Source organism: Streptomyces sp. NPDC058576 (assembly GCF_042718715.1).
Taxonomy (GTDB): domain Bacteria; phylum Actinomycetota; class Actinomycetes; order Streptomycetales; family Streptomycetaceae; genus Streptomyces.
Map to the genome: position 1 here is coordinate 1 of NZ_JBHXPF010000064.1, position 41,407 is coordinate 41,407.

Below are 41,407 nucleotides of genomic sequence, written 5' to 3' on the forward strand. Positions count from 1 at the left end.
TTGGGGGTTTTGTTCCTACCCTGTCGGGGGGCCTCCCCGCGGGTTTGGGCACCTGCCCCGCCGCCTGCCAGGTCCTTCCGGCCGCCGCATCGATAGAGAAGAGTCCATGCGCCACGCGTACCGCTCCGCCCCCGTCCTCGCTGTCGCCCTTGCGGCCGGCCTGTTCGCCGCGACCCCTGCTCACGCTGCGCCCAACGCGCCCACGGCCGCTCTCCGCGGGCAGAGCGACGTGAACGGCGACGGCTACGGTGACCTGGTCACCGCCTCCGAAGCCGCCGTGTCAGGCGTTCCCAGGGCTGGTGCGATAGTCGTCAACACCGGTTCGTCCGCAGGAGTCTCGGCCGGCCGGACCCACATCGTCACGCAGGGGTCGGCGGGTGTTCCCGGCGCGCTGGAGGAGAACGACGAGTTCGGCTCGGCGCTGGCCACGGGAGACCTGGACGGTGACGGCTACAGCGACATCGTCGCCGGCACGCCGGACGAGAAGGTCGGCAGCGACGTGGCGGGCGGTGCCGTCACGGTCCTGTGGGGTTCGAAATCGGGCATCGTCGGAGGCACCGACCTCCCTGACCCGGCCCCCACCCAGCACGACCGCTTCGGCGACCGACTCGTCGTCGGTGACTTCGACGGCGACGGAAATCCCGAGCTCGCCGTCGGCACCAGCGGCAACGACGTATGGATCTTCGGAGCCATCGCCCGAGGCGGGGCCGAGGAGCGCCGCCGGCTGACGACCGCGATCGCTCCGGAGAGCTCGGACTACTACCGCGACCTGGCGGCGGGCGACTTCGACGGTGACGGCAGGGACGATCTCGTCGTGGGGGGCCGTTACGACGAGGACGGCAGCTACGACGGCGCGTCGCTCGTCTACGACGGGGCGCTCGGCGACCCCACGGTCCTGCCGGACGAGGCGCACACGGCTGCCACGGGTGACTTCGACGCCGACGGCAGGGACGACCTGATCGTCGGGTCTCGTGACGAGAACTCGGTCACCGCCTACGCGGGCGCCGCGGCGGGGCTCAGCTCCTCCGGTCGCAGGACGCTCACCCAGGACAGTCCCGGCGTTCCCGGAGCCACCGAGCCCGAGGACTCGTTCGGCGAGGCGGTGGCCGTGGGCGACATCGACGGTGACGGCTTCGCCGACGCCGCCGTGGGCGTCGAGTTCGAGACCATCGGCTCGGTTCCCAACGCGGGTGGGGTCGTCGTCCTGCGCGGCTCGGCCGACGGACTCACCGGCGTCGGTTCCCAGGCCGTGCACCAGGGCACCGCGGGCGTGCCGGGCGCGAACGAGCCGTACGACCGGTTCGGTGCGGCCGTACGCCTGACCGACACCAACGGCGACGCCCGCGCCGACCTGGCCGTCGGGGCTCCGATGGAGGACACGAGCAACGGCGCCCTGTGGAACCTGGGCGGTTCCGTCAGCGGCGTCGGTACCTCGTACGCGACCGCCTTCTCGGCGGCGGACGTCGGGCTGTCCAAGGCCCCGTGGACGTACTTCGGCCGCTCGATGCCGGTGGGCGGCGGGTCCTGAGACGGCGGAGTGTGTGCCAGGTCGGGGCCCTCGCCGCTGACCCGGAAAGCGCCACACCTTCACGTCGGATTGGCGCATAACCGCACAAGGTTCTCCGACCTACCCGGTTTGCCTCGAACGCCTCAACAGTGATCGAATGCATGATCGTCGGGGGGCCGCTGATCCGACGGAGACGTCCACGTGTCAGGGGCCCCAGGTGCGAAGCGCCCGTGGGGGTACGTCAGAGATGTTCGGCCGTTGGCTGGGAAACAGAGGCCAGGCGGGTGGGCGCGGTGGGGCCCTCGCCGGATTCCAGATACCCCGTACCGCGGGAGTGCTCAGCTGCCGGGTGCTGGACCCGGTCAACGAACCGGTTCAGCAGGCCGAGTTCGTCGTGACGGACAGCACGGGCCGCAAGGTGACCGCCGGCGAGACGGACCCCTTCGGCAGTCTTCTCGCCACGGTCCCGGGCGGCGACTACCGGCTGGCGGTCACGGCCGAGGGCTTCACCCCGTTCCACGGGGCGGCGACGGTGACCGAAGGGGCGCACGCCACCCTGGGCGATGTGACCCTCCAGGTGGCGCAGCCCCCGCAGCTGCCCGACCCCGGCGACTGGGACATCGAGCCGAACCACTCGCAGATCGGCTTCACCGCCCGGCACATCGGGCTGGCCCGCATCCACGGCAGGTTCAACACCTTCGCCGGGGCGGTCCGGATCGCCGACCGCATGGAGGACTCCGCCATGCACGTGATCATCGACGCGGCGTCGATCGACACCAATGTGCAGATGCGCGACGACCATCTGCGCTCCGGCGACTTCCTCGACGTCGGCCGCTACCCGACGCTGGAGTTCTACAGCGAGCGCTTCGTCCACCGGGGCGGCAGCCGCTGGGGTGTCACCGGCGCGCTGACCCTCCACGGCGTCAGCCGCACCGTGACGCTGGACACCCAGTACCTCGGTCTCGGCAACGGCCTGGAGGGCGAGACGCGCGCCGCCTGCCGGGCCACCACCGAACTGCACCGCGAGGACTTCACCCTCACCTGGCAGACCATGCTGGCGCGCGGGATCGCCGTGGTGGGGCCCAGCATCGTCATCGATCTGGACATCCAGATCGTTCCCCAGGGCTGAGCCGGCCCCGGCCGTTCCCTACGGCCCGGTCGGCCGGGCGCTACGGCTTCTCCAGCCAGCCCTCGTACTCGGCGGCGAACGCGTCGAGCGCGGCCGGGTCCAGGCGCCCGGCCGCGTCCTCCACGACCACGAGCCACTGGGCGTCCTCGGCGTCGTCCTCGCCGGCCAGCGCGTCCCGTACGAGCTGCGGCTCCTCGGCGACCCCGAAGCGGTCAGCCAGCTCCCCGGCCACGTCCTCGGCGGCGTCGCGGTCGGGCAGCACCAGTACATGTCTCACATCGCTCACCCGGACATTCTCCGGTACGGACTTCCGTGCCCCACACCCCGGGGCGGCCGGACCGTCCGGGCTGTCAGTGACGCGTGGGATGCTGGATCGCGATGGCCACCAGGAAGAATTCCACCGACGATCCGCTCGCCCCGCTCACTCTCGCCGTGGGCCAGGAGGACCTCCTCCTGGACCGTGCGGTGCAGCAAGTCGTGGCGGCCGCGCGTGCTGCCGACGCCGACACGGACGTACGTGATCTGGCGTCCGACCAGTTGCAGCCCGGCACGCTCGCCGAGCTCACCAGTCCCTCGCTCTTCGCCGAGCGCAAGGTCGTGATCGTGCGCAACGCGCAGGACCTCTCGGCCGACACGGTCAAGGACGTCAAGGCGTATCTCGGCGCGCCGGTGGAGGAGATCACGCTCGTCCTGCTGCACGCGGGCGGGGCCAAGGGCAAGGGCCTGCTGGACGCGGCCCGTAAGGCCGGGGCCCGGGAGGTCGCCTGCCCGAAGACCACCAAGCCCGCCGAGCGGCTCTCCTTCGTACGGTCGGAGTTCCGCACCCATGGGCGGTCCGCGACGCCGGAGGCGTGCCAGGCGCTGGTCGACTCCATCGGCAGCGATCTGCGGGAGCTGGCGAGCGCGGTGTCCCAGCTGATCGCGGATGTCGAGGGCACGATCGACGAGGCGGTCGTCGGTCGCTATTACACCGGGCGGGCCGAGGCCTCGTCGTTCACCGTCGCCGACCGGGCGGTCGAGGGGCGTGCGGCGGAGGCGCTGGAGGCGCTGCGGTGGTCGTTGTCGACCGGGGTCCCGCCCGTCCTGATCACCAGTGCGCTGGCGCAGGGGGTGCGGGCGATCGGGAAGCTGTCCTCCGCCCGGGGCGGGCGGCCGACCGATCTGGCCCGGGAGCTGGGGATGCCGCCGTGGAAGATCGACCGGGTGCGGCAGCAGATGCGGGGGTGGACGCCGGACGGGGTCGCGGTGGCGCTGCGGGCCGTGGCGGCGGCGGATGCGGGGGTGAAGGGCGGGGGGGACGATCCCGAGTACGCCTTGGAGAAGGCCGTCGTCGTTGTCGCCCGGGCCGCGCGGGCGGGGCGGTAGTTCCTCTCGGGGCGGGTGGGCGGTTCGCCGCGGGTTCGCCGTGGTGTGCGGGGCCCTGGGGTGACCGGTTCCGTCCTCAAGCGCCGGACGGGCTGGGATTGCCTCGGCATCGGGGTGGGAGGGTGCGGGCCCACGTGTGATCACCGGTTCCGTCCTCAAACGCCGGACGGGCTGGAAAGCCCCCGCACGCACGGAAGCCCCGGAGCGCTGATCTGGGGAGATCGGCGCCGGGGCTTCCGGGTCATGCTCGGGTGCGCCGCACCCGCGTGGCGAACGCAGGTTCGGTGTGCGGCGCGGGGTGCCGGTCCGGGGCGGGAGAGAGGGCCCGCTGATCCGTTCCGGCGATCACATCAGTGAGCTTCGGGAAGAAGCTCAGGCCTGCAGGGAGGCAACCTTGGACGCCAGCGCCGACTTCTTGTTGGCGGCGGCGTTCTTGTGGATGACACCCTTCGAGACAGCCTTGTCGAGCTGACGGGAGGCGTCGCGGACGGCCGTGGTGGCCTTCTCGACGTCACCGGCAGCGGCGGCCTCGCGGGCCTTGCGGATCGCGGTCTTGAGCGACGACTTGACGGCCTTGTTGCGCAGGCGCGCCTTCTCGTTGGTCTTGTTCCGCTTGATCTGGGACTTGATGTTCGCCACGAAAGAGCCTTTTCAGGTTCGTTGGATCTTCTAGGTGAGCCACGCCGCTCGTGAGAGCCACGAGGCACAGCTGTCCACGGTAGCAGTCACCCTCCGACCGGCCCAAACCGGTCGCTGCCCCGCAGGCGTGGGACGATGGAGCCTACGTATCGATCCGACCGACGATCCGACCGACCCGACATCGACCCGAGACACGGCGTTCGGCGTCTCAAGAATCAGGACCCTGCGTGCCCGCGACTCCTTCCAACGTGCCCGAGCCGAGCCGTACCGACCCGGCGCTGATCCGCAATTTCTGCATCATCGCGCACATCGACCACGGCAAGTCGACCCTCGCCGACCGGATGCTTCAGCTGACCGGAGTGGTCGACCAGCGGCAGATGCGTGCTCAGTACCTCGACCGGATGGACATCGAGCGCGAGCGCGGCATCACCATCAAGTCCCAGGCGGTCCGGCTGCCCTGGGCGCCCAACACGGGTGAGGACACGGGCACCACCCACATCCTCAACATGATCGACACCCCGGGCCACGTGGACTTCACCTACGAGGTCTCCCGTTCGCTCGCGGCCTGCGAGGGCACGGTCCTGCTGGTCGACGCCGCGCAGGGCATCGAGGCCCAGACGCTGGCCAACCTCTATCTCGCGATGGAGAACGACCTCACCATCGTCCCGGTGCTCAACAAGATCGACCTCCCCGCCGCCCAGCCGGAGAAGTTCTCCGAGGAGCTGGCCAACCTCATCGGCTGCCAGCCCGAGGACGTGCTCAAGGTCTCCGCCAAGACCGGCGTCGGCGTGGACGCGCTGCTCGACCGGGTCGTGCGGGACGTGCCGGCCCCGGTCGGCGTCGCGGACGCCCCCGCCCGCGCGATGATCTTCGACTCGGTCTACGACTCGTACCGCGGTGTCGTCACCTACGTCCGTGTCGTCGACGGCCAGCTCAACAAGCGCGAGCGCATCCGGATGATGTCGACCGGCGCCACCCACGAGCTGCTGGAGATCGGGGTGTCCTCCCCGGAGATGACCCCGGCCGACGGCATCGGCGTGGGCGAGGTCGGCTACATCATCACCGGCGTGAAGGACGTCCGGCAGTCCAAGGTCGGTGACACGATCACCTCCCTGCACAACGGGGCGGCCGAGGCGCTGGGCGGTTACAAGGACCCGAAGCCGATGGTGTTCTCGGGGCTCTACCCGCTGGACGGCTCGGACTACCCGGACCTGCGCGAGGCGCTGGACAAGCTCCAGCTCAACGACGCCGCCCTGGTCTACGAGCCGGAGACCTCCGCCGCGCTCGGCTTCGGCTTCCGCGTCGGCTTCCTCGGCCTGCTCCACCTGGACGTGGTCCGCGAGCGGCTGGAGCGCGAGTTCGGGCTCGACCTGATCGCCACCGCCCCCAACGTGGTCTACCGCGTCGAGATGGAGGACGGCACCGAGCACGTCGTCACCAATCCGAGCGAGTTCCCCGAGGGCAAGATCGACAAGGTGCACGAGCCGGTCGTCCGCGCCACGGTGCTGGCCCCGAGCGAGTTCATCGGCGCGATCATGGAGCTGTGCCAGGGCCGGCGCGGCACCCTGCTCGGCATGGACTACCTCTCCGAGGACCGGGTCGAGATCCGCTACACCCTGCCGCTCGCCGAGATCGTCTTCGACTTCTTCGACCAGCTGAAGTCCAAGACCCGCGGGTACGCCTCCCTCGACTACGAGCCCACCGGCGAGCAGACGGCCCACCTCGTCAAGGTCGACATCCTGCTGCACGGCGACAAGGTGGACGCGTTCTCCGCGGTCACCCACAAGGACAAGGCGTACGCGTACGGCGTCCGGCTCGTCGCCAAGCTGCAGAAGCTCATCCCCCGGCAGAACTTCGAGGTGCCGATCCAGGCGGCCATCGGGGCCCGGGTCATCGCCCGTGAGACCGTCCGCGCCATCCGCAAGGACGTTCTCGCCAAGTGCTACGGCGGTGACATCTCCCGTAAGCGGAAGCTGCTGGAGAAGCAGAAGGAGGGCAAGAAGCGGATGAAGATGGTCGGCAACGTGGAGGTTCCGCAGGACGCCTTCATCTCGGTGCTGTCGACCGACGAGTCCGCCGGGGAGAGCAAGGGCAAGAAGTAGCCCCGGCCCGGACCTGAACGGCCCTCGGCCGGCCTACGGCCCGAAGGGCCCTCACACCGCAGTAACGTGCGGTGTGAGGGCCCTTTCGTTATGAAAGCGGCGGCCCGTTGCCTCTTACGCGTCGGACAAGTGCGCTCTACTCTGATCACGACTCGTTGGTTACTCGCCAGTTAAACAAGCCGAACAAGCAGGTTGCGCAGCAGGACAGCAGCAGTAGTCGCAGTATCAAAGAAGCCGGTCGTAGCAATGCCGCAGGCCCGGAGGACGTCGTGAGCGACACACAGACCTTGATCGATAACCGGCCGCCCTCCGTGGCGTCCCTCTTCATCGACCGCGTGGCGGCGACCCCGGACGGGGAGGCGTACCGCTACCCGGTGCCGTCGGCATCGGGCGAGGGTCCCGACGACTGGAAGTCGCTGAGCTGGGGCCAGGCCTCGGAGCGGGTCTACGCGATCGCCGCGGGGCTGATCGCGCTCGGCGTACGGCCGGAGGAGCGGGTCGCCCTCTCCTCGGCCACCCGGGTGGAGTGGATCCTCATCGACCTCGGGGTGATGTGCGCGGGCGCCGCGACCACGACGATCTACCCCTCCACGAACGCCGAGGAGTCCGCGTTCATCCTGGCCGACTCCGGGAGCCGGATCCTCATCGCGGAGGACGCCGAGCAGCTGGCCAAGGCCCGCGAGACCCGCGCCGACCTGCCGGACCTCGCCCATGTGGTGGTCATCGACCCGGCCGGCGTCGAGCCCGCCGAGGGCGACCCCGAGGGCTGGATCATCACCCTCGCCGACCTGGAGGCCCAGGGCAACGAGCTGCTGGCCAAGACCCCGGACGCGGTCACCGAGCGGGTCGCCGCCATCACCGCCGACCAGCTCGCGACCCTCATCTACACCTCGGGCACCACCGGCCGCCCCAAGGGCGTGCGGCTGCCGCACGACAACTGGTCGTACATGGCCAAGGCCACCGTCTCGACCGGGCTGATCAACGCCGACGACGTGCAGTACCTCTGGCTGCCGCTCGCCCACGTCTTCGGCAAGGTCCTCACCTCCGGTCAGATCGAGGTCGGCCACGTCACCGCCGTCGACGGCCGCATCGACAAGATCATCGAGAATCTGCCGGTCGTCCAGCCGACCTACATGGCCGCCGTGCCCCGGATCTTCGAGAAGGTCTACAACGGGGTCGCCTCCAAGGCCCGCGCGGGCGGCGGCGCCAAGTACAAGATCTTCCAGTGGGCCGCCGGAGTCGCCCGCGAGTACGCCAAGGTCTCCCAGGACAACTTCCGGCGCACCGGCAACGCGTCCGTCCCCTTCGCGCTCGGCGCCAAGCACAAGGTCGCCGACGCCCTCGTCTACTCCAAGATCCGCGAGGCCTTCGGCGGCCGGCTGCGTGCCTGCGTCTCGGGCTCCGCCGCGCTCGCCCCGGACATCGGCTACTTCTTCGCGGGCGCCGGCGTCCACATCCTGGAGGGCTACGGTCTCACCGAGACCAGCGCCGCCTCCTTCGTCAACCCGGGCGAGGCCTACCGCACCGGCACCGTCGGCAAGCCGCTCCCCGGCACCGAGGTGCGCATCGCGGACGACGGCGAGATCCTGCTGCGCGGCCCCGGCGTCATGCAGGGCTACCACAACCTGCCCGACAAGACCGAAGAGGTCCTGGAGTCGGACGGCTGGATCCACACCGGGGACATCGGCGAGCTGTCCGCCGACGGATACCTCCGCATCACCGACCGCAAGAAGGACCTGATCAAGACCTCGGGCGGCAAGTACGTCGCCCCGGCGGAGGTCGAGGGCCAGTTCAAGGCGGTCTGCCCGTTCGTCTCCAACATCCTGGTGCACGGCGCGGACCGTAACTTCTGCACCGCGCTCATCGCCCTCGACGGCCCCACCCTTCTCGGCTGGGCCGCCGAGAACGGACTGGAGGGCAAGTCGTACGCGGAGGTCGTCGCCGCCCCGCAGACCGTCGAGCTGATCGACGGATACGTCAAGCGCCTCAACGAGGGCCTCCAGCGCTGGCAGACCATCAAGAAGTTCCGCCTGCTGCCGCGCGACCTGGACGTCGAGCACGGCGAGCTGACCCCCAGCCTCAAGCTGAAGCGGCCGGTCGTCGAGCGCGAGTACCAGGGCCTCATCGACGAGATGTACGCGGGCTCGCGCGAGGCCTAGGGCGTGCCCGGCGGATCAGGACCGGATAGGCCGGACACGCCCTAGACGTACACGGCTCGCGCGAGGCCCAGCGGCTGTTCGCGCGGACCGTCCGGGGGCTCGGCCCCGGACGGTGACGGGCGGGGAGTACGGACCCTCACGGGACCGGACTCCCCGCCCGCTCTTTCAGTCGCGCCTGGCCCGCAGGACCCCGGCGAGCAGCACCACCAGCAGTCCGGCGGCGGGGATCACCAGCAGACCGGTGCGCAGGCTGGTCGCGTCGGCGACGTGACCGACGACCGGCGGCGACAGCAGGAAGCCCAGGCGCATGAGCCAGGAGACGATCGTCAGACCTGATCCGGGTTTGAGGCCGGGCAGCGCGTCGGCCTCGTGCATCGCCGCGGGCACCAGGGTCGCCACCCCGAATCCGGCCAGGGCGAAGCCCAGGATGGTTCCGGGCAGCGTCGGCACCGCCAGTGCGAGACCCATGCCGACCGCGGTGATCAGGCCGCCGGCCCGGGCCACGGCACGCTGCCCGAAGCGGTCGACGAGGCGGTCCCCGATGATGCGCCCGATGAACTGGGCGCCCACCAGGGCGATGAAGCCCCCGGCGGCGAGTGCCGCGGAGGCGTGCAGGGCGTCGTTCAGGTACAGGGCGGCCCAGGAGTTCCCCGCATCCTCGACGAGCGTGCCGGCCGTGGCGATCAGAACGAGGGCCGCCAGGACGTACCCGACGTGCGCGTTGCCGCTCGCCCTTTTCGCGTTCCGCTGTTCCGGGCCGGTCTCCTCCGGTGCGTTGTCCGGGCCGGGCAGGCAGAAGCGCAGCGCGGCCGCCGCGGCGACGACGAGGACGGCGGCCGAGACCGCGAGGTGCAGGCCGAGCGACAGGTCCAGCGACATCGCCCCGGCCGCCATCAGCCCTCCGGTGACGGCGCCGATGGACCAGATCGCGTGGAAGGAGTTGAGGATGGACCGCCCGTAGAGCCGCTGCACCCGAAGACCGTGCGCGTTCTGCCCGACATCCGTCAGCGCGTCCATGGCTCCGGCCAGAAACAGGGCGGTCGCGAACAGCGCGACCGACGGGGCCAGACCGGCGGCCAGGATCCCCACACCCGTCAGCAGGGTCCCGAGGACCGCGACCCGCGCCGAGCCGATGCGGCGGATGAGCACCCCTGCCGCGAGGCCGGCCGTGATGGCCCCCGCCGGGAACGCGGCGACCGCCAGCCCGTAGGCGCCGTTGCCGATCGCCAGGTCCTCCTTGATCTGCGGATACCTCGGCAGCAGGTTGGCGAACAGGGCCCCGTTCGTGAAGAACAGGACGGCTACAGCGGCCCGCGCGTGCCGTGCGGCGGGGAGAGGCCGTGCCTCGATCTCGACGGTCATGCGGACGACCCTAACCCCGGAGAGTACGAACGTACACTCCTCCTGGCGGTGAATTCCGACCGGGTGGTAAGTGTTGTGCTCGGAGTGGTGGCGATCTCCACGCCGGACCGGTACGAGCTCGGGACGTTCAGGATCCGCGACCTCGCCGACGGCGCCCGTGAGGACGACGATGCCGAGCTGCTTCCGAGCCGCCTCGGCCCCGGCGAGGACCAGGGGGCCTGTATCCGCCGCATCCGGGTCCGGTTAGGCTGGCCTTGCCTGGTGTGGGTACCCGGGCGTACGGGTTCGGATTCCGGTGCCGCGGTGGGAACCCGGCGGACGGAACAGGCAGAGGCAGGGCGCAGGTGAGAGACGGTGACCGGGCTCGTGCCCGTCGTGCGCCCGGCAGGGCGGGAACGCCTGTGCCGGTGACCGGGAACGCGGGCTTCGGGCCGGTGCCCAGAGCGAGGCGTCGTGGATGAGATCGCGCTCGCGGCCGGAGCCCTGTACGTCATCGTCCTGCTGCGCGCAGGAGGGACGTTCGCCGTCGGATGGCTCGCCGGCGCCGGCGCCCGGCGCAGCAGATTCGCCGAGCGGACCTCGTCGGCGAAGTTCCGGCGTGCCGAGCGGGCGATCCAGCGGTGGGGCGCGCCGGTGGTGGCCGTCTCCTTCCTCACGGTCGGCTTCCAGACCGCCGCGAACTTCCTCGCGGGCAGCATGCGCATGCCGTTGCCGCGCTACCTTCCTGCCCTGTTCGTGGGCGGAGCCGCCTGGGCTCTGATCTACGCGACCGCCGGACTCGGCGTCCTCAAGGGACTGGGAAGGCTCTTCGCCGAGCAGACCGCCTTCGGGGTCTCCGCCGTCGTCATCCTTCTGCTCGCGGTGTGCGGGCTGGTGGTGTACCGCAGACGAAGGGCGATGGCGGCCCCGTCCTCCGACGGTGACTGAGCGCGCTTTCCCGCTCGGACGGACAACTCCGAGGCTCGCCATCGGCAAGCGGCGGTGATCCTGTTAGGGCATCCGTCGCGCGGGTGAGAGATCAGTGGAGTCGCCCGCTCACCCAGGAACCCGGAGGGCTCCGCCATGAAGTACACCGTCTCGATCGAGATCGCCCTGCCGAGAGAGAGGGTGGTGCACCTGCTCGCCGACCCGGCACACCTGCCGGAGTGGCTGCGGGGTCTGGTGCTGCACGAGCCGCTGAGCGGCGTGCACGGGCAGGTCGGCACCACGTCGCGGGTCGTGTTGCAGACGGGGCAGCGGCAGATGGAGTGCACCGAGACGATCACGCGCCGGGAACCGGCAGACCTGCACGGGATCCCGCAAGGGAGTGTCGTCCACTTCGACCGCGAGATCGTCGGCGAAGGCATGTGGAGCGCCGTGCGCGACCGGCTGACCGAGGCCGGTCCGCAGACGACGCTCTGGGAGAGCGAGAACGAGTACCGGTTCAGCGGCCTGCCGATGCGGCTGGTGGGGTTCCTGGTGCCCGGCGTCTTCCGCAAGCAGTCGCTGCGGCACATGCGGGACTTCAAGGCGTTCGCCGAAGAGGGGAAGGACGTCCGCGAGACGACGGACTGACCCGCCGGGGGAACAACCGGTGACGTGGCGGCAGACGCGTCGTGAAGCCGTCCCGCGCGTTCGAATCTGCTCGATTTTCTGCTCACTTCCGTAACTCGGTGCTTATGGATGCGGCCGGTCTGTCACTCTGTCGGTGTCGTCGGACCGTAGGAGCCGCACCGTGGCGCCCATCCCCTTGCAGCGGGACACCGTGCAGCGTCCCGGCACCTCCCGTGCCGGGCACGCGCACGGCCCGCGCCTGGCCAGCCGCACCAGCCTGCCCGGGATACCTCTCGCCCCCTCCGCCGCCCGCCGGTTCGTGCGGGCCGCGCTCGCGGAGTGGACCGGGCTCGGGGTGCCCGCCGCCGTGGGCTTCAGCGACCGGCTCGCCGACGACGCCGTGACCGTCACCAACGAGCTGGTCACCAACGCCGTCGTGCACGCCGGGACCACGGTCGACCTGGTCCTCAGGCTGGAGGAGGAGGGCGGCGACGAGCCGTCCGCCGCCCTCGTCCTGGAGGTCACCGACCACCACCCGGCCCGCCCGGTGAGCGGCGACGAACCGGGACCCGGGCCCGAACCCGACGGGGCGGTCGCGGGGGAGCTGCCGGACCCCGCCGAGTACGGCCGGGGCCTCCAGCTCGTCGCCACCCTCGCCGACTCCTGGGGCATCACCTACCGCACCGGCCTCAAGACCGTCTGGGCCCGCCTCCCCGTCGACGACTGGAGCGCCCCGCCCGCCCCGCCCGACGGCGAGGCCATCAGACGCGGCCTGCGCGCCGCCGAGATCCTCGCCCCCGCGGCCAGGCGCACCGAGCGCGACGACGCGGTCTGGGACAGCCGGGGCGCCCCGGCCTTCCTCGCCGAGGCGTCCGACCTCCTCGCCGGGCAGCTCGACGAGGACCTCGTGGCGGCCATAGCGGGCCAGTTGCTGGTGCCCCGGCTCGCGGACTGGTGCGCGATCTGGCTGGAGGGCGAGGGCGGGGGACCGGCCGCCGAACCCCGGCTCGCCCGGGTCTGGCACAGCGACGAGACCGGCACCGAGCCCCTGCGCACCGCCCTGGAGAGGGAGCCCCTCCGCCTCCCGGCCGGCGTCGGCTCCGGTCCCGTGTCCGTCCCGGTGCCCTGGCCCGCCCCACCCGCGGACGAGGCTCCGCAGCCCGGCGCCCGCGACGGCGCCGCCCTCGCCTTCCGGATCACGGCCGGCGGCCGGGCGCTCGGGACCGTCCTCGTCGGCCGTGAGGGCGTGACCCAGGTGCCGGAGGCGGTCGCGTCCCTGATCGAGGACTTCGTCCGCCGCCTCGGCCTCGCCGTCGGCGCCGCCCGCGCCTACACCCGGCAGGCCACCATCAGCCGCATCCTCCAGCGCGGCCTGCTCCCCAGCAAGGTCGCCGACATCCCCGGCGTCACCAGCGCCCTCGTCTACGAACCGAGCGACGACGGCGTGGTCGGCGGTGACTTCTACGACATCTTCCCGTGCCCCGGCGACCGCTGGTGCTTCGTCCTCGGCGACGTCCAGGGATCGGGTCCCGAGGCCGCCGTCGTCACGGGCCTCGCCCGCCCCTGGCTGCGGCTGCTCTCACGGCTCTCACGGGAGGGCTTCGGCGTCGGAGAGGTCCTGGACCGGCTGAACCGGCTGCTCCTCGACGACGCCATGGAGGCCGCCGAGGCAGCCGCCCTGATGGTCGCCGCCGCCGGGGGCCGGCAGCTCCACGACGGCACCCAGTCGCGCTTCCTCTCCCTGCTGTACGGGGAGGTCGTGCCGCTCCCCGACGGCGGGGTCCGCTGCACGGTGGCCAGCGCCGGGCACCCGCTGCCGCTGCTGCTGCGCCCCGACGGCTCCGTACGCCCGGCCGCCGAGCCGCAGGTGCTGCTCGGGGTCGTCGAGGACGTGGCCTACGAGAGCCAGGTCTTCGACCTCGCGCCCGGGGACACCCTGCTCTGCGTCACGGACGGGGTGACCGAGCGGCGGTCGGGCCCGCTGATGTTCGACGACGGTGACGGCCTCGCCCGGGTCCTCGCCGGGTGCGCCGGACTGCCCGCCGAGGCGACCGCGGAGCGGATCCGGCGGGCGGTCCACGAGTTCGCCGAGCAGCCGCCGGACGACGACGTGGCCCTGCTGGTCCTGCACGCGGACTGAAGCACTTCGGGGGCGAGCGACAATGGACGGTATGCCTTCCGTACTGCCCGATGGTGAGCCCGTGCCCGACGACGGGGCGCTGCCCCGCCATGCCCTGGAAGGCGCAGCCGACCGCCCGCTCGGCTTCTACCTGCACGTCCCGTACTGCGCCACCCGCTGCGGCTACTGCGACTTCAACACCTACACCGCCACCGAGCTGCGCGGCTCCGGCGGGGCGCTGGCCTCCCGTGACAACTACGCCGCCCATCTCATCGAGGAGGTCCGCCAGGCCCGCAAGGTCCTCGGCGACGACCCGCGCCCGGTCCGTACGGTCTTCGTCGGCGGCGGCACCCCCACCCTGCTGCCGGCCGCCGATCTCGTCCGGATGCTGGCGGCGATCCGGGAGGAGTTCGGGCTCGCGGACGACGCGGAGATCACCACCGAGGCCAATCCGGAGTCCGTCGACCCCGCCTACCTCTCCGCCCTGCGCGAGGGAGGCTTCAACCGGGTCTCCTTCGGGATGCAGAGCGCCAAGCAGCACGTCCTGAAGATCCTGGACCGTACGCACACCCCCGGCCGCCCCGAGGCCTGCGTCGCCGAGGCGCGCGCGGCGGGCTTCGACCACGTCAACCTCGACCTGATCTACGGCACCCCCGGCGAGTCCGACGACGACTGGCGGGCCACCCTCGACGCGGCGATCGGCGCGGGCCCCGACCACGTCTCCGCATACGCCCTGATCGTCGAGGAGGGCACCCAGCTCGCCCGCCGCATCCGGCGCGGCGAGATCCCGATGACCGACGACGACGCGCACGCCGACCGCTATCTCATCGCGGACGAGGCCTTCGCCACCGCGGGCTTCGACTGGTACGAGGTCTCCAACTGGGCCACCACCGCGGCCGGCCGCTGCCTCCACAACGAGCTGTACTGGCGCGGCGCCGACTGGTGGGGCGCGGGCCCCGGCGCCCACAGTCACGTCGGCGGCGTGCGCTGGTGGAACGTGAAGCACCCCGGCGCGTACGCCCAGGCGCTCGCCGAGGGCCGCTCGCCCGGCGCGGGCCGCGAGATCCTGGCCGAGGAGGACCGCCGGGTCGAGCGCATCCTGCTGGAGCTGCGGCTGCGCGAGGGCTGCCCGCTCACCCTGCTGAAACCCGACGGCCTCGCCGCCTCCCGCCGCGCCCTGACCGACGGGCTGCTGGAGCCGGAGCCGTACGGGAAGGGCCGCGCGGTCCTCACCCTGCGCGGGCGGCTCCTGGCCGACGCCGTCGTCCGCGACCTGGTCGACTGACTTCCGGGGAAAACCTCACGGACGGCCTCACGGACGTCCTCACGGTCGGCAGTCGTTCGCCGTCAGCGGGGGCGCCACCCCGGCGGGCTTGCCGCAGACCAGGGTCCGCTCGGCGCTCGGCCCCGGCCGGACCACCTTGACGATGTTGAGACCGTGCACGTTGTCCGAGACCGAGGACCTCGCCCGGCTGAACGAGATCGTCCCCGTGGGCATGTTGTTGAGGTCCACCGTGTGCAGCGTCGCCCACGTCTCCGCCGCGCTCCGCCGCTTGTCGCCGCGCGCCGCCGCGTCGTACAGGGCCGCCGTCGCGCTGTACGAGATCACGGTCTGCCCGCTGGCGAACAGGTCGTCCTCGTACGCCGGACGCCCCGATACCAGCGTGGCGACCTCGCCCTCGGGGTGCAGCCGCCGCAGCGTGCGGTACGCGTCCCCGTAGAAGCCGAGGTTCTTCCCCCGGTCCAGCGGGGCCAGCGAGGAGTGGTAGAGCGTGACGTTGGCCGCGATGGACGTGGAGTCGTCGAACGTGCCCTTCGTCAGATCGTCCCCGGTGAACACCGTCATCCGCCGGTCGGAGCACCCGGTGGTCTCCGAGAGCCCCCGCATCAGCGTCGGTACGTCCTCGACCCGCCCGGCGAAGTACAGCGCGTCGGGAACCCGCTCCGCCTGGCAGATGGTGGTCAGCGGGGCGTTCAGGCTCGCCCCGCCCGCGAGGTCGTACGTCACGTCCTTGCCTGGTTCGAAACCCGAGTCCTTCAGCATCTTCCGGCCCGCGTCCCGCTGCTCGGCGGTGTACCGGTCCAGGTCCCCGTTGACGTCCTCGCGCGACAGCACGATCGCGTGCGGGCGGTCGAGGCCCTTCGCGATCTGCCGGGCGACCAGCCCGAGCGCGTGCGTCTGCTCCTCGTCCGTCGCCGCGAGGCCGAAGTAGTTCGGATACTCGCGGGGCAGGTCGCTGCTGGAGTTCGTCGTGTTGACCACCGCCAGACCGGCCTCGCGGAGCAGCTTCGTCGCCTTCTCGCTCTCCTGGGTGTTGCGGCCGAGGCCGACCACCCCGACCACGGTCGGGTCCCGCCGGGCCACCTCGATGATCTTCCGCACGGCGACGAGCTGCCGCAGCATGTCCTCACCGCCGTTGGCGGTCAGCACCCGCAGCTTCACCGACCGGCGCACCGTCTTGTTCACCGCCCGCTGCTGGAGGTAGACACCGGTCAGCTCCTCCAGCCCCTTGCGGGTCGCCTCCTCGTCCCTGCCCGTGGCGGTGAGCGGACCGGCGTACACGACCGTCACGTACGCGTCGCCCGGATCGATGTCGTCGTTCTCCTCGCGGATCGCCTGCTCGATCCGCTCGAACGTGATGCCCTTCCCGGCCCCGTTCAGCTCCAGGTCGTTGCCCCGCGCGAAGAGCACCTCGGGCGCGGTCGCCACCCCCACACACTCCCGGCCGCCGTCGTGCTCCTCCCAGATCGCGTCCGTGTTCCGGTCGGTCAACGGGCCGTGGCAGTACGTGTCGCGCCAGTGCCCGGCCCACAGGAACGCCCCCAGCAGGCTCCCCACGACGACCACGGCGATCGTCGCCCGTGACATCACCCACCACGCCCAGGTCCGCCGCACCCGGTGGGTGACGAGCTGGGCGTGCGCGTGCTCATGGGTCAGCTTCTCGGTCGACAGCGGCAGCAGCAGCACCCACGCCAGGGTCGCCGCCGCCACCGGCGACTGGCCCAGGCTCAGATCGTCGACCCAGCGCTCGTAACGGGCCCGCGCCCCGGAGGAACCGGTCGGCGCGCCCGGACCCGTCCGCTCGGGGGGCAGTGGCGGGGTGTGCCGCATGATCTCCGGGGCGGGCAGCGAGGCGAGCAGCAGCAGCGGATCGACCTCACTGCGCCGCGACCGTACGTTGTTGATCGCGTTGATCAGCAGGATGCCGCCGTTGTCCTGCGTGGCCCGGGGCAGGAACACCACCGGCGGGACCGTGCGCTTGCTGCGCCGCCAGTCCAGGGAGTGCGGGCGGTAGTTGTGCCGCAGGTCCTCCAGCAGCGCCTGCACCCGCAGCTCCAGATGGAACTGGCGGGCGTGCTCGTCGCCCGCCACCCGCTCCGCGACGGCCGCCGCCCGCGCCCGGATCACCCGCCACGAGCCGCTCGGCGAGAACCACGACCAGCCGTCCGAGGGATGGCCGGTGCTGGACGCGGCCAGGGACGAGGTGGTGGCGAACCACCGGCTGGCCCGGCGCAGCCACAGCAGCGGCGGCGCGGCCCGGCTCGCCAGGCCCACCACGGCGAGCCCGATCAGCGCGAGGGCCGCCACCAGGGCCGTCAGCAGCCAGTCGATCTCCCCGAGCAACACGCTGAGCAGGGCGATGAACAGCGCCCCGACGAACGTCTCGGGCCGCACCGACTGCCGCAGCCCGTCCCACCGGGTTGCCCCGCGCGGCCGGCCGGACGACCGCCAGCGCAGCCGGCTCAGCTGCTCCAGAATCCTTTCCTCGCGTATCCCGGCGGGGTTCCCGTGCGACTGCTCGACCACCGTCGCGGTGGCCTGCTCGATCGCCCCGAGCAGCCGGGAGCGCGGAAAGGCGAAGTTCTTGTACTGGGTGTTCTCGCGGGTCTCCCACGCCTTCTCGGAGAGCGTGCGCACCATGTCGAGCGCCGCCTCGTACGGGGTCGCCCCCGCGCCGTCCAGCAGCCGCACCGGCACCCGGCGTAACTCGTTGGCCCGGTGCACCTGGTGCACGAGCTGCTCCACCCGCGCGTCGATCTCCGGACCGGCCCCGGCGTCCGCCGCCTGGACCACCACGAGCGGCATCACCGGCCGGTTGACCCGGTACCGGTCGATCAGCTGCTGCATCAGGTGGAAGACGGCCGAGGCCGCCTCGTTGTCCGCACTGTCCCGCCAGACCTCGCGCGCCATCGCCCCGTGCCCGCCCTTCCCCCGTGAGCCGTTCGGCCCGTGAACCGCCTGCCCGTTCTCCCACCTCAATAACCGATGGTGCGTGTGGGACGCAGGCATTCACAGGGATCGGTACGTGATCCTCTTCAACGGGTCGCCGTCGGGCCGGCTTCCGGCCCCGGACATCAGTCCGGAAGCGTGACGAAGTCGATCAATTCCTCCACCCGGCCCAGCAGTTGGGGTTCCAGGTCCTTGTAGCTGCGGACCTTGGACAGGATGTGCTGCCAGGCCGCCCCGGTGTTCTCCGGCCACCCCAGCGCCCGGCACACGCCGGTCTTCCAGTCCTGCCCCCTCGGCACCACCGGCCAGGCGTCGATCCCCACCGAGGACGGCTTCACCGCCTCCCACACGTCGATGTACGGGTGCCCCACCACCAGCACATGGTCCCCGGTCACCCGATCGGCGATCCGGGACTCCTTGGAGCCGGGCACCAGATGGTCCACCAGCACTCCCAGCCGGGCGTCGGGCCCCGGCGCGAACTCCCCGACGATCGCCGGAAGGTCGTCCACGCCCTCCAGATACTCCACGACCACGCCCTCGATGCGCAGGTCGTCGCCCCACACCCGCTCCACCAGCTCCGCGTCGTGCCGGCCCTCCACATAGATCCGCCCGGCCCGCGCCACCCGGGCCCGCGCGCCCGGCACCGCCACCGAACCGGAGGCCGTACGGGCGGGCCGCACGGGGCCGCCGGGGCCCGGGCGCACCAGGGTGACGACCTTGCCCTCCAGCATGAAGCCGCGCGGCTCCATCGGGAACACCCGGTGCTTGCCGAAGCGGTCCTCCAGGGTCACCGTCGGTCCCTGGGCCGTCTTCTCGCAGCGGATCACGGCCCCGCAGAAGCCGGTGGCGACCTCCTCCACGACCAGATCGGGTTCGGCGGGCACCTCGGGCACGGGGGCGGACCTCTTCCACGGCGGGGTCAGGTCCGGCTGGTAGCTGCGCATGGCCCGACGATAATCCGCCCGCCGCCGTGAAGATCCTCACCCCGCTGCGAAGGTCCCGCGCCGCCGTGAAGATCCTCACGCCACCGCGAACCGTTCCGCCAGCGCCGCCCGCTGCGCCCGGACGAAGCTCGCGTCCACCACCGCACCGTGCCCCGGAACGTACAGCGCGTCCTCGCCGCCCAGCTCCAGCAGCCGGTCCAGCGCGGCCGGCCAGCGCGAGGTGATCGCGTCCCGGCCCGCCTGCGGCTCGCCCGACTCCTCGACCAGGTCGCCGCAGAACACCACCGGAGGCTCACCGTCCGAGCCCGGCACCAGCACCGCGAGGTCGTGACCGCTGTGCCCCGGGCCCACGTTCGCCAGCAGCACCTGACGGCCGCCCCCCAGGTCGAGCGTCCAGTCGCCGCACACCTCGTGGTGCGGGGCCACCAGCGTGTCCGCCGACCGGGCCGCCTCGTCCTCCGGCACCCCGTGGCGCACGGCCGACGCGCACAGGCTCTCCGCCGCGTCCCGCAGCAGGGCCCCGACGCCCACCGCCCCGTACACCTGGGCCCCGGCGAACGCCGCCGTGCCCAGCACATGATCGAAGTGCGGGTGGCTCAGTGCGATATGCGTCACCCTCCGCCCAAGCAGCGCCTCGGCCTGCCGCCGCAGCTCGACGCCCTCGCGCAGGGTCGCGCCCGTGTCGTACAGCAGCACCCCGTCCGGCCCGGCGGCCAGCGCGGCGGTGGCGTCCCAGCCGGGGAGCCGCCGCCTGCCGATACCGTGGCCCAACCGCTCCCAGCCGAAGTCTTCCCAAGCGACGTCCATACCACGACGCTATCGGCAACGACCTGCGCAGTCCCCTGGGAGCGTGGCCGGTCGCCCTTGCCCCGGCCCCACCCCACCCCCGTACACTGACGGGGGGATTGCTGGCACTCGTACGCACCGAGTGCCAGCCGGACACCGGAGAGATCCGGAGAGACACAGCTGGAGGTGTGCGCGATGCTCAGCGAACGCAGACTCGAAGTGCTGCGCGCCATCGTCCAGGACTATGTCGGCACCGAGGAGCCCGTCGGCTCCAAGGCGCTGACCGAGCGGCACCGGCTGGGGGTCTCCCCGGCCACCGTCCGCAACGACATGGCGGTGCTGGAGGACGAGGGCTTCATCGCCCAGCCGCACACGAGCGCGGGACGCATCCCGACCGACAAGGGGTACCGCCTCTTCGTCGACAAGCTCGCGGGCGTCAAGCCGCTGTCCTCGCCCGAGCGCCGGGCCATCCAGAACTTCCTCGACGGCGCGGTCGACCTCGACGACGTGGTCGGCCGGACCGTCCGGCTGCTCGCGCAGCTGACCCGGCAGGTCGCCGTCGTGCAGTACCCCTCGCTGACCCGTTCGACGGTGCGGCACGTGGAGCTGCTGGCGCTCGCCCCCGCCCGGCTGATGCTCGTCCTGATCACGGACACCGGCCGGGTCGAACAGCGTATGATCGACTGCCCTGCGCCGTTCGGCGAGGCATCGCTCGCGGATCTGCGGGCCCGGCTCAACAGCCGGGTCGTCGGACGCCGCTTCGCGGATGTCCCGCGCCTGGTGCAGGAGCTGCCGGAATCCTTCGACAGCGAGGACCGGGGAACCGTTTCCACGGTTCTCTCCACCCTCCTCGAAACGCTGGTCGAGGAGACGGAGGAGCGGCTGATGATCGGCGGCACCTCCAACCTCACCCGCTTCGGACACGACTTCCCGGTGATGATCCGGCCGGTGCTGGAAGCACTGGAAGAACAGGTCGTCCTGCTGAAGCTGCTCGGTGAGGCAACGGACTCCGGCATGACCGTACGGATCGGGCACGAGAACGCCCACGAGGGGCTCAACTCCACGTCCGTCGTCGCGGTCGGCTACGGTTCGGGCGACGAGGCAGTCGCCAAACTCGGCGTGGTCGGACCGACCCGCATGGACTACCCCGGAACGATGGGAGCGGTACGCGCAGTGGCACGTTACGTCGGACAGATCCTGGCGGAGTCGTAAGTGGCCACGGACTACTACGCCGTACTCGGCGTGCGCCGCGACGCATCTCAGGACGAGATCAAGAAGGCATTCCGTCGGCTCGCACGCGAGCTGCACCCGGATGTCAACCCGGACCCGAAGACCCAGGAGCGGTTCAAGGAGATCAACGCCGCTTACGAGGTGCTCTCGGACCCGCAGAAGAAGCAGGTCTACGACCTCGGCGGCGACCCGCTCTCCGCCGGCGGCGGGGGTGGCGGCGCCGGCGGTTTCGGAGCCGGCAACTTCGGCAACTTCTCCGACATCATGGACGCCTTCTTCGGCAACGCCGCGCAGCGCGGGCCCCGTTCGCGGACCCGGCGCGGCCAGGACGCCATGATCCGGCTGGAGATCGACCTCAACGAGGCGGCCTTCGGCACCACCAAGGACATCCAGGTCGACACGGCCGTCGTCTGCAACACCTGCAGCGGCGAGGGCGCGGCCCCCGGCACCTCCGCGCAGACCTGTGACATGTGCCGCGGCCGCGGCGAGGTCTCGCAGGTCACCCGGTCCTTCCTGGGCCAGGTCATGACCTCGCGGCCCTGCCCGCAGTGCCAGGGCTTCGGCACGGTCGTGCCGACGCCCTGCCCGGAGTGCGCCGGCGACGGCCGCATCCGCTCGCGGCGCACGCTCACGGTCAAGATCCCGGCGGGCGTCGACAACGGCACCCGTATCCAGCTCGCCGGAGAGGGCGAGGTCGGCCCCGGCGGCGGCCCGCCCGGCGACCTCTACGTGGAGATCCACGAGCTGCCGCACGCCGTCTTCCAGCGCCGCGGCGACGACCTGCACTGCACGGTCACCATCCCCATGACGGCCGCGGCCCTCGGCACCAAGTGCCCGCTGGAGACGCTGGACGGCCTGGAGGAGATCGACATCCGGCCCGGCACCCAGTCCGGCCAGTCCGTGCCCCTGCACGGGCGCGGGATCACCCATCTGCGCGGTGGCGGCCGGGGTGACCTGATCGTGCACGTCGAGGTGATGACCCCGTCCAAGCTCGACCCCGAGCAGGAGCGGCTGCTGCGGGAGCTGTCCAAGCTGCGCGGCGAGGAACGGCCCTTGGGCCAGTTTCAGCCAGGTCAGCAGGGCCTCTTCTCCCGTCTGAAGGACGCGTTCAACGGTCGCTGAACCGCTTTCCGCCTTTCACCGCACCGCCCGCCGGTTCTCCACCGGCGGGCGGTGCGGCGTACGGCGGGAGATCCGGTCAGGCCGTCGGCTGGCTGATTCGGCCCCGTGCACGGGACGTGGCACGATGCGGTCATGTCCTCCGAGTTGACCGATCTCTGCCGGTATCCGATCGTGCAGGCCCCCATGGCGGGCGGCACGTCCGGACCCCAGCTCGCCGGGGCCGTCGCCGAAGCAGGCGGGCTCGGATTCCTGGCCGCCGGGTACAAGACGGCGGACGGGATGTACAACGAGATCAAACAGGTGCGCCGGCTCACCGGCGGGCCGTTCGGCGTCAACCTCTTCATGCCGCAGCCCGCGCTCGCCGACCCCAGTGCCGTCGAGGTCTACCGCCACCAGCTCGCCGGCGAGGCCGCCTGGTACGAGACCCCGCTCGGCGACCCGGACAGCAGCGGCGACGACGGCTACGAGGCGAAGGTCGCGATCCTGCTGGAGGACCCGGTCCCGGCCGTCTCCTTCACCTTCGGCTGCCCCACCCGCGACACGCTGGACGCCTTCGCCCGGGCCGGGACGCACACCATCGTCACGGTCACCTCCGCCGAGGAGGCCCAGAGCGCCCAGTGGGCGGGCGCCGACACCGTCTGCGTCCAGGGCGTCGAGGCGGGCGGCCACCAGTCCACCCACCGCGACGACCCGCAGGTCGACCAGACCGGCACCGGGCTGCTCTCCCTGGTCACCCAGGTCCGCGAGACCGTGCAGATCCCGATCGTCGCCACCGGCGGACTGATGCGCGGATCCCAGATCGCCGCCGTCCTCGCGGCGGGCGCGGACGCCGCCCAGCTCGGCACCGCCTTCCTGGTCTGCCCCGAGTCCGGCGCCCACCTGCTGCACAAGCAGGCCCTGACCAACCCCCTGTTCGTCCGCACCGAGCTGACCCGCGCCTTCTCCGGGCGGCCCGCCCGCGGCCTGGTCAACCGCTTCGTCCGGGAACACGGCCCGTACGCCCCCGCCGCCTACCCCCAGGTGCACTACGTCACCAGCGGGCTGCGCCAGGCCGCCGCCAAGGCCGGGGACGCCCAGGGCATGGCCCTGTGGGCCGGGCAGGGCCACCGGATGGCCCGCGAACTGCCCGCCGGTGAGCTGATCGAGCTGCTCGCCGCCGAACTGGAGGCCGCCCGGTCGGCCCTGAGCATGAGGAGCCCCCGGTGACCGCACCGGTCTTCGTCGTCGAACGGATGCCCACCGGGCCGCAGTTCGTCCTGGACGGCCCCGAAGGACGGCACGCCGTCTCCGTCAAGCGGCTCCGGACCGGCGAGGACGTCGTCCTCACCGACGGCCTCGGCCACTGGGCGGAGGGCGTCGTGCACGCCGCCGAGGGCAGGGACCGGCTCACCGTCACCCTCCGCGCGGGCGTCCAGGAGGAGCCCGCACCCGCACCCCGGATCACCGTCGTCCAGGCGCTCCCCAAGGGCGACCGGGGCGAACTGGCCGTCGAGACCATGACCGAGACCGGCATCGACGCGATCGTCCCCTGGCAGGCCGCCCGCTGCATCACCCAGTGGAAGGGCGAGCGGGGCGCCAAGGCCCTGACGAAATGGCGCAGTACGGCACGGGAGGCGGGCAAGCAGTCCCGCCGGGTGCGCTTCCCCGAGGTGGCCGACGCCATGACGACCAAGCAGGTCGCCGCCCTGCTCGCCGAAGCCGACTTCGCGGGGGTCCTCCACGAGGACCGCGATCACGACAGCACCCCGCTCGCCACCGCCGAACTCCCGGCCGGGGGCTCGATCGTGCTCGTCGTCGGCCCGGAGGGCGGCGTCTCCCCGCAGGAGCTGGCCGCCTTCGCCGGGGCGGGCGCCCGCCCCTACCGTCTCGGCCGCAGCGTGCTGCGCACCTCCACCGCCGGGACCGCAGCCACCGCGCTGCTGCTGGGACGCACCGGCCGCTGGGGATGAAAACCGGCCCTGACGGCCCGGGGATAGCATGCCCAGTACTGATCACCAGTGACCGTACCGATCACCAGCGACGAGGAGGCCCGGCCATGGCGGGAGAGCCGCAGTCCGACTGCCTGTTCTGCAAGATCGTCTCGGGAGAGATCCCGGCGACCATCGTCCGCGAGAGCGAGACCACCGTCGCCTTCCGCGACATCAACCCGCAGGCCCCCACCCACGTCCTCGTCATCCCGAAGGTCCACTACCCGGACGCCGCCTCCCTCGCCGCCGCCGAACCGCTCATCGCCGCCGACGTTCTGCGCGAGGCCGGAGTGGTCGCCGCGGACGAGAAGGTCGACTCCACCGGCTACCGGATCATCCTCAACACGGGCTCCGGCGCCGGCCAGACCGTCTTCCACGCGCACGCCCACGTCCTGGGCGGCCGCGGCCTCCAGTGGCCCCCCGGATAACCCCCGCACCGCAGGAGCGTTCCCCATGTCCGTACGCGAGCTGGTGGTGCTCGGCACCGCCAGCCAGGTACCCACCCGCCACCGCAACCACAACGGCTATCTGCTGCGCTGGGACGGCGAGGGCATCCTCCTCGATCCCGGCGAGGGCACCCAGCGCCAGATGCTGCGGGCCGGGGTCGCCGCGCACGACATCGACCGGATCTGTGTCACCCACTTCCACGGCGACCACTCCCTCGGGCTCGCCGGGGTGATCCAGCGGATCAACCTCGACCAGGTGCCGCACCCGGTCACCGCCCACTACCCGGCGAGCGGGCAGCACTTCTTCGACCGGCTGCGGTACGCCACCGCCTACCGCGAGACCGTCGAACTCACCCAGGTCCCGGTCACCGGTGACGGCGGCATCCTCGCCACCACCCCCGCGTACACCCTGGACAGCAGGAAGCTCTCGCACCCCGTCGAGTCGTACGGCTACCGCCTCACCGAGCCCGACACCCGGCGCATGCTGCCGGCCCTGCTCCAGGAGCACGGCATCGCCGGACCGGACGTAGGCCGCCTCCAGCGCGAGGGCTCCCTCGGCGGCGTCACCCTGGAGCAGGTCTCCGAACACCGGCGCGGCCAGCGGTTCGCGTTCGTCATGGACACCCGGCTCTGCGACGGGGTGTACGCGCTCGCCGAGGGCTGCGACATGCTCGTCATCGAGTCGACCTTCCTCGACGAGGACGGGAAACTCGCCGTCGACCACGGCCACCTGACCGCCGGACAGGCCGCCCGGGTCGCGAAGGAAGCGGGCGTGCGCCACCTCGTGCTGACCCACTTCTCCCAGCGCTACAGCGACCCGGAGCTCTTCGAGACCCAGGCCCGCGCCGCCGGGTTCGACGGCGAACTCACCATCGCCCAGGACCTGATCCGGGTCCCGCTGCCTCCCCGACACCACCACTGAACCCGCCGGCACCACCGTTTGCGAGACACCGTGCACCTCCCCAAGGCCGAACTCCACCTCCACATCGAAGGCACCCTCGAACCCGAACTGGCCTTCGCCCTCGCGGAACGCAACGGGGTGGCCCTGCCCTACGCCACCACCGACGAACTGCGCGCCGCCTACGAGTTCGAGGACCTCCAGTCCTTCCTGGACCTCTACTACGCGCTGATGGCCGTCCTGCGCACCGAGGAGGACTTCGCCGAACTCGCCGACGCCTACCTCGCCCGCGCCGCCGCGCAGGGCGTCAGGCACGCCGAGATCTTCTTCGACCCGCAGGCCCACACCGCCCGGGGCGTCCCCATCGGCACGGTCATCGAAGGCCTCGGCCGGGCCCTGGAGCGCAGCGAGGAGAACCACGGCGTCTCCACCCAGCTCATCCTGTGCTTCCTGCGCGACCTGTCCGCCGAATCGGCCCTCGGCACCCTGGACGCCGCGAAGCCGTACCTGCACCGGATCAGCGCCATCGGCCTGGACTCCGCCGAGGTCGGCCACCCGCCCGCCAAGTTCCGTGAGGTGTACGAGGCGGCCACCGCGCTCGGGCTGCGCAAGGTGGCCCATGCGGGGGAGGAGGGCCCGCCGGAGTACATCCGGGAGGCCCTGGACGTCCTCGGCGTCGAGCGCATCGACCACGGGCTGCGCTGCCTGGAGGACCCGGAGCTGGTGCGGCGGCTGGTCACCGACCGGGTGCCGCTCACGCTCTGCCCGCTCTCCAACGTGAGGCTGCGCACGGTCGACAAGCTCGCGGACCACCCGCTGCCGCGGATGATGGCCGCGGGGCTGCTCTGCACGGTCAACTCCGACGACCCCGCCTACTTCGGCGGGTACGCCGGAGACAACTTCGACGCCGTCCGCGACGCGCTCGCCCTGGACCCGGAGCAGCTGCGCGCCCTGGCCCGGAACTCCTTCGAGGCGGCCTTCCTCGACCACGACGAGGAGCGCCGGGCGCGCTACCTGTCCGAGGTCGAGGCGTACGCGTTCGACTGACCGGAACCGCCGTCCGGACCGGCCGTCCGGATCGCGCTGCGCACCAGCCTGCGCCGCAGCGCCGGAACGCGCAGCTCCGTGACGGCCTGCTCCGGTGAACCGAGCTTCGGCACCGCGCCGGGCAGACCGCCGGTGGTGGCGGCGAGCAGGGCGGCCGGGGCGCCACCGCGGCGGCGCACCGAACCGGGCACCAGCGGACGGCCGCCGGTGTGCAGTGCCACGGCGGTCACCGGGGCGGCGACCAGCAGGGTGGCCGCCCCCAGGATCAGGCCCATCGCCGGGTAGCCGGCCTCCTCGGAGAGCACGCTGCCCAGCAGCGGGCCGCAGGCCACCCCCACCGAGGAGGCCGAGCCCGCCAGCACCGCCCAGCGGCCGCGTACGTCCAGGGATGCGGCCAGGCCGATGAGGTAGGAGAGGACCACCGGGTAGACGGTGTTCCACATGATCTCGCCGGTCGCGAACGACCCGAGGTCCGTGGCCGAGGAGCTGAGCACGATGCTCGCCGCGATGACCACGGTCCCGAGCCCGATCGGCACCGCCCGGCCGAGCCGCGCGCCGAGCAGCCCGGCGCCCGTCACCCCGAGCAGACCCGCGCCGAGCGCGGCCGCGAACACCGCGCCCACGGTGACCTCGGACAGCCCCACCTGGACCACGCCGATGCGGCTGCTCACGCCCCACAGCGCGTTCTGCGCCATGGACCAGACGAGCATGCCGCCCGCCAGGACGAGCCCGGAGCGGCGGTGCGGCAGCCGGCCGGTGATCGGCGAGGTGGTCCCCTCCGCCGTCGTCGCCCCGCCGAGCCGGCCGGTCGCGGGCCAGACGAGCAGGGCGACCAGGGCGATCGCGGCGAACGGAAGCCGGTGGCCGCCGCCGAGGTGAGGGATGGTCAGATAGAGGACGCCCGCCGTGGCGGACACGGTGAGCAGCCCGAGCGAGGACGTCCGGTGCGGGTCGCGCCGGGCGGCGATCCCGGCCGCGGCGACCGCCGTCGCGGTGCCCGAGCCGAAGCCGCCGACCATCACGCCGAGCACCACCAGCGGTACGGACCCGGCGAGCGCGGCGCAGCCGTAGCCGATGGCGGCCAGCGCCAGTCCGACACGGGCGGGGGTGCGGGCCCCGAACCGTTCGACCCGGCCCGCCAGGGCGAAGCCGGCGCCGGCCGAGCTGAGGAGCAGGGCGCTGCCGACCAGGCCCGCCTGGGCGGGACTCAGCCCGAGGTGGACGCTGAGCCGGCCGACGACGGTGGGGAGCAGGTAGGAGGCGAGGTAACCGGCGGTGAACACGGCCACCAGGGGCCACGCGGCACCAGGGCGCGAGGACATGGGCGTTCCTGAAGACATGCCTGAGCAGGCAGGGGGAGGGGGAGGGGGTACTGCGCGAAAGACGTGGGGGTGCTGCCGCAGGGCAGCGGGTGCTGCGGAAAGGCATGGGGGTACTGCGAGAAGGGATGGGGGTGCTGCGGAGGTAGGGCGATATGCCAGGGGATTGCGGCGCTCGTCGGACAACGTCCCCGAAGGTGCTCGCGGGGCAATTTGTATCAAGCGCTTCCGGCTCCCCGAAAGCCGCCCCGATGTGATCTGGGTCACTTCTGCGTTTATGCAGCGAAACCCCGGGTATTAGCGCATGTTTATGCAGGTCAGACGTGCTGCGAACACATGGGCGCGGACCCTGCGTTCGGTCGGGCGGATCGGGCAGACTGGCCGCATCTCACACGGTCCGGATCACGTCGCGATCCGCACCCCACGCGGTCCGGGATCCGCCGGGATCCGCCGCACGACTCCGGGAGCGCACGGTGAGCACAGAGACCGCGGGCATCGACCCGCTGCAGGCGCTGCGCGCCCCCCGCGACCCCGCCTGCGACGTCTTCCTGACGGGCCCGGTCTTCCTCGACATCATCTTCACCGGCCTCGACAGCGCCCCCGTACGCGGCACCGAGTCCTGGGCCCGGGGGATGGGCTCCAGCCCCGGCGGCGTCGCCAACATGGCCACCGCCCTCGCCCGACTCGGCCTGCGCACCTCGCTCGCCGCCGCCTTCGGCGACGACCACTACGGGGAGTACTGCTGGGACGCCCTGGAGCAGGGCGAGGGCATCGACCTTTCGATGTCGCACACCGTCCCCGGCTGGCACTCCCCGGTCACCGTCTCCATGGCGTACGAGGGCGAGCGCACGATGGTCTCGCACGGCCACGAGGCCCCCGCGCCCACCGGAGCCTCCGCGCACGCCAAAACCCCCGCGCACGCCGCAACCCCCGCGCACATCAGGCCCACCGGAGCCGCCGCCCCCACCGGAGCCGCCACCGCCCCCGGCCCGGCCTTCCCGCACTGTCCGCCGCGCGCCCGCGCCGCCATCGCCCCGCTCGTCCCGGGCCGGAGCGAGCCCTGGGTGGCCACCGCCGCCCGCGACGGCGCTCTCCTCTTCGCCGACGTCGGCTGGGACGAGACCGGCCGCTGGGACCTGGACGCCCTGCCCGACCTGGCCCACTGCGAGGCGTTCCTGCCCAACGCCGAGGAGGCGATGCGCTACACCCGTACCGACTGCCCCCGCACCGCCGCCCACGCGCTCGCCGAACGCGTCCCGCTCGCCGTGGTCACCCTGGGGGCCGAGGGCGCGTACGCCGTCGACGGCCGCACGGGCGCCGCCGCCGAGGTGCCCGCCATCGCGGTGGAGGCGCTCGACCCGACCGGCGCGGGGGACGTCTTCGTCGCCGGCTTCGTGACCGGCACCCTCGCCGACTGGCCGCTCGCCGACCGGCTCGCCTTCGCCGGGCTCACCGCCGCCCTCTCGGTCCAGGAGTTCGGCGGCTCGCTCTCCGCCCCCGGCTGGGCCGAGGTCGCCGCCTGGTGGCAGCGCATCCGCACCCTCGACGACCAGGACCCGGCCGCCCTGGAGCGGTACGCCTTCCTGGACGACCTGCTGCCCACCACGGCCCGCGCCTGGCCGCTGCGGCGCGCGGTGCCCACGATCGGCTTCCGCCAATGAGCGGACGGTGACGGCCGCGTCGCACACACGGCCGGTAAAACCTCTCGGTGTTGTCACCGCCAGGTCGTAGGCTTGGTGGTCCAGAGGTTGTCGAGCAGCGAGAACCCTGCAACGGGAGGTATGCGCAGGCCCGAGGGCCGGCCCATGACTCAGTCACCCACACAGCCGCAGGCGCGTGCCCAGATCAGAATCCCGGCCGCACACCCCATGGTGATGCTCCTGGGATCGGGAGACTCGCTGTTGCGCGTGATCGAAGAGGCTTTCCCGGCGGCCGACATCCATGTCCGGGGCAACGAGATCAGTGCCACGGGCGAGGGCGCCGACGTCGCCCTCATCCAACGCCTGTTCGACGAGATGATGCTCGTGCTCCGCACCGGAGCGCCGATGACGGAGGACGCAGTGGAACGGTCGATCGCCATGCTCAGGGCGGCCGGCAACGGACAGGGAGACCCCCAGGGCGAGACGCCCGCCGAGGTGCTCACGCAGAACATCCTCTCCAACCGCGGCCGCACCATCCGCCCAAAGACGCTCAACCAGAAGCGGTACGTCGACGCCATCGACGAGCACACGATCGTGTTCGGCATCGGCCCCGCCGGTACGGGCAAGACCTACCTCGCCATGGCCAAGGCGGTCCAGGCCCTCCAGTCCAAGCAGGTCAGCCGGATCATCCTGACCCGGCCCGCCGTCGAGGCGGGGGAGCGGCTCGGCTTCCTGCCGGGCACCCTGTTCGACAAGATCGACCCGTATCTGCGCCCGCTCTACGACGCCCTGCACGACATGCTCGACCCCGACTCGATCCCGCGGCTGATGGCGGCGGGCACGATCGAGGTCGCGCCGCTGGCCTACATGCGTGGCAGAACCTTGAATGACGCCTTCATCATCCTCGACGAGGCGCAGAACACCAGCGCCGAGCAGATGAAGATGTTCCTCACCCGCCTCGGCTTCGACTCCAAGATCGTCATCACCGGTGACGTCACCCAGGTCGACCTGCCGAGCGGCACCAAGAGCGGCCTGCGGCAGGTCCAGGAGATCCTGGAGGGCCTGGACGACGTGCACTTCTCCCGGCTCACCTCCCAGGATGTCGTCCGGCACAAGCTCGTCGGCCGTATCGTCGACGCGTACGAGAAGTACGACAGCCGAAACGGTCAGCAGGACGGTCAGGCGGAAGGCCGCCAGGACGGCCGACGCGACCGCCGTAAAGGGAAGTAGTCGCAGCGCACCATGTCGATCGACGTCAACAACGAGTCCGGAACCGAGGTCGACGAGCAGGCGATCCTCGACATCGCCCGCTACGCACTGGCCCGGATGCGGATCCACCCGCTGTCCGAGCTCTCGGTGATCGTGGTGGACACCGACGCCATGGAGCAGCTGCACATCCAGTGGATGGACCTCCCCGGTCCGACCGATGTCATGTCCTTCCCGATGGACGAGCTGCGTCCGCCGGCCAAGGACGACGAGGAGCCCCCGCAGGGGCTCCTCGGTGACATCGTGCTCTGCCCTGAGGTCGCGAAGAAGCAGGGCGAAGAGGCCCCGACGCAGCACTCCATGGACGAGGAGCTCCAGCTCCTGACCGTCCACGGAGTGCTGCACCTGCTGGGGTACGACCACGAGGAGCCGGACGAGAAGGCCGAGATGTTCGGTCTCCAGGCCGCCATCGTGGACGGCTGGCGCGGTGAGCACGGGCTCACCGGCGCGTCCCCCGCCCCCACCGTCTCGTGATGGCCCCGTTGATCGTCGGCGCCGTCCTGCTGGTCATGGTCGGCTGGCTGGCCGCCTGTGCCGAGGCCGGCATCGCCCGCACCTCCAGCTTCCGGGCGGACGAGGCGGTCCGCTCCGGCCGGCGCGGCAGCGCGAAGCTCGCGCAGATCGCCGCCGACCCGACCCGCTATCTCAACGTCGCCCTGCTGGTGCGGGTCGCCTGCGAGATGTCGGCCGGGGTCCTCGTCACCTACGTCTGCCTCCAGGAGTTCCCCGAGACCTGGGAGGCGCTGGCCGTCGCGATGGGGGTGATGGTCCTCGTCTCCTACGTCGCCATCGGCGTCTCCCCGCGCACGATCGGCCGCCAGCACCCGCTGAACACGGCCACGGCCTCGGCGTACGTCCTGCTGCCGCTGGCCCGGATCATGGGGCCGATCCCGCAGCTGCTGATCCTCGTCGGCAACGCGCTGACCCCGGGCAAGGGGTTCCGCAAGGGCCCGTTCGCCAGCGAGGCCGAGTTGCGGGCCATGGTCGACCTCGCCGAGGCGGAGTCGCTCATCGAGGACGACGAGCGCCGCATGGTGCACTCCGTCTTCGAGCTGGGCGACACCCTGGTCCGCGAGGTCATGGTGCCGCGCACCGACCTCGTCTCCATCGAGCGCTACAAGACGATCCGCCAGGCCCTCACCCTCGCCCTGCGCTCCGGCTTCTCCCGGATACCGGTCACCGGCGAGAACGAGGACGACGTCGTCGGGATCGTCTACCTGAAGGACCTGGTCCGCAAGACGCACATCAACCGCGAGTCCGAGGCCGACCCGGTCTCCACCGCGATGCGCCCCGCCGCCTTCGTCCCCGACACCAAGAACGCCGGGGACCTGCTGCGCGAGATGCAGCAGGACCGCAGCCATGTCGCGGTCGTCATCGACGAGTACGGCGGCACCGCGGGCATCGTCACCATCGAGGACATCCTGGAGGAGATCGTCGGCGAGATCACCGACGAGTACGACCGGGAGCTGCCGCCCGTCCAGGAGCTGGAGAACGGCTGCTACCGGGTCACCGCCCGGCTCGACATCGGGGACCTCGGCGACCTCTTCGGGCTCGACGAGTACGACGACGAGGACGTGGAGACCGTCGGCGGCCTGCTCGCCAAGGCGCTCGGCCGGGTCCCGATCGCCGGCGCCTCGGCCGTCGTCGAGCTGCCGGACCAGCGCCGGCTCCGGCTCACCGCGGAGTCCCCGGCGGGCCGCCGGAACAAGATCGTCACGGTGCTCGTGGAGCCCGAGCACAAGGAACCCGAGGAGAAGGAAGCGGAATGACGCCGGAGCGGCTGCGGGCCTTCTGCCTGGAGTTCAACGCGAGCGTGGAGGAGTTCCCGTTCGGCCCTGAGACCTCGGTCTTCAAGGTGCTCGGCAAGATGTTCGCCCTCACCGCGCTGGACGCCCGCCCGCTCACGGTCAACCTCAAGTGCGATCCCGACGAGGCGATCCGGCTGCGCGAGACGCACCCCGCGATCGTGCCCGGCTGGCACATGAGCAAGCGGCACTGGAACACGGTCACCGTCTCCGGCGTCCCGGACCGGCTGCTGCGCGAGATGATCGAGGACTCCTACGACCTGGTGGTCTCGGGGCTCCCGAAGGCGGAGCGGCTCCGCCTGGACCGCCCGTAGGGGCGACCCGCAGGTCAGGGAAGGGGCCACGGACGTGACCGGACAACTCGACCGGACCGTCGGTCTGCTCCAGGACGTGCTGGGGCCCGACCTCCTCGGCTCCTGCCTCCACGGCTCCGCCGTGCTCGGAGGCCTGAAACCGGCCAGCGACCTCGACGTCCTCGCCGTGACCCGGCGGAGCCTGGACGAGCACCGGCGACGGGCGCTGCTCGCGGGCGTCCTGGAGATCTCCGGCCTCACGGCCCAGGTCCGGCCGGTCGAGCTCACCGTCGTCGTGCAGTCCGAGATCCGCCCCTGGCGCTACCCGCCGACGGCCGACTTCCTCTACGGCGAGTGGCTCCGCGGCGAACTCTCCGCGAGCGGACCACCGCACCCCGCGCCCCTGCCGGACCTGGCCCTGGTGCTCGACGCCGCCCGGGCGGGCGACCACCCCCTCACCGGACCGCCCCCCGCCCGGCTCATCGACCCCGTGCCCCACGCCGACCTCGTCCGGGCGAGCCTCGCCGGCCTCCCCGAACTCCTCGGCGACCTGGCCGAGGACACCCGTAACGTCCTGCTCACCCTGGCCCGCGTCTGGACCACCCTGGCCACCGGGGAGATCCGGCCGAAGGACGCCGCCGCGGACTGGGCCGTCGCCCGGCTCCCCGCGGAGCACCGCCCGGTCCTGGAACACGCCAGGGACCTGTACCGCGGCAGCCACTACGCGGACGAGCGCTGGAGCGAGGAGCTGGCGGCCCGGGTGCGTCCGCATGTGGACGAGGTGCTCGCCCGCATCGACCTCCTGCGCGGTGAGGCCGAGGATGCCCCGCCCCCAACTCCCCGACCGCCCCTCGGACGCCGGGGCGAGTGATCCGGGACGCCCGCCCGCTTCGTATGCTCGTGCCATGACCGACACCACCAACGCCGCCGGCCTCGACGCCGAGGACCGCAAGATCGTCACCCTGGCGCGCAGCGCCCGCGCCCGCAACGGGGTGCCCGAGGGCGCGGCCGTACGCGACGAGACGGGACGTACGTATGTCGCGGGCACGGTGGCGCTGGAGTCGCTGAAGCTCAGCGCGCTGCGGACCGCCGTCGCCATGGCGGTGGCCAGCGGCGCCACCTCGCTGGAGGCGGCCGCCGTGGTCTCCGCCGCCGAGACCCCCTCCGACGACGACCGGGCGGCGGTCCGGGACCTGGGCGGGCCGGACACCCCGGTGCTGCTCGCGGGCCCCGACGGCACGCTGCGGGCGCGCGTCACAGCGGGCTGAAGGACCGCTCCGGCGGCCGTTCCGCCCGGCCCTCCGGCGCGTCCCGGCGTACCGCTGTACGAGAGCGCCGCCGGGATCGGGGAGAATGGTCGCCATGAGCGCTCGCCCGAACCAAGAATCCGCTGCCCCGCAAGCGGAGACCACCTCCCCCCACCGGGCAGGCTTCGCCTGCTTCGTGGGCCGCCCCAACGCCGGCAAGTCCACCCTCACGAACGCTCTCGTCGGTCAGAAGGTGGCGATCACCTCCAACCGCCCCCAGACCACCCGGCACACGGTGCGTGGCATCGTGCACCGTGACGACGCGCAGCTGATCCTGGTCGACACCCCCGGCCTCCACAAGCCGCGCACGCTGCTGGGCGAGCGGCTCAACGACGTCGTGCGGACGACCTGGGCCGAGGTCGACGTCATCGGCTTCTGCCTGCCCGCCGACCAGAAGCTCGGCCCCGGCGACAAGTACATCGTCAAGGAGCTCGCGGGGATCAAGAAGACTCCCAAGATCGCCATCATCACCAAGACCGACCTGGTCGAGTCCAAGGCACTCGCCGAACAGCTCCTCGCCGTCTCCGCGCTCGCGGAGGAGCTGGGCTTCGAGTGGGCCGAGATCGTGCCCGTGTCCGCCGTGAAGGACCAGCAGGTGAGCCTGCTCGCCGACCTCATCGCCCCGCTGCTCCCGGAGAGCCCGCCGCTCTACCCCGAGGGCGATCTCACCGACGAGCCGGAGATGGTCATGGTCGCGGAGCTGATCCGCGAGGCGGCGCTGGAGGGCGTACGCGACGAACTGCCGCACTCCATCGCGGTCGTCGTCGAGGAGATGCTGCCGCGCACGGACCGGCCGGCGGACAAGCCGCTGCTGGACATCCACGCCAACGTCTACATCGAGCGCCCCAGCCAGAAGGGCATCATCATCGGCCCGAAGGGCCAGCGGCTGAAGGACGTCGGCACCAAGTCCCGCAAGCACATCGAGGCACTGCTCGGCACCCCGGTCTTCCTGGACCTGCACGTGAAGGTCGCCAAGGACTGGCAGCGCGACCCCAAGCAGCTGCGGAAGCTGGGGTTCTAGGACACGCCCCAGGTCCCGCAGGCCACAGGCGCCGATCTCACGCGCCCTCCTTCAGGACGCGTGAGATCAGCGTGCGCTGCGCCCCGGTCAGATCGGGGTCAGCGCAGTACACGGTGCGTCCGTCGACCGTGATCTCGTACCGGAAGCCGTCCGGCACTCCCGTCGGCGGGGCGTCCCCGGCGGAGCCGAGCGTCTCCTCGGCGAGCGAGCGCCACTCCGCGGCGTCCGACCGGCCCTCGGTGTCGACCTCATGGCGGCGGGCGATGCCGGCGAAGCCGCCGGTCCGGCTGACCTGAATACGCATGGGGTCCTGTCTATCGGGGGCCGGACGGGCACTCAACCCCGCCCGCCGGCCGGGCACTCGACGGTCCGGGTCACGCCCGGGTGGAGACGCCCACCTCCGACCAGGCCTTGAGGACCGCCTCCCGCTCGTCCGCCTCGCCGAAGCGGGCGCCCGCCGCCGCGACCGTCAGCCGGGCGAACTCCGCGAAGTCCGCGTTCGCCGTCAGCTCGCCGCCGGTCAGCACGTCGAACCAGATCTGCCCGGCGCGCTCCCAGGAGTTGCCGCCCAGCGCGGTGGCCAGCAGGTGGAACGCGCGGTTGGGGATGCCGGAGTTGAGGTGGACGCCGCCGTTGTCCTCCTCCGTCTCGATGTAGTCGTCCATGGAGCCCGGCTGCGGGTCCTTGCCGAGGACATCGTCGTCGTACGCCGTGCCCGGGGCCTTCATCGAGCGCAGGGCGACCCCGCTCACCCGGGGCGCGAGCAGCCCGGCGCCGATCAGCCAGTCGGCCTGCTCCGCGCTCTGGCCCAGCGAGTACTGCTTGACCAGCGAGCCGATGACGTCGGACACCGACTCGTTGAGCGCGCCCGACTGGCCCTCGTAGCGCAGGTTGGCGGTGTACTGCGTCAGGCCGTGGGCCAGCTCGTGGGCGATCACGTCGACCGCGACGGTGAAGTCGAGGAAGATCTCGCCGTCGCCGTCCCCGAAGACCATCTGCTCGCCGTCGAAGAACGCGTTGTTGTACTCCTGGCCGTAGTGGACGGAGCCGATCAGCGGCAGGCCCTTGCCGTCGATGGAGCTGCGTCCGTACGCCGAGAGCAGCAGCTCGAAGGTGGCGCCGAGGCCGGCGTACGCGCGGTTGACGCTGGCGTCCGATGTGGGCTTGTCGCCCTCGTCGCGGACCTGGCGGCCGGGCAGCGTGGTGCCCCCCTCGCAGTCGTACAGCGTGCGGTGGGGCTTGCTCGGGACCGCGCCGGCGGTGTGCCTGGTCGGCGTCGCGGCGAGCGCCGTCAGCCGGCGGCGGTCGCGGCGCAGGGCGTCGGCCTCCAGGGTGCGGCGGGCCGGATCCGCGAGCCGGGGCTCGGCGGACCGGGACAGGTGATCGAGGACGTGGGGCGGAACGATGGTGCAGAAGACGGGGTGGAGATCGCCGTCGGTTCGAAGGTGCATACATCGACTGTGGCACTCCGTCACCGCGCTGTCACCGGTTGCGACGATGATTGACGAAATGGAGTGATGAGTCACTGTTTACCCGTCATCGATGCCTGGTCCCGCATACTGATACGGACCGACACCACGGGCCACACTCGGTTACGCTCGTCGCATCATGCGTTTCGGGCTGCTTCTCCTTAGCTGCCGCGGCGAGGGCCTGTAGTCGTAGGCCGACCCCCTCCCCGCGGAGTCTGGTGCTGCAGCGACACAGTCGGCCGACCCCCGCTGGACCGAGGAGCCCTACGCCATGACCACCGTGAATCCTGCCGGTAACACCGTGAATCCCGCCGTTGATTCCGTCGGCCGCCCCACCCCGATCACCAACGCGACGCAGCTGCAGAAGCCCTCCGGGATGCCGGTCCACAAGTACGGCGGCTACGAGGCCGTCGACATCGCCGACCGCACCTGGCCCGACAACCGCATCACCGTGGCGCCCCGCTGGCTCTCCACCGACCTGCGCGACGGCAACCAGGCCCTGATCGACCCGATGTCCCCGGCCCGCAAGCGCGAGATGTTCGACCTGCTGGTGAAGATGGGCTACAAGGAGATCGAGGTCGGCTTCCCGTCCTCCGGCGAGACCGACTTCAACTTCGTCCGCTCCATCATCGAAGAGGGCGCGATCCCCGAGGACGTGACGATCTCCGTCCTGACGCAGGCCCGCGAGGAGCTGATCGAGCGGACCGTGGAGTCGCTGGTCGGCGCCCGCCGGGCCACCGTCCACCTGTACAACGCCACCGCCCCGACCTTCCGCCGCGTCGTCTTCCGCGGCTCGCGCGAAGAGGTCAAGCAGATCGCGGTGGACGGCACCCGGCTGGTCATGGAGTACGCCGAGAAGATCCTGGGCCCCGAGACGGTCTTCGGCTACCAGTACAGCCCGGAGATCTTCACCGACACCGAGCTGGACTTCGCCCTGGAGGTCTGCGAGGCCGTCTGCGACGTGTGGCAGCCGGAGGAGGGCCGCGAGATCATCCTCAACCTGCCCGCCACCGTGGAGCGCTCCACGCCCTCCACGCACGCGGACCGCTTCGAGTGGATGTCCCGCAACCTCTCCCGCCGCGAGTTCGTCTGTCTGTCGGTCCACCCGCACAACGACCGGGGCACCGCCGTCGCCGCCGCCGAGCTGGCCGTCATGGCCGGCGCCGACCGCATCGAGGGCTGCCTGTTCGGCCAGGGCGAGCGCACCGGCAACGTCGACCTGGTCACCCTGGGCATGAACCTGTTCTCGCAGGGCGTGGATCCGCAGATCGACTTCTCGCAGATCGACGAGATCCGCCGCACCAGCGAGTACTGCAACCAGATGGAGATCCACCCGCGCCACCCCTACGCGGGCGATCTGGTCTACACCGCCTTCTCCGGCTCCCACCAGGACGCCATCAAGAAGGGCTTCGACGCGATGGAGAAGGACGCGTCGGCCCAGGGGAAGACGGTCGACGACCTCGAGTGGGCCGTGCCGTACCTGCCGATCGACCCGAAGGACGTCGGCCGCTCCTACGAGGCCGTCATCCGGGTCAACTCGCAGTCCGGCAAGGGCGGTATCGCGTACGTCCTGAAGAACGACCACAAGCTGGACCTGCCGCGCCGGATGCAGATCGAGTTCTCCCGGATCATTCAGGCCAAGACCGACGCCGAGGGCGGCGAGGTCACCCCGACGCAGATCTGGTCCACCTTCAAGGACGAGTACCTGCCGAACGCGGAGAGCGCCGCGGCTCGCTGGGGACGCATCCAGCTCCGTTCCGGCCAGACCACCTCCGACACCGACGGCACCGACACCCTGACCGTCGAGGCGGTCGTGGACGGCGCCGACACCGTCCTGACCGGCTCCGGCAACGGCCCGATCTCCGCGTTCTTCGAGGCGCTGCAGGCCATCGGCATCGACGCCCGGCTGCTGGACTACACCGAGCACACGATGAGCGAGGGGGCCAGCGCCCAGGCCGCCTCGTACATCGAGTGCGCGATCGACGGCAAGGTCCTGTGGGGCATCGGCATCGACGCCAACACCACCCGCGCCTCGCTGAAGGCGGTCGTCTCCGCGGTCAACCGCGCGGGCCGCTGACGCCCGAACGGCACTCCTGACCCCGATCGCCCGCTTTGGGTGGTCGGGGTTCGGCCATATCCGAGGGTTGTGACGTCCCAGAGGCTGACGTCACATCACGCATGTGGCTAACATCACGTCCAACACACGGCAGTGTTGCCGGAGCGTTACGGAGGTGTGCGACGTGCGATCAGTCAAAGGACAACGCGCTCTGAGGCCGGTCCTCTGCGGCGTTCGCACCGTCTGGGACGCCGTCGGCGACGGCGTCTTCTTCTGCCCCGGCTGCGGGGGAGACCGCAACTACCGCCGGCTCACCGGCCGCCGCCGCCTCACCGTCCTCGGCGTCCCGCTGGTCCGCCGGGGCGAGACCGAGCCCGTCGTCGAGTGCGCCGCCTGCCTCGCCCACCACGCCCCCGAGGCGCTGGACCACCCCACCACGACCCGGTTCTCCGCGATGCTCCGCGAGGCCGTCCACACCGTCACCCTGGCCGTCCTCGCCGCCGGGGGCACCACCTCCCGCACGGTCCTGGAGGCCGCCGTCGCCACCGTGCGCGACGCCGGGCTCGACGACTGCACCCAGGAGCAGCTGTTCACCGTCGTCGAGGTGCTGGCCGCCGACACCGGGCAGGGCTCCGGCACCGACCCGGCCGCCGAGGCCTGCGGCCCGACCCTCGCCATCGAGCTGCACGAGGTGCTGGCCCCGCTCGCCCCGCACCTGGCCACCGCGGGCCGCGAGTCCGTCCTCCTCCAGGGCGCCCGGATCGCGCTGGCCGACGGGCCCTACTGCGCGGCCGAACGCCAGGTCCTGACCACGGTCGGCAGCGCCCTCCAGCTCCCCGCCGACGACACCGCCCGCCTGCTGGCGGCAGCCGCCCGCACACCCTCGTAGCCCTCCTGGATCCACAACGGCCCACGGGCCCCGCCGCCGGCCCCCGGTGGGCGACAATGGACCCATGAGCTTGTTCCGGGACGACGGCATCGTGCTGCGTACGCAGAAACTGGGCGAGGCCGACCGGATCATCACGATCCTCACCCGCGGCCACGGCCGGGTCCGTGCCGTCGCGCGCGGGGTACGCCGCACCAAGTCCAAGTTCGGCGCCCGCCTGGAGCCCTTCTCCCACGTCGATGTGCAGTTCTTCGCCCGGGGCAGCGAGCTGGTCGGCCGCGGGCTGCCGCTCTGCACCCAGAGCGAGACGATCGCCCCGTACGGCGGCGGGATCGTCGCCGACTACGCCCGCTACACCGCGGGCACCGCGATGCTGGAGACCGCCGAGCGGTTCACCGACCACGAGGGCGAACCGGCCGTCCAGCAGTATCTGCTGCTCGTCGGCGGCCTGCGCACCCTCGCCCGGGGCGAGCACGCCCCCCACCTGATCCTGGACGCGTTCCTGCTGCGCTCGCTCGCGGTCAACGGGTACGCGCCCAGCTTCGAGGACTGCGCCAAGTGCGGAATGCCCGGTCCGAACCGGTTCTTCTCCGTCGCGGCGGGGGGCGTCATATGCGGTGACTGCCGGGTGCCCGGCAGCGTCGTACCCTCGGCACAGGCCCTCGAACTGCTGAGCGCACTGCTCAGCGGCGACTGGGCGACGGCGGACGCGTGCGAGGCGCGTCATGTCAGGGAGGGGAGCGGGCTGGTGTCCGCCTATCTGCACTGGCATCTGGAGCGCGGCCTGCGCTCGCTGCGGTACGTCGAGAAGTGACGCGGTGCGTCGGGCAGACGACGCGGTGCGTGGAGAAGTGACACAGGGAGACTGAGAAGCTCATGGCAGTACGCGGGATCCTCGGCGGCCGTAACCGGCGCACGTACAAGACCCCCGAGCCGCACCCCTCGGGCGCGACGCCGCCGAAGATCCCCGGCGAGCTGGTGCCCCAGCACGTCGCCGTCGTGATGGACGGCAACGGCCGCTGGGCCAAGGAGCGGGGTCTGCCCCGCACCGAGGGCCACAAGGTCGGTGAGGGCGTCGTCATGGACGTGCTCAAGGGCTGTATCGAGATGGGCGTGAAGAACCTCTCCCTCTACGCCTTCTCCACGGAGAACTGGAAGCGCTCCCCGGACGAGGTGAAGTTCCTGATGAACTTCAACCGCGACGTGATCCGCCGCCGCCGCGACGAGATGGACGAGCTCGGCATCCGCATCCGCTGGGTGGGCCGGATGCCCAAGCTGTGGAAGTCCGTCGTCCAGGAGCTCCAGGTCGCCCAGGAGCAGACCAAGGACAACGACAAGATGACGCTGTACTTCTGCGTCAACTACGGCGGGCGTGCCGAGATCGCGGACGCCGCGCAGGCCATCGCCCGGGACGTGGCGGCCGGGAAGCTCGACCCGTCCAAGGTCAATGAGAAGACCGTCGCGAAGTACATGTACTACCCGGACATGCCGGACGTGGACCTCTTCGTGCGCCCCAGCGGCGAGCAGCGCACCTCGAACTACCTGATCTGGCAGAGCGCGTACGCCGAGATGGTCTTCCAGGACGTTCTGTGGCCGGATTTCGACCGTCGGGACCTGTGGCGGGCCTGCCTGGAGTACGCGCAGCGCGACCGCCGCTTCGGGGGCGCGCAGGAGGCGCAGGCCGCCGAGTGAGCACGGAGAAGGGGCGGGGCCGGGTGGGGGTCCGGGGCCGCCCCGACAGCGGTTGGGTTGTACGCCG

The 41,407-nt window shown here is 71.7% G+C and carries 37 protein-coding genes; 28 read left to right on the forward strand and 9 right to left on the reverse strand.

Going from position 1 to position 41,407, the window contains the following annotated elements; genetic code table 11:
• The first annotated feature begins 106 nt into the window (after positions 1 to 106).
• Both ACFWRV_RS30705 and ACFWRV_RS30710 read left to right on the forward strand, forming a co-directional pair.
• Positions 107 to 1,528, forward strand: a complete 1,422-nt coding sequence (locus tag ACFWRV_RS30705; protein WP_384339177.1) for an FG-GAP-like repeat-containing protein — start codon at positions 107 to 109, stop codon at positions 1,526 to 1,528.
• A 226-nt stretch (positions 1,529 to 1,754) separates the two neighbouring features.
• Positions 1,755 to 2,636 (forward strand): YceI family protein, encoded by an 882-nt coding sequence (locus tag ACFWRV_RS30710; RefSeq protein WP_384339178.1) that lies wholly within the window; start codon positions 1,755 to 1,757, stop codon positions 2,634 to 2,636.
• A 40-nt stretch (positions 2,637 to 2,676) separates the two neighbouring features.
• Here ACFWRV_RS30710 and ACFWRV_RS30715 read toward each other — a convergent pair whose 3' ends face one another.
• On the reverse strand, positions 2,677 to 2,922 hold the full coding sequence (locus ACFWRV_RS30715) for a hypothetical protein (protein WP_384339179.1): 246 nt from the start codon (positions 2,920 to 2,922) through the stop codon (positions 2,677 to 2,679).
• A gap of 92 nt (positions 2,923 to 3,014) precedes the next feature.
• On the opposite strand from ACFWRV_RS30715, the gene holA reads away from it, so the two are divergent.
• Positions 3,015 to 4,001: a DNA polymerase III subunit delta gene (holA, locus tag ACFWRV_RS30720; protein ID WP_384339180.1), complete on the forward strand. Its 987-nt coding sequence runs from the start codon at positions 3,015 to 3,017 to the stop codon at positions 3,999 to 4,001.
• A 372-nt stretch (positions 4,002 to 4,373) separates the two neighbouring features.
• Here holA and rpsT read toward each other — a convergent pair whose 3' ends face one another.
• Positions 4,374 to 4,640, reverse strand: coding sequence for a 30S ribosomal protein S20 (gene rpsT, locus ACFWRV_RS30725; RefSeq protein WP_007449624.1), 267 nt, complete (start codon positions 4,638 to 4,640; stop codon positions 4,374 to 4,376).
• Positions 4,641 to 4,867: 227 nt separating this feature from the next.
• On the opposite strand from rpsT, the gene lepA reads away from it, so the two are divergent.
• Together lepA and ACFWRV_RS30735 are read left to right on the forward strand one after the other, a co-directional pair.
• Entirely contained in the window at positions 4,868 to 6,742 is a 1,875-nt protein-coding gene (gene lepA, locus ACFWRV_RS30730; RefSeq protein ID WP_384339181.1) for a translation elongation factor 4, read from the forward strand.
• Positions 6,743 to 7,011: 269 nt separating this feature from the next.
• Positions 7,012 to 8,901 (forward strand): AMP-dependent synthetase/ligase, encoded by a 1,890-nt coding sequence (locus tag ACFWRV_RS30735; protein ID WP_384339182.1) that lies wholly within the window; start codon positions 7,012 to 7,014, stop codon positions 8,899 to 8,901.
• Positions 8,902 to 9,066: 165 nt separating this feature from the next.
• On the opposite strand, the gene ACFWRV_RS30740 is transcribed toward ACFWRV_RS30735, so the two are convergent.
• Positions 9,067 to 10,263 (reverse strand): MFS transporter, encoded by a 1,197-nt coding sequence (locus ACFWRV_RS30740; protein ID WP_384339183.1) that lies wholly within the window; start codon positions 10,261 to 10,263, stop codon positions 9,067 to 9,069.
• 453 nt (positions 10,264 to 10,716) lie between these two features.
• On the opposite strand from ACFWRV_RS30740, the gene ACFWRV_RS30745 reads away from it, so the two are divergent.
• From ACFWRV_RS30745 to hemW, 4 genes are all read left to right on the forward strand, one after another.
• On the forward strand, positions 10,717 to 11,190 hold the full coding sequence (locus ACFWRV_RS30745) for a DedA family protein (protein ID WP_384339184.1): 474 nt from the start codon (positions 10,717 to 10,719) through the stop codon (positions 11,188 to 11,190).
• 135 nt (positions 11,191 to 11,325) lie between these two features.
• A complete protein-coding gene (locus ACFWRV_RS30750) occupies positions 11,326 to 11,817 on the forward strand; it encodes an SRPBCC family protein (protein WP_384339185.1) in 492 nt (163 codons plus the stop codon).
• 160 nt (positions 11,818 to 11,977) lie between these two features.
• Entirely contained in the window at positions 11,978 to 13,936 is a 1,959-nt protein-coding gene (locus ACFWRV_RS30755) for a SpoIIE family protein phosphatase (protein WP_384339186.1), read from the forward strand.
• A 22-nt stretch (positions 13,937 to 13,958) separates the two neighbouring features.
• The gene (gene hemW, locus ACFWRV_RS30760) at positions 13,959 to 15,200 is read left to right on the forward strand and encodes a radical SAM family heme chaperone HemW (protein ID WP_384339187.1); all 1,242 of its coding nucleotides are present in this window, start codon (positions 13,959 to 13,961) and stop codon (positions 15,198 to 15,200) included.
• A gap of 39 nt (positions 15,201 to 15,239) precedes the next feature.
• Here the strand turns inward: hemW and ACFWRV_RS30765 are convergent, their stop codons facing one another.
• The 3 genes from ACFWRV_RS30765 to ACFWRV_RS30775 form a co-directional block, all read right to left on the reverse strand.
• Complete coding sequence (locus tag ACFWRV_RS30765; protein WP_384339188.1) at positions 15,240 to 18,107, reverse strand: ABC transporter substrate-binding protein; 2,868 nt, start codon at positions 18,105 to 18,107, stop codon at positions 15,240 to 15,242.
• Positions 18,108 to 18,271: 164 nt separating this feature from the next.
• Complete coding sequence (locus ACFWRV_RS30770; protein ID WP_384339189.1) at positions 18,272 to 19,090, reverse strand: DUF3097 domain-containing protein; 819 nt, start codon at positions 19,088 to 19,090, stop codon at positions 18,272 to 18,274.
• Between the two features lie 75 nt (positions 19,091 to 19,165).
• Complete coding sequence (locus ACFWRV_RS30775; protein WP_384339190.1) at positions 19,166 to 19,897, reverse strand: MBL fold metallo-hydrolase; 732 nt, start codon at positions 19,895 to 19,897, stop codon at positions 19,166 to 19,168.
• Positions 19,898 to 20,071: 174 nt separating this feature from the next.
• On the opposite strand from ACFWRV_RS30775, the gene hrcA reads away from it, so the two are divergent.
• The 7 genes from hrcA (at position 20,072) to ACFWRV_RS30810 (ending at position 26,586) form a co-directional block, all read left to right on the forward strand.
• A complete protein-coding gene (hrcA, locus tag ACFWRV_RS30780; RefSeq protein WP_030585444.1) occupies positions 20,072 to 21,088 on the forward strand; it encodes a heat-inducible transcriptional repressor HrcA in 1,017 nt (338 codons plus the stop codon).
• The gene (gene dnaJ, locus ACFWRV_RS30785; RefSeq protein ID WP_384339191.1) at positions 21,089 to 22,228 is read left to right on the forward strand and encodes a molecular chaperone DnaJ; all 1,140 of its coding nucleotides are present in this window, start codon (positions 21,089 to 21,091) and stop codon (positions 22,226 to 22,228) included.
• Positions 22,229 to 22,360: 132 nt separating this feature from the next.
• Positions 22,361 to 23,434, forward strand: a complete 1,074-nt coding sequence (locus ACFWRV_RS30790) for a nitronate monooxygenase (RefSeq protein WP_384339192.1) — start codon at positions 22,361 to 22,363, stop codon at positions 23,432 to 23,434.
• Positions 23,431 to 24,177: a 16S rRNA (uracil(1498)-N(3))-methyltransferase gene (locus tag ACFWRV_RS30795; protein ID WP_384339193.1), complete on the forward strand. Its 747-nt coding sequence runs from the start codon at positions 23,431 to 23,433 to the stop codon at positions 24,175 to 24,177. The genes ACFWRV_RS30790 and ACFWRV_RS30795 overlap by 4 nt, the downstream gene beginning before the upstream one ends.
• Positions 24,178 to 24,263: 86 nt before the next feature.
• Entirely contained in the window at positions 24,264 to 24,623 is a 360-nt protein-coding gene (locus ACFWRV_RS30800; RefSeq protein WP_384339194.1) for a histidine triad nucleotide-binding protein, read from the forward strand.
• A gap of 25 nt (positions 24,624 to 24,648) precedes the next feature.
• Positions 24,649 to 25,563, forward strand: coding sequence for a ribonuclease Z (locus ACFWRV_RS30805; protein ID WP_384339195.1), 915 nt, complete (start codon positions 24,649 to 24,651; stop codon positions 25,561 to 25,563).
• Between the two features lie 30 nt (positions 25,564 to 25,593).
• Entirely contained in the window at positions 25,594 to 26,586 is a 993-nt protein-coding gene (locus tag ACFWRV_RS30810) for an adenosine deaminase (RefSeq protein ID WP_384339196.1), read from the forward strand.
• Here the strand turns inward: ACFWRV_RS30810 and ACFWRV_RS30815 are convergent.
• Positions 26,550 to 27,908 (reverse strand): MFS transporter, encoded by a 1,359-nt coding sequence (locus tag ACFWRV_RS30815; RefSeq protein WP_384339197.1) that lies wholly within the window; start codon positions 27,906 to 27,908, stop codon positions 26,550 to 26,552. The genes ACFWRV_RS30810 and ACFWRV_RS30815 overlap by 37 nt on opposite strands.
• Positions 27,909 to 28,378: 470 nt before the next feature.
• Here ACFWRV_RS30815 and ACFWRV_RS30820 point away from each other — a divergent pair, with 470 nt between their 5' ends.
• The 8 genes from ACFWRV_RS30820 to era all read left to right on the forward strand — a co-directional run bounded on the left by ACFWRV_RS30820 (position 28,379) and on the right by era (position 35,237).
• Positions 28,379 to 29,566 (forward strand): carbohydrate kinase family protein, encoded by a 1,188-nt coding sequence (locus ACFWRV_RS30820; RefSeq protein ID WP_384339198.1) that lies wholly within the window; start codon positions 28,379 to 28,381, stop codon positions 29,564 to 29,566.
• 144 nt (positions 29,567 to 29,710) lie between these two features.
• Entirely contained in the window at positions 29,711 to 30,775 is a 1,065-nt protein-coding gene (locus tag ACFWRV_RS30825) for a PhoH family protein (RefSeq protein ID WP_384339199.1), read from the forward strand.
• A gap of 12 nt (positions 30,776 to 30,787) precedes the next feature.
• The gene (ybeY, locus tag ACFWRV_RS30830; protein WP_003969265.1) at positions 30,788 to 31,285 is read left to right on the forward strand and encodes an rRNA maturation RNase YbeY; all 498 of its coding nucleotides are present in this window, start codon (positions 30,788 to 30,790) and stop codon (positions 31,283 to 31,285) included.
• On the forward strand, positions 31,282 to 32,580 hold the full coding sequence (locus tag ACFWRV_RS30835; RefSeq protein ID WP_384339200.1) for a hemolysin family protein: 1,299 nt from the start codon (positions 31,282 to 31,284) through the stop codon (positions 32,578 to 32,580). The genes ybeY and ACFWRV_RS30835 overlap by 4 nt, the downstream gene beginning before the upstream one ends.
• Complete coding sequence (locus ACFWRV_RS30840) at positions 32,577 to 32,930, forward strand: MmcQ/YjbR family DNA-binding protein (protein ID WP_384339201.1); 354 nt, start codon at positions 32,577 to 32,579, stop codon at positions 32,928 to 32,930. The genes ACFWRV_RS30835 and ACFWRV_RS30840 overlap by 4 nt, the downstream gene beginning before the upstream one ends.
• A gap of 34 nt (positions 32,931 to 32,964) precedes the next feature.
• Positions 32,965 to 33,780 carry an aminoglycoside adenylyltransferase family protein gene (locus ACFWRV_RS30845; protein WP_384339202.1) on the forward strand — a complete coding sequence of 272 codons (816 nt, stop codon included), beginning with the start codon at positions 32,965 to 32,967 and terminating at the stop codon, positions 33,778 to 33,780.
• A 34-nt stretch (positions 33,781 to 33,814) separates the two neighbouring features.
• Positions 33,815 to 34,177 (forward strand): cytidine deaminase, encoded by a 363-nt coding sequence (locus ACFWRV_RS30850; protein ID WP_384339203.1) that lies wholly within the window; start codon positions 33,815 to 33,817, stop codon positions 34,175 to 34,177.
• An 85-nt stretch (positions 34,178 to 34,262) separates the two neighbouring features.
• The gene (era, locus tag ACFWRV_RS30855) at positions 34,263 to 35,237 is read left to right on the forward strand and encodes a GTPase Era (RefSeq protein ID WP_384339204.1); all 975 of its coding nucleotides are present in this window, start codon (positions 34,263 to 34,265) and stop codon (positions 35,235 to 35,237) included.
• A 37-nt stretch (positions 35,238 to 35,274) separates the two neighbouring features.
• Here era and ACFWRV_RS30860 read toward each other — a convergent pair whose 3' ends face one another.
• Both ACFWRV_RS30860 and ACFWRV_RS30865 read right to left on the reverse strand, forming a co-directional pair.
• Positions 35,275 to 35,541, reverse strand: coding sequence for a protealysin inhibitor emfourin (locus tag ACFWRV_RS30860; RefSeq protein WP_384339205.1), 267 nt, complete (start codon positions 35,539 to 35,541; stop codon positions 35,275 to 35,277).
• 70 nt (positions 35,542 to 35,611) lie between these two features.
• Complete coding sequence (locus ACFWRV_RS30865; protein ID WP_384339206.1) at positions 35,612 to 36,688, reverse strand: M4 family metallopeptidase; 1,077 nt, start codon at positions 36,686 to 36,688, stop codon at positions 35,612 to 35,614.
• Between the two features lie 289 nt (positions 36,689 to 36,977).
• Between ACFWRV_RS30865 and leuA the strand changes: the two genes are divergently transcribed.
• The 4 genes from leuA to ACFWRV_RS30885 all read left to right on the forward strand — a co-directional run bounded on the left by leuA (position 36,978) and on the right by ACFWRV_RS30885 (position 41,340).
• The gene (gene leuA, locus ACFWRV_RS30870; RefSeq protein WP_384339207.1) at positions 36,978 to 38,783 is read left to right on the forward strand and encodes a 2-isopropylmalate synthase; all 1,806 of its coding nucleotides are present in this window, start codon (positions 36,978 to 36,980) and stop codon (positions 38,781 to 38,783) included.
• Between the two features lie 163 nt (positions 38,784 to 38,946).
• Complete coding sequence (locus tag ACFWRV_RS30875) at positions 38,947 to 39,651, forward strand: TerB family tellurite resistance protein (protein WP_384339208.1); 705 nt, start codon at positions 38,947 to 38,949, stop codon at positions 39,649 to 39,651.
• Between the two features lie 64 nt (positions 39,652 to 39,715).
• Positions 39,716 to 40,462, forward strand: a complete 747-nt coding sequence (gene recO / locus ACFWRV_RS30880) for a DNA repair protein RecO (protein ID WP_006124319.1) — start codon at positions 39,716 to 39,718, stop codon at positions 40,460 to 40,462.
• Positions 40,463 to 40,524: 62 nt separating this feature from the next.
• Positions 40,525 to 41,340, forward strand: coding sequence for an isoprenyl transferase (locus tag ACFWRV_RS30885; RefSeq protein ID WP_384339209.1), 816 nt, complete (start codon positions 40,525 to 40,527; stop codon positions 41,338 to 41,340).
• The last annotated feature ends 67 nt before the right edge of the window (positions 41,341 to 41,407 follow it).

Coding starts and splice junctions, on each gene's coding strand:
- ACFWRV_RS30705 (WP_384339177.1), top strand. CDS start 107: ATGCGCCACGCGTACCGCTCCGCCCCCGTCCTCGCTGTCGCCCTTGCG.
- ACFWRV_RS30710 (WP_384339178.1), top strand. CDS start 1,755: ATGTTCGGCCGTTGGCTGGGAAACAGAGGCCAGGCGGGTGGGCGCGGT.
- holA (WP_384339180.1), top strand. CDS start 3,015: ATGGCCACCAGGAAGAATTCCACCGACGATCCGCTCGCCCCGCTCACT.
- ACFWRV_RS30740 (WP_384339183.1), bottom strand. CDS start 10,263: ATGACCGTCGAGATCGAGGCACGGCCTCTCCCCGCCGCACGGCACGCG.
- ACFWRV_RS30750 (WP_384339185.1), top strand. CDS start 11,326: ATGAAGTACACCGTCTCGATCGAGATCGCCCTGCCGAGAGAGAGGGTG.
- hemW (WP_384339187.1), top strand. CDS start 13,959: ATGGACGGTATGCCTTCCGTACTGCCCGATGGTGAGCCCGTGCCCGAC.
- ACFWRV_RS30765 (WP_384339188.1), bottom strand. CDS start 18,107: ATGGCGCGCGAGGTCTGGCGGGACAGTGCGGACAACGAGGCGGCCTCG.
- ACFWRV_RS30770 (WP_384339189.1), bottom strand. CDS start 19,090: ATGCGCAGCTACCAGCCGGACCTGACCCCGCCGTGGAAGAGGTCCGCC.
- ACFWRV_RS30775 (WP_384339190.1), bottom strand. CDS start 19,897: ATGGACGTCGCTTGGGAAGACTTCGGCTGGGAGCGGTTGGGCCACGGT.
- hrcA (WP_030585444.1), top strand. CDS start 20,072: ATGCTCAGCGAACGCAGACTCGAAGTGCTGCGCGCCATCGTCCAGGAC.
- ACFWRV_RS30790 (WP_384339192.1), top strand. CDS start 22,361: ATGTCCTCCGAGTTGACCGATCTCTGCCGGTATCCGATCGTGCAGGCC.
- ACFWRV_RS30800 (WP_384339194.1), top strand. CDS start 24,264: ATGGCGGGAGAGCCGCAGTCCGACTGCCTGTTCTGCAAGATCGTCTCG.
- ACFWRV_RS30805 (WP_384339195.1), top strand. CDS start 24,649: ATGTCCGTACGCGAGCTGGTGGTGCTCGGCACCGCCAGCCAGGTACCC.
- ACFWRV_RS30815 (WP_384339197.1), bottom strand. CDS start 27,908: ATGTCCTCGCGCCCTGGTGCCGCGTGGCCCCTGGTGGCCGTGTTCACC.
- ACFWRV_RS30825 (WP_384339199.1), top strand. CDS start 29,711: ATGACTCAGTCACCCACACAGCCGCAGGCGCGTGCCCAGATCAGAATC.
- ybeY (WP_003969265.1), top strand. CDS start 30,788: ATGTCGATCGACGTCAACAACGAGTCCGGAACCGAGGTCGACGAGCAG.
- ACFWRV_RS30840 (WP_384339201.1), top strand. CDS start 32,577: ATGACGCCGGAGCGGCTGCGGGCCTTCTGCCTGGAGTTCAACGCGAGC.
- ACFWRV_RS30850 (WP_384339203.1), top strand. CDS start 33,815: ATGACCGACACCACCAACGCCGCCGGCCTCGACGCCGAGGACCGCAAG.
- era (WP_384339204.1), top strand. CDS start 34,263: ATGGTCGCCATGAGCGCTCGCCCGAACCAAGAATCCGCTGCCCCGCAA.
- ACFWRV_RS30860 (WP_384339205.1), bottom strand. CDS start 35,541: ATGCGTATTCAGGTCAGCCGGACCGGCGGCTTCGCCGGCATCGCCCGC.
- ACFWRV_RS30865 (WP_384339206.1), bottom strand. CDS start 36,688: ATGCACCTTCGAACCGACGGCGATCTCCACCCCGTCTTCTGCACCATC.
- leuA (WP_384339207.1), top strand. CDS start 36,978: ATGACCACCGTGAATCCTGCCGGTAACACCGTGAATCCCGCCGTTGAT.
- recO (WP_006124319.1), top strand. CDS start 39,716: ATGAGCTTGTTCCGGGACGACGGCATCGTGCTGCGTACGCAGAAACTG.
- ACFWRV_RS30885 (WP_384339209.1), top strand. CDS start 40,525: ATGGCAGTACGCGGGATCCTCGGCGGCCGTAACCGGCGCACGTACAAG.